Below are 57,671 nucleotides of genomic sequence, written 5' to 3'. Positions count from 1 at the left end.
TGGCGGGGGGCATTTTGGAGGCGCTATACACGGAAGAAATGCGGTATCAGTAAATCTGCAAAAATCCCTCCTCGTTCCATGAAACGGGATTTTTTAGGCCGGGTTTCAACATCACGCAGGTACGGCCGCTTCGTCGGTGTAAGAAATATCTTCGGCGTGCGCGTGTCCAAATATTTCTTTTATCTGATCAATGGCTTCACTGCTGCCGGCATGCACCGAGATCAAAATCCCGCCACCCTTGATTTTGCCTTCGTAGCGCACGGCTTCGTATTCCGGAATGCCCACGCCAATCAGCGCACCTGACAATCCCCCAGCTGCTGCACCCAATGCCGCACCACTCAATGCGGCCATAATCGGACCGGCAGCGATAAACGGCCCCAAACCGGGGATAGCCAGGGTGCCGATACCGGCCAACCAGCCCAATACCGCGCCGGTACCCATGCCCACCGTTCCGCCAAGTGCCGCGCCTTCCGGGGCTTTGGTGTGTTTTTCATGGGCAAAATCCTTCGTGGTATTTTTATCGGGCAGCAACACGGAAATATCGTTGCTGGAAAAACTGGCAGCCTTCAGCTGGTTCACAATGCTTTCAGTTTGCTCGATAGTTTGAGCGATACAAAAAACGGATTTAGTCATTACATACTCCCACGCTGTTAAGGCGCTTTAGTTTCAAGTTGATTGTCCACCTGCACGACACCGGCAGTTTCCCGGCAGATTTTTTGCAGTTTTATGCTTTCGTCCGTCGTTGCAACGGCGCCGCGTAAAGTCACAACGCCATTTCGGGTAATGATTTTGGCGTTATGCGCATCCATGGATAAGGATTTGTCTTTGAGCAAAGCTTTACGAATGTGCGCGGTGATTTTTAAGTCGGCTTTGGACTCGTTTTGATCCTCGGCCGTTAAGGTGGTGTTGTCTTTATCGCGGAGGTTTTTTTGGGTATTTTCCAACTCAGTGTTTTCAGCTAATTGGCTTGCGGAAGACTGATCGGCTTTAGCTTGGTTGGCGACAAACAGCAAACAGCTGCTTAGAGCGAAGGCAACTAACGACAATGGTTTAGGCATATCCCCTCCTTGAAAAGTACTTTATTGTTGGCGCATCGGCATCGAATAGGTGGCCGGTGGCAGTCATCCGATCGGCAGTCTTTGTCTGGCGAGAACCGACGGTGTTTCTGAAATTTACTCGAGCAGCCGCACAATGTCGGTGCGCTGCCAAACATTGCGGTTAAAAGCATGTTCGAATTGAACTCGTCGTTAGCCCAAACGCCTCTACGATGATGAGTGGTGGTGACTAATTTTTTGAGTTTGAAAAACGTCAGATTTCAACACTGACTATTGACGATTTTTCTATAAAAAGCCGAATAAATAAGGCTTTACAGTGTGACAGCGTACAGACCCCAGGCTCCAGGTGTCGGATGATCTTTCGATCATAAGCCGACACGCTAAATCCATTGGGGATGCATCATGAATAAAGCAAAAACACCTGTTCTAACCGTAGCGAACGAACCAGCCCAATTTGGGGAGGAAGTATCGACAATTTCAGTCGGCAACGGCGGCGAGTGGCACCAGTCAGCCATCGACGACCAGCCCACTTTGACGACCAATCAGGGTTTACCGATTGCCGATAATCAAAATTCCCTGAAAGCCCATCCGAACGGTCCGACGCTGCTGGAAGATTTTATTCTGCGCGAAAAAATCACCCATTTCGACCACGAGCGCATCCCGGAACGCATCGTCCACGCCCGTGGAACCGGCGCACATGGCTTTTTCGAGCTCACCGAATCCCTGGAGCAATACACCACGGCCAAAGTGCTGACCGAAGTAGGTGAGCAAACGCCGCTGTTTACGCGCATATCCACTGTCGCCGGCGGCTCCGGGTCCGCCGATACGCCGCGCGATGTCCGCGGCTTTGCCGTCAAGTTTTATACCAAGGAAGGCAATTGGGATCTGGTCGGCAATAACATCCCGGTGTTCTTCATCCAGGATGCTATTAAATTTCCCGATCTGATTCATGCCGTAAAAATGGAACCCGACCGCGGCTTTCCGCAAGCGGCGTCGGCGCATGACACCTTCTGGGACTTCATTTCACTCACACCGGAAGCCATGCATATGGTGATGTGGGTGATGTCCGACCGCACCTTGCCGCGTTCGTTGCGGATGATAGAGGGCTTCGGTATTCATTCCTTTCGCTTAATCAATGCCGCGGGCGAATCGACCTTCGTGAAATTTCACTGGCGGCCGAAACTCGGTTTGCAATCTACCCTCTGGGATGAGGCGGTAAAAATAGCCGGTGCCGATTCCGACTTTCATCGGCGCGACATGTTCGAGGCCATCAGCACCGGCGATTTTCCGGAATGGGATTTGGCGGTGCAATTGTTCTCGCAAGAAGAAGCCGATGCCTTCCCATTCGATCATCTCGACCCAACCAAATTGATCCCGGAAGAATTGGTGCCGCTGCAAGTTATCGGTCGCATGGTATTGAATCGCTGGCCGGACAATTTTTTCGCGGAAACCGAACAAGTAGCGTTCTGTCCCTCCCATGTCGTGCCCGGCATCGATTTCTCGAACGATCCGTTGTTGCAGGGGCGGCTCTTCTCCTATCAGGACACGCAACTGTCCCGGTTGGGCTCAGCGAATTTCCATCAAATACCCATCAATGCGCCGCAGTGCCCGTTTGCCAATCAGCAGCGCGATGGGCATATGCAAATGACGCAACCGCAAGGTCGGGTGGCCTACGAACCCAATACGCTGGCAATGGATTCGCCACGCGAACAAGCGGAAACCGGCTTTCGCAGTGCGGCAATTGAAGAAAGTGGTGCCAAGGGGCGGATTCGACCCGAGAGCTTTGCTGACCATTACAGCCAGGCGAGGCAGTTTTATCGCAGTCAGTCTGCCTACGAACAGGCGCATATTGCTTCGGCGTTAGTGTTTGAACTATCTAAGGTAGAACATCCGCATATCCGTGTCGCGATGGTCGGTCATCTACGTCATATCGAACAAGACCTTGCGCAGCGGGTAGCCTCTGGCCTAGGTCTGATTGAATTGCCGCCAGCGCCAACTGCGGCGATGGCGCCCCAGGAACTGGAGCCATCGCCGGCGTTACAGCTGATCGGGAACATGAAGAATACACTTCAGGGCCGGAGTGTTGGGATATTGATCGCGGAGGGTTCGGATGCGGCAAGTATTGCGGCTGTGCAACAAGCTGTGACCAGTACCGGCGCAACAAGCAAAATTATCGCCACGGTAATAGGTGAAACCACACTCGCTGACGGCTGGCTGATGAAAGTCGATGGCCAATTGGCGGGTACGCCGTCAGTAATGTTCGACGCGGTCGCCATCCTCCTGACCGAACATGCCGCCATGTCATTGGGGAAGGAAGCCGCCGCCATCGATTTCGTGCGCGATGCGTTTGGTCACTTGAAAGCGCTAATTGTTGACGAGGGCGGCGCAGTCTTACTGACCACGGCGAATATTAAACCCGATGGCGGCGTGTTTAACATCGATTGCGTGGATGATTTCATCGCGGCAGCCAAGACCCGGCAGTGGGAGCGCGAAGCCAGTATCAGAACACTGGCTTGATAATTTCGCTATCCAAAGCATGTGCCTCACCTTTGACTTCCGGGCGTAAAGCTTTTAATTCGTTTTGGTTGTTAAAGGAGGCATTGTTGAGTTTTTTATTGGTGCCAATCCCGTCGCCAAACTCTACCGCCAGCGTTCTTAAATAACCAATGAACTGCAAACTGATAAGCCTTACCCGAATATTTTTAGTCATGTTACTAATAGGGTTATGTGCTTTTGGCAGTATGCTATTAATTTTTGCCTATTCCGATAATGCTAGGATCTGGTTTATTGAGAATAGCGTTAATACCCAAAAGCTAAAACTTGACATAAAAGGCGAAACTATTTTTGAATATGGCAGGCAACCTGAACTCACTCTTAATAATATTTCAATCAAAAATACGGTTTGGCCTAGTCCTGAAAACCTTGCACAAATAGATAAATTATCATTGCAATTTTCTATTTCAAGACTGTTCCATGGCGAAATATTCATTAACGATTTAAGCATTAGCAAGCCAGAATTATTTCTTTTAAAAAATAAGAAAGGTGATGAAAATTGGAGTTTTTCTGACCCGAAAGCTGATGCATATGCTCTTGAGTTGCCGGTTATTTTCGAGAATCTGCATATTGTTTCCGGAATATTTCATTATTATGATGAAATCCGTGATATGAATTTTGAAGGAGATATAGATTCCTTGAAAGGCTCTGGCGGCTGGCAACTGCCGATTACCATTGAAAGTAAGGGTAGCTACCAACACAAAACGCTAAATATCCAGGCTGCTGCCGGTTCCTATGCAGAATTACGCTCAGAAAATAATCCCTATCCTGTCAAGTTGAATATGGTGTTCGGCCAAACGGAAATAGCTATTCGCGGCACAGTGACTCATCCTCTACAAGCGCCCGATCCAAAGCTTAAGCTTTCTTTTGCAGGAGATGATATTGCCGAATTATTTCCTTTAATCGGCATTCCTTTACCACCCAGCCCTGCCTATAAAATAACGGGGGATTTAAGCCGTCAGGATCGCACTTGGCGCTTTGACAATTTTAATGGTGAAATTGGGCATAGCGATTTGCAAGGAACAGTTCTCATCAATCCAACACTTGAGCTTTTGTATTTCGATATGGATTTGTTCGCCAAAACGCTTGATCTTGCCGATTTAAGCGGATTTATTGGCGGCGAACCCAACCTGACAGATCAGAGTGTTACCGAAGACAATGCTTTGATCCCCGAGCGTCATTTCAACTTTAAACAAATTCGTGCAGCCAATGGCAAGGCTAGGCTTCGCGCCACAAATATCCTTAACAAGGAAATCCCCCTAAGCAACTTTGACGGTCAAATATCGCTCAACAATGGAGTGTTGACTTTCGAACCCGTCACCTTCGGAATTGACGATGGACGGATAAACCTTTGGATGTCAGCCTATGGATCGCAAAATCCGCCAGACGTTGATATCCAAATTAATGTGATTGATATGCCTTTAAGTAAGCTAATTGGGGAAGTTAAAGATATTCAGAACACGTTCGGGAAAATTAACGGTAAGTTGAAAATAAAAGGGTCGGGCAATTCGCTTAAAGAGATACTTTCAAGCGCCAACGGAGAAGCTTATTTAGTGCAATACGATGGCAAAATTAGCGCTTTGATAGTAGAGTTGATAGGCTTAGACATTTTCCACGCTCTTGGCTACTATATCTCGGGAGATATTCAAATTCCTATTCTCTGTGCCATTGTTGATGTGGATATTAATAATGGGATTGGCAAGTCAAAAACTTTATTGCTCAATACCAAGGATAGTGTTGTTCATGGTAATGGTTATTTGTCATTTAAAAACGAAACCTTTGAAGTAGCGATGACTCCTTATCCTCGTGATTTTAGTCCGCTTACCCTTCGTTCCACCTTAAATGTTTCCGGCACTATACTAAAACCAAAGTTTTCAATTGATCCTTTGTCTACTCTCATGCTGCTACCGCCGATTGATATAGGCGAGGTTGAAAATATTGATTGTCAAAAAATGATACGGAGGGCAAAGGACTAAATTCTGGTGCGTTTAAACAAACAACGCTACCCGTCCATAGGATGATAATTGATCGCTATTGTGAGTCACGCAGACTAACTAATGACACCCTTAAGTAAAGCAGAATGCTTGACTGCTTACTCATTACGCGACCGTCGGATTTGACCTTGGGTGTTCTTTCAATCGGTCAATTTCAACTCTAGTTAACTTATAGTTTCATGCATTGTTAGTACTGCCAGCAATACCTGCTGTAGCGATAAAACGTAGTGCATCCTCAACAGACATATCAATTCCTATTACATGTTCGCGTGAGATAATAACCGTTTGTCCACCCACTTGATAACTAAAAAGATCCGGATTGTTTCAAGAGGCGTTGCTGCCAGAGAAACCTTAAGTCGCAAGCATGGTTTGTTGTCTACGGTAATTCTGTATATTTCCGCTACCAATGTTGGATGCCGAACGGATCAGAACCACCAATCTCTAATACGCTATGCTGTTGAACAGTAATCTTCGTAACGCCAGACTTCACCCCTATTTCAACAGTTTCGGGAACTTATTAATGCAAAGATAAGACGCCGAAACTATTCATTTGCTTCAAGTTGGTTTTCATGCAAAAAAATACTCCTTATATTCTCTTTCTAACCTTCGTTTTGTTAGTGACGGTATCTTTTTTCCTATTGATTAAAGATTTTCTATTAGCCTGTTTTTGGGCTATTATTCTGGCGGTAGTTTTTTATCCTGTTTATCAGTGGATTAACCGTTATTTTAAAAACTCGGAAATACTGCCGTTGTTTTTGACCATGTTAACGATTATTCTGGTGTTCGTTATTCCACTATTGATGATAACCTTGATGATAACGGAAGAAAGCACAGCCTATTATCAAAAAATCCAAAGCGGGGAAATTAATCCTCAAATATATTTTCAAGATACTCTCGCGCTTCTTTTGCCAAAATTTAATAAACTGTCTTATATACAGGAAATAAGCGTTGAGCAGATAAGCGCCTCGGCAGGGAATGCCTTTACTCAAGCAGTACAATATATAGCGCAACAACTCCCAGCATTGACTCAGAATATCTTAAATCTAATCGTGCAAGTTGCCTTGTCTTTCTACATTCTGTTCTTTCTATTGCGGGACGGACAGCAACTGATAAGAAAATTCATATCGTTAATTCCGATAGGTGACCAAATTGAAATAGAACTATTTGAGCGTTTCACCAGCGTAGCGCGAGCGACTGTCAAAGGCGGGTTACTAGTCGCCGTTATTCAGGGTAGCATAGGGGGGTTATTATTTTGGTTTGTAGGCATTCCAGCGGCTTTTCTATGGGGTATGTTAATGATAGTTTTATCGTTATTGCCTATAGGCAGTGCGCTAATTTGGGCTCCTGCTGCGGTCATTTTATTTTTACAGGGACACACATTAAAAGCAGTCATTTTGCTATCCGTCGGTATTTTTGTAATTGCTATGATAGATAATTTTTTGCGGCCGCGGCTGATAGGTAAAGATAGTAAAATGTCAGATTATCTAGTGCTGGTATCAACTCTAGGAGGGATAAGCTGGTTTTCATTAACCGGATTTATATTAGGCCCCATTATTGCCGCATTATTTATAACCTTTTGGGACATACTAGGAAAATATAATCAGGCAAGTAATTCGTAGGGAGACTATGTTAAACCTGGGGAGGCATCAAATCTTAGCGTTAATGCCGCCGCTAGTCCTCATTGCTTGCAGTAGAGATAATTACTTGTCCGGATCAGCCGCGCTGAAAATTCTTGTTAATCAGGTTTATTTATAGGCCGGAACAGAAACAATTAAGCCAGCGCGAATCAATTTGAGCTCGCGCTGACTTCATTTAAAAACTACGTGCTAAGGGACGAAAAACTATTCAGTTTCGGCGGCCAACAGCCTATCCAACGTGCGAATATGCGCTTGTTGTGCCGGTAATAGCTTGGTTTCAATCAACGAGCGAATCTCTGCAGGCAGTTCAGTCTTCTGCAACGCTTCCGCATACGCGTCTGCGCCACTTTTCTCGCCGCTCTGTAACGACTGTAGTGCCGCTTCTTTACCCAGTAGATTAGCGCCGCCTTGGACTATTTGTGCCCAAGTGCCCCACGCTCCTGAATCGGCGCTGGGAGTTCCTCCCAGTTGACTGATGAGCGTCTGTAAACTGGAAACGGCCTCTTTATGATCCTCAAAAATAGGCGTAAGGTCCTTCGATTCGCCCAGTCCGGCATCTTCAGACAGTTTGTCTTGCACCTGTTGATAGGTTTCCGTTGCCGATAATTCGTCTTTTAGAAATTTGTTGAGTGTGTCTATGTTATGCATATTAAAACTCTTGGTTGATTATTTTTTTGATGACATGCAAGCGCAGCCTCAAACTTAAACTGACGATTCGCCCGTCGAGGAAATATCCTCGGCGTGAGCCTCCTCAAAGACTTTTTTTGCCAGATCGACCGCTTCGCTGTTTGTGGTGTGGACAGAAATCAAAGCGTTGCCGCCGGTGATTTTTCCTTCGTAGCGTTTGGCTTCATATTCGGGGATGCCCAGCCCGATTAAAACGCCAGCCAAGCCGCCGGTGGCGGCACCTACAGCCGCTCCGCTCAACGCGCCCATAATAGGTCCGGCGGCGATGAACGGACCGACGCCTGGAATAGCCAGAGCGCCAATCCCGGCTAACAAGCCAACTACAGCGCCAGTACCTAAACCCACTGACCCGCCGATGGCGGCCCCTTCCGGCGCTTTGGTATGCTTTTCATGTGCAAAATCCTGGGAGTTGGATTTGTCGGAAAACAGCACCGATATATCATTATTTGAAAAGCCGGCGGTAACCAGGTCATTAACAATACTCTCTGCCTGATCGGTATTTTGAGCGATACAAAAAACTGCTTTAGTCATGTGATTCTCCTACGCTTTATGGCGCTTTAAATTCAAGGTTATTATTTACCTGAAGAACACCAGGCGTTTGCTTGGCGATATCTTGCAGTTTAATTTTCTCGGCTTCATTTTTAACCGGCCCGCGTAAAGTCACTGCGCCATTACGGGTGATGATTTTTACATTCTGCGCATTGACTGATAAGGACTCATTTTTAACGACAGCTTGGCGGATGGCCGCTGTAATTTTAATATCGCCTTCGGTTTCCTTTTGATCTTCCGGGGTTAACGTCGAGTTATCCTTATCGCGAGCATTGATCTCGGTATTTTCCAAGGTTGAGTCGGCCGCTAGATAAACGGCGCTATTCTGTTCGGCGCGAACAGTACCCGTCATTATTATTAAACTGCTCGTCAAAGTGAATATAACTGACAATAATTTTGTAGACATAATAATCTCCTAAATAGTGGTTGTTTTTTCGAAATAATTGCGCGGCATTGGTTTTTTCTGCTGATTTAACGACCACTCATCAGCCGACTTAATAGAAAGCCTGCCCCGACAGCGATACCCAATGAAGTTGCAGGATTTTTATCAATGTAGCTGCGGAAATCTTCAAAAAACTGCTGCTCTACATTTTTCAATTGTTCGCCTTTTTGACCCAACGCTTCAGCCGCCTGAGTGGTTGCGTTGGCTACTTTGTCAACGGTTGAGTGAACGCCCGATCTAAGCCGGTCAACGGTGGCATCGACAGTATTGGTATTGTCTGTTGCTTGCATAGTTAATTCCTTATACAAATGGAAATAATCAGTTAATTTTTAAACTCTGGTGATCTAAAACTTCTACTGATTCAATTTGGCACACCGACTTTAATAGTGTTGCCGGTGGAGAGAATGGCTAATGATTGAATACTAAATAAATAATGATCAAAACAATCGTCGGCACGCCCAGTACCCAGCCTATAAAATATTTACCCATGACTCATCTCCTAAAATATTTGTGTATATAAGTCTACTTATTGGTTTTGGCTTACATTCAAACAGGCTGTTTAATGACACGAAGAAGCAAGCTAGGTAAATTTTCTATTAAAATCGTCTTAAAGTCGGTGTGCTGTCGCACATTGAAGAGGAATTGTTTTATCTGCCATGACTAGGGTTTTTTGAAAATTAATTTGATTGCCTAAATTTCCTTTTTAGGTCAATTTTATCCGCTAAACCCCCAATATTTGTATAGAGAACGACTGTATTTGTCTTGGAATCCTTTGGTATAACTCGACTTAAAATACTAGCCGTTCTCATCTTCGTCTTGCCAAAATAATACTGAAACAGGGCTATTCAGACGATCTGCGTGATGATCAATGCATAAGCTACCTTTCACCGATCTGCAGGTGTTATGAGCGCGCAGAAAATCCGACGCTGTATGTTTGATAGCGCACTGACTGAGTGGATAAACGATCCTACTATAGCCATGAGCGCACAGATTTATTGTCAGTGGACATGGAATTTTTCCTGCCAATAAGATTGGGTATTTAAAAAAGAAAATATCAAATAACGCATGCTAAGCCGATAAGACAGAATCGAAATAAAATTAAAGGAAATAGTTCTTTGAAGAGTCAGTCCAATCATCAGCTATGTACGACGTTAATTATTTAATCTGAAAGTGCTATTCAATATTATTGATAGTAGTATTTCTGTGCAGGCAACATAATTGAGTTACCTGGGAGTTTTTATGTATAACATTGAAAAAATAGATAGTTTGCTAAAAAATGAAATATCCGCCACGGAAACTTACCGACAGGCTTTGGAATCGTTTTGGAAAGATACCAGACGTTGTGAAGTCGATTCTCTGTTGCAAATTTGTCAAGATCATAATGAAGCCGCTGCACTACTAAAAGCGCAAATTCGTCAGTTGGGAGGAGCGCCTTCAGATAAGTCAAGCAATTGGGGCACTTGGGAGAAAATCTTTCAGATAGGCGTAAATATGTTGGGCAAATACTCAGCAATAGAAGCCTTACGAGACGTTGAATTCTCCTGCTCGAAAGCGTATGGGCAAGCTCTGCTCGATTACCAACTACCTCTAGCTCTTCGTTCATTGATCGAAACAAAGTTGTTGCCTAACCTGCAATCTAATATGCGTACCTTGGATCAGTTATTAGACGCGGTAATGGCATGAACTTGAATATTCTTAAGGCGTGCAGCGCTAAATACTAAATCGCTGCGGTTTTTTCGGACACCTCGAACATGTGAGACGTTTTATACCTATAGCTCAGCTGGACGAAGAGGGTATTAAGACAGATAGATATCCATGGCTCACCGTCGGCAAGATACAAACAGGGTTTCGATTTCACAAAAACATCAAGAAAAGCCATAAATATGCTTGGCATTGATCCACTCAAGCCACCGCTAAAGATTGGCCCGGTTTGTTTCAAGAAAAACGCTAGGCCGCGATCATGCCTGCTGGTTTTCGCCAGTTCTGAATAATTCAGCTACCAATGTGGTATGCCGAACGGATCAGAACCGCTAATTTCTCTATAGTCGATAACTGTCAACGGGATCAGACAAAACCTTGAATTTGTTTATTGGGTGCTCGGCGATATGCAGGTCAAAATATCGAGCCGAAAATTCCAACATGCCCGGCTTTAATTAAACTAAATGGAGAACCACAATGATTCATCCCGACCAGATCAAACCCGATATGCCCGTTGTCTGCTCAGAGGGCGGCCAATTTGCCACCGTCGATCATATGGAAGGTACTAACTCAATCAAACTGAAAAAAGATGAAGCCGGTCAGCATCATTTCTTTCCACTATCCTGGGTAACCTCAACCGAGCATGGCCAGGTTAAGGTGGACCGTCCAGGTGATAAGGCCATGAAGGAATGGTCGACTGTTTCACCAATCCTTTAATAAAACGCTGAACAGGTTGATTCCTCTCATGCCCTCAAAGGCCCAAGTGCTTCGACAAGCCGGTCCTGAGAGCAGCCCAAGGATTTAATCGGAGCCTCCTTAAGCGCATAAATTCAGGCCAAAGCCTAAGCGTTTGTTGCTCAGTGGAAAAATGCCGCAAGCAGCTTTGGCTATAGCGACGTGGTCCGATCAATTGAAGTTCTTCGATATTCACACTGCGCGACCAGACTGCCCAGCGGCGCTGCTTTGCGCTGGGCAGTCTATGGCAATCACTAATCAGTTAACCTCGTCACCAACTTGCCTTAGTTCCGGACCCGCGTTGGCACGTCACTTGTTGCTTAGGATCCGAGCCGGAGAGAAAATCTCTGTGCCGCTCTGGGGCTGACGATGGCGCTCATACCGCACCTCCCGTTGGGGTTTGATCCGCTTCACCCGAATGCGCGATTGGATTTTTGGAAAACAAGTAGACCTGAAGCTTGTTGGAGAAGCGGGAGTCCTGGCGTTGAATCCACTCCAGCAACATCGCTGCGTGCTCCTTTTCTTCGTCCCGATTGTGTTCAAAAATAGCCTTGAGTGCTTTATCTGCACAAACATCGGCACGTTGGTTGTAATTATCAATGGCGTCCAGTTCCTCCATTAGCGATACCAGGGCTCGGTGCATGTCGCGTGTTTCGATGGATAGTTCTTCTATAGGTTCCTGATAAGCGGCACTAGACATTGTTGTCTCCTGTTTGCGGTGAATTTGATAGCCAAAACGGCTTGACTAGGGATTTCGTAAATTGGTCAGCGTAAGGGTTGTTTTACTATTCAGGGGCCAAAGCTGAGACGCGCCAGATGATATTGCCAACGTCATCAGCCACCAACAAGGCTCCCCGTTTATCGATAACGACGCCCACCGGCCTACCGTAGGCTTCATCGTTTTCGCTAACAAAACCGGTCAAGATATCGATGGGTTCCCCACTGGGTTTGCCGGCCTGGAAGGGCACGAATATCACCCGATAACCGCTGCGCGGCTCGCGGTTCCATGAGCCATGTTGACCGATAAAAACGCCATTATTGAATGGCGCCGGCCAACTGGCGCTGTGAGAATACGCCAGACCGAGCGATGCCGTATGCGGCCCAAGGGCATAGTCCGGCGCTTTAGCTGTAGCTACCAGCTCCGGACGTTGCGGCTGTACACGTTGATCCAAATGTTGACCGTAATAACTGTAGGGCCAGCCGAAGAAACTGCCTGCGGGGACTGAAGTTAGATAATCCGGTACCAAATCGCTGCCGATTTCATCGCGCTCGTTAACCACCGTCCAAAGGGCGCCGCCGTCCGGCTCCCAGGCCAGTCCGTTGGGATTGCGCAGACCGGACGCGTAAATGCTGTAACTGTTTTTCCGCGGATCGACTTCCCAAATGGCGGCACGCTCAAATTCCTGTTCCATACCATTCTCGCCGACATTGCTGTTGGAACCCACTGTCACATACAGCCTTGTGCCATCGCGACTGGCCAGCAGATTTTTCGTCCAGTGATGATTGATAGGGCCGGCCGGTAGATCCAGTACTTTGATGCCCGGTTCGGCAATATGAGTTTCGCCGTCCTTATAGTGAAACTTCATCAGCGCATCGGTGTTGGCTACATAAAAATCGTTGCCGATCAGCGCCATGCCGAATGGCGAGTTGAGCCCTTCCAGAAATACTGATCGCGTCTCGGCTACGCCGTCACCATCGACATCGCGCAACAAGTTGATGCGATTGGCGCTGGGCGTTCCGGCACCTGCCTTGCGCAAAACCTGCTTGATCAACCAGCTTTTGATGCCCCAGCCATCGTCTGGCCGTTGCGGGGCATTGGTCTCGGCTACCAGCACATCGCCATTCGGTAGCACATAAAGCCAACGCGGATGATCGAGATTACCGGCAAAGGCGTTAACTGTCAGGCCGGATGCCGGTATGGGTTTAGTATTGGCCGGCCAGCCCACCGCCTGCGCAATGTTGACTGTGGGAATCCAGGTCGGATGTGGTGGTGGCAGTTGCGGATTTAGACCTGTGCCCGCCGAAATCGGCAATTGTGCCGATTCACCGCACGCCGACAGCACAATCACCAAGGTCGTGAATGATAAGGCCTGTCTGGCGCGAGGCAGGTGATACATGTTTAAGGCGTTACGCGGTAAAACTGGCCGAGTGCCTCACGTTGTTCTTCCCATTTTTCAGAGTTTGCCGGCCAATGCTTTTTGTCAAAACCCGGTGCCTTTTTTAAAGTGTCTTTATCCAGATCAAGCACGTAATAGTCTTTGGGGCTGGTCCAATGCAGCGCTCTCCAGGGGATGGCAAACAGCTTGTCGCCCATACCCATGACACCGCCGAAGGAAACGACTGCATAGACCACTTGTCCCGTCGCCGGATCGATAACCAAGTCCTTGATGTCGCCGAGACCGTCACCCGTGGTGTTTTTCACTTTGGCACCGGTGATCTTGCTGGCTCGGCTGACCTGCTGCATCGACTTATTGGCTTCCTGTGCGCGCTCTACCGCGACTTCCTGGTTGGCTTGATTAAGTTCGGCTTGTTTTTCCTTGACCTCTTCTTGTTTCTTGCCGAGCTCCTGTTGCTTTTCATGAAGGTCTTTTTGTTTGTCTTTTACGTCATCGGCATAAAGCGGACCTGCCAATGCCGCACTCAGAACAGACACGGCTACTATAGGAATTAATTTTTTCATCTTGTTCTCCGGCGTTTTATAAGAATAGTGCTTCGCTAGTTTGAATCGGCACCTTCGCAGGTGCTGCAAACTCACCTCAACTTTATCGAACAGGGAAAACATTGTCGGTGCGCTGTCGAACAGACTGGTTTTAGACTGTGTACGCTGGCGTACCGACCCTATTCCAGTAACTTTGCGCGGATATACGTGCGCTAGCGTACTGAGTTTGCATGTTCTAAAGGCTAATCTGAGCTCGGTAATTTATTGCCTAGCTTTAAAGCGAGGTATTCCAAACGCTGGATACAGCGAAGCCTGAATTACTGTGCACTTCCATTCACAACCGGAGAACTGACATGAGCCACCAGCCTAAATTTTCAAATTCACCCATGAAAGCCTCTAATATCGTTGGCACTCAAATCGCCAACCCCAGAGGCTATAGCTGGGGGGAAACCGCGGTGTCTATGGTCACTACGACTGTTCGCTTTACTGGGAATAGCTGTCTGATAGGGTTTTAATTAGGAGTGATCATGACAACATTAGAGCAAACTGTTTTGGATACAACACCGGATACCACAGCTGCCGGGGTGTCCTGGGGATCGATTTTTGCCGGTGCAACCGCTGCGGCTGCGCTGTCCTTAATCCTGCTTATTTTAGGTGTGGGCTTGGGTTTTCCGGCGCTTTCGCCTTGGTCCCATCAGGGAATCAGCGCGTCAGCACTGGGTATATCGTCCATCCTCTGGCTTAGTTTCGCGCAGATCGCTGCATCGGGTGTGGGCGGCTATCTGGCCGGCCGCTTGCGTGTAAGGTGGGCCAGCGTGCACAGCGACGAAGTGTACTTCCGGGATACCGCTCACGGCCTATTGGCTTGGGCGATTGCTTCGTTGGTAACGGCGGTGCTATTGGGTACCGTGGCCGGCAATCTGCTGGCAATCGGCGCTTCGGCCAATGCTACAGCGATATCGACCGGCGCCGAACTAGCCGGGGTTCATGCGCCTGTCGGTCATCCTAATCCGCCGTCAAAAGGAGTAGACGAGCGTAAGCATAATGGCGATAGCGACTTAAGTTATTGGGTCGATAGTTTATTCCGGTCGGTGCAATCACCAACCGACATGCTGGAAAAAGACTATGGTTTGGTATGGCGGGAGGCGTCGCGAATTTTTGTTAACGGTCTGCGCTTGAATGGTTTGCCGGCGGAGGATCAAAAATATCTGGGCCAAGTCGTCGCCAAACAAACCGGATTGTCCGGAGCGGATGCCGAAAAGCGTGTGTTCAATGTCTTTGCCAAGGCACAGGCCGAGCTGGCCAAAACCGAGCAAAGCCTTAAACAGACTGCTGACGACGCACGAAAAGTGGCGGCTTACACTTCATTGTGGATGGTGGTGGCGCTGTTGTCGGGTGCGTTTGTGGCAAGTTTGGCTGCGACGTTCGGCGGCAGGCAACGTGATAGCGAGACCTATGTAGATAGAGGCCTTTAGCTGATGCTTGGCAAGCTAATCATAATATCGTTTAACTCAAAATCAGGAGACTAACCATGCGCTCGCTTTTACTGTTATTGCTGGGTGTACCCATTCCAATCATTATTTTGATTGCTTTATTGACCCATTTTTGACCGAAAAGAAACCGCGTTTGCTCAATACGCGGCCTTCTTGGTATCTATTTGCGCAAAGCGACGATGCAACGATAGTGCTGCGTAGTCAATTAACGACCGCGCAACAAGCTGCCCAGCAGAAAACCCACTGATGCCGCAATGCCCATCGCTGTCATCGGGTTATCCCGGACATAGCGGCGGCTGTTTTTCATCAGTTTCTTTTCTGCATCCATCAACTCGTCCCGCGTCTCCGCAAGTGTCTCCGCAGTATTGGCGGCAACATCGGCGAGCTTATCGTAAGTTTCATGTGCGTAATTTGAGGCTTTGTCTAGGGTGTCCATCAGCGTTTCCTATTGCAGAGAGCCTTATGTCAATCAGGCTTGAGCTTCGAATATACCGCTTCGCACCACTTCGGTCTGTTCGACTGCGTACATATTGCCGGTAGTAACAAAGCTAAGCGCGAGTAACATAAATGCGGACATCAACTATGAGTAATACCTTAAAAAACTTCCCCATCGTTTGTGTCGGCGGCTCGGCTGGCGGGCTGGATGCCTATATTCGGTTATTGCAAAATCTCCCGTCCGACATGGGGGTGGCGATAGTCATCGTCAATCACATCACCTTAATGCCGACCCAACTCCACGAAGTGCTGCCGAGTTACACCTCGATGCCGGTCGAACTGATTACGGAAAGATTGCAAATAAGCGCTAATCGAGTGTTCATCATTCCGGCAAATCGGGATTTACATATCGTTGCCGGCGAGTTCCGTTTATTGCCAATCTCAAAGCCGCGCGGCTGGTCTGATGTGATTACGGTTTTTCTGCGGTCTTTGACACTACATTGGGACGGCAAACTGATTGCGGTGATTGTATCCGGTTTCGACGGCGATGGCGCCGCCGCGCTATGCGGCATCAAAGAAGTAGGCGGTATCACTATTGCGCAGAAGCTTGATACGGCGATTCAGCCGGATATGCCGGAGAGTGCCATCGCCAGCGGCTGTATCGATTTTGTGTTGTCGCCGGAAAATATTGCTAAAGAAATTGTCCGAATCGCCGGCGCTGTCGTAAGTGATTGCGTAGTTTAGGATTCAAAAGATAAGTTGTTTAGCGCTACCTAATTTATACCTTTCGCACTTCAAATTTCAGCACATCTGCCCCCTCGCCGGAGAGGGTGAGGGGGAAAGCGTAATTTGAAGTGCGATGCCTATATCCGTGTCGCCGACGCTAGTCGGTTTGGTTCATATCGAGCGATGACCTACGCGTTGTGGTTTGCGGTGTTTGTTATGCCAGCGGTAAAACCCTCTTTTGGCCAGTTCCACCACGAACAGATACGAAACTGCCATCGCTGCCAGAATGAGATAAAACTGAGCCGGCGGCGGCACGAAGCCGAAATAGTGGCCTAACGGGGTAAAAGGCAGGATGGCGCCAATCAAGGCTATCGACAGCGAGGTGGCGACCAGCACCGGATGCGCGCGGCTTTTGAACGGGTTGCCGCGAGTACGGATAATGAAAATGACCAGCACTTGGGTGCAGAGCGACTCCACAAACCAGCCTGTTTGGAACAGCGCTTCGTCGGCTTTCAAGACCGTCAACAGAATGTAAAACGTCAAAAAATCGAATGCCGAACTAATCGGGCCGATCACCAGCATGAAATTGCGGATGAAGTTCATGTCCAATACCCGTGGAGTACGCAGTTCTTCCGCATCGACCTGATCCAAAGGAATAGGCACTTCAGATATGTCATACAGGATGTTGTTCAGCAGAATCTGCGTCGGCAGCATCGGCAAGAAGGGTAGAAACAGCGCGGCACCAGCCATGCTGAACATATTGCCGAAGTTGGAACTGGTGCCCATCATGATGTATTTCAGAATATTGCCGAAGGTGCGTCGGCCTTCCAGCACGCCGTCGTGCAACACGTGTAAATCCTGATCCAATAGGATCATGTCGGCCGCTTCCTTGGCCACGTCCACCGCCGAATCCACCGATAAGCCGACATCCGCCGAATGCAGCGATGGGGCGTCGTTGATGCCGTCACCCAGATAACCGACCACATGGCCGCGCGCTTTCAAAGCTAAGATCACCCGGTTTTTCTGCGCCGGATTAACCCGGCAGAACAGATTGGCTTTTTCGACGCGGATGCGCAGGGCATGGTCATCCATAGACTCGATGTCTTTACCGGTCAACACGCCGGTGATCGGTATGTTCAATTGGGTACAGACGTGCTGGGTCACCAAATCGCTGTCGCCGGTAACGATCTTGACAGTCACACCGCTATCTTTCAGCGCGGCCAATGCCGCGCCGGCGCTTTGTTTGGGGGGATCGAGAAAGCCGGCAAACCCGGCAAAGATCAGCTCGCTTTCATCGCCGACCACCGCGTGCGGATGATCCAGCGGCACTTCTCGCCAGGCGATGCCCAACACGCGAAAGCCTTCCCGTTCCAACGCATTATGTTGTTCGTGGATTCTGGCGCGACTGGCCGGATCGAGCGGTAGTTGCGCGTCGCTGCCTTGCTGTTCGTAGCGGGTGCAGAGGGTGATGATTTCTTCGGACGCACCTTTCACGACCAGCAAGCGGCCGTTGCCTTTGTCCAGCAGCACCGATACCCGCCGCCTTTCAAAATCAAACGGCACTTCGTCGATCTTTTGCCAGGCACTGACGTCGATGTTTTCGTGCGCCAGAATCGCTTCATCCAGTGGGCTTTTCAGGCCAGTTTCAAAGAAGCTATTCAGAAAAGCCAGCTCCAGCACCCGTTCACTGGCTTGGCCTTGCGGATCGACGTGCTGTTCCAGTTTGATCTTGGCCTCGGTTAAGGTGCCGGTTTTATCGGTACATAACACGTCCATCGAACCTAGATTTTGGATGGCCGCGAGGCGTTTGACGATCACCCGCTTTTCGGCCATATGCATTGCCCCGCGCGACAGCGTGACCGACACCACCATCGGCAATAGCTCGGGTGTTAAACCGACGGCCAGCGCCACGGCAAATAAAAATGACTCTAGCCAGGGTTTGCCCAAATAGGCGTTGACCAGCAACACGAACAACACCAGCAAAACCGTCAGACGCATGATCAGCAAACCAAAGCGATGAGTGCCCACTTCAAAGGCGGTCGCCGGCGGTTTGCTGGTCAGACTATCGGCGATGGCGCCGATCGCGGTGCCGGTGCCGGTTTTAATCACGCGCATTTTGGCGCTACCGCTGATCACGGTAGTGCCCATAAAGACCGCATTACTGGCATCTTGCAAATCAGTGGCATCGGCCGGCAATGCGCCAGGATGCTTTTCGATAGGGTAGGCTTCACCGGTCAACAAAGCCTGTTTGACGAACAGGTCGCAGGCCTCCATCAGCAAACCGTCCGCCGGCACCATATCGCCGGCAGAGAGCAGGGCGACATCGCCCGGCACCACGTCGGTCACCGGTACGTCCACAGGTTTACCGTCGCGCATCACTCGGGCCTTGACCGAAACCGAATGCCGCAAACTTTCCGCAGCCTTGCCGGCCCGGTGTTCCTGGACAAAATCCAAGGTCACGCTGAACAGCACCATGATGCTAATGATTACGAAATTGGTCAGCTCGCCGGTGAACGCGGAAATCGCGCTGGCGACCAATAACAAAATCACCAGCGGATTTTTGAAGCGCGCCAGAAATTGCAGTAGCAAGGCCTGTTGCTGATGATCGCGGAATAGATTGGGGCCAAACTCAGCCAGTTTGGCGTTGGCTTCGGCACTGGATAAACCGCCCACATCGTTTGCGCGTGCGGTGCGCAGTTGAGAGGGCGACTGTAGCCACCAACTTGCGGTATCGGCTTTAGCTTTTTCGCTAGGTTTTTTCATGGGCTGCTCGATAGTTAAGGTGGTGGTTAATGGGATTGCTTATTCGGGCTTAATGGCCACTCAAGTCCCGGCCCGTTGCCGCAACTGCTCGGGCAAATGATTACGGTCGCCCAATACTTCCAGCATCGGCCCATATTCAGTGAATTTGATAACACTAACCGAAGCAGCCAGTGCATTGATACGATCCCGATAACGGCCCAAGTCGATGCCCAGCAAGCTGCACAGCAAAATCCGGATCGTGGCTTTGTGCGATACCAGCAGCACATTGCCGGTTTTGTGTTGGGTTTGGATTTCCGTGATCACCGGCAGGGCGCGGGCGGCGATTTGCATGGCTGTTTCGCCTCCGGTGGGAGGATTCCAGGCCGGATCGGTTTGCCAGCGCAGGTAGTCCTGCGCATGGTGCTGATTGACATAGTCTTGTTCCTGGTCCTCCCAGGCGCCATAGCTGATTTCCTCCAGGCCCGGCCGGAATTGCATGGTCAGACTCAATGCATCGCACAAGGGCTGCGCGGTGGCAATGGCGCGTTGCATTGGGCTGACGAAGACAGCGCTCCAGGTAAGCGAGCGGTAGGCATCGGCAAAGGCTTGCGCCATTGCCTTGCCTTCAGCCGTCAAATCCGGGTCCAGCGATCCGCAAAACGCGCCGCGTTGGCTGTATACGGTTTCGCCGTGGCGCAGCAAATAGATTTTCAAGCTCATAGTCGCCTCAATACGGCCAATGCCATTGATCCTCTTCCGGGCGGTCTATGCCGTTTTGGTAAGCATAATTGCGGCAGTCGATTTGCCGGTCGCGCAGCTTTTCTTTGACGTGCGCACCCGACACTTGCAGAGCCGGAATCCGGTCTATCGCATCAATGGCCAGGCTAAAACGGTCGGTTTCGTTTTGGATCGCCAGTTCCAGCGGGGTGTTGATACTGCCTTTTTCCTTATAGCCGCGCACATGCATATTGGCGTGATTGTGACGCCGATAGGCCAGACGATGAATCAGCCACGGATAACCGTGGAAATTAAATATCACCGGTTTATTAACGGTAAACAGGCTATCGAAATCCCGATCCGACAGACCGTGCGGATGCTCGCTGGCAGGTACCAGTTTGTAGAGATCAACCACATTGATGAAACGAATCTTCAGTTGCGGAAAGTGCTCGCGTAGCAACACCACCGCCGCCAAGGCTTCTTTGGTGGGAATGTCGCCGGCGCTGGCCATCACCAGATCCGGTTCGGCACCGTCATCGTTGCTGGCCCATTCCCAGATGCCGATGCCTTTGGTGCAATGTTTGATCGCCGCATCCATATCCAGGTACTGCAGATGCTTTTGTTTGTCACAGACGATGACGTTGATGTAGTCGGTGCTGTTCAGGCAGTGATCGGCCACGGACAGCAGGCAATTGACGTCGGGTGGCAGATAGATGCGCGTCACCGACGGACTTTTATTGACTACTAAATCCAGGAAACCGGGGTCTTGATGGGTGAAACCGTTGTGATCTTGGCGCCAAACCGTAGAGGTAATCAGTAAATTCAACGAGGATACCGGGGCCCGCCAGGACACGGCTTTGGACATGTCCAGCCATTTGGCATGTTGATTGAACATGGAATCGATGACATGCACAAACGCTTCGTACGACGAAAAGAAACCGTGTCGACCGGTCAATAAATAGCCTTCCAGCCAGCCTTCCAGGGTATGTTCCGAGAGCATTTCCATTACCCGGCCATCCGTCGCCAGTTCGCCGCCGTCGGCATCTTCCGGCAAGTAATCGGCCAGCCAGGTTTTCTTACTGGCTTTGTAAACATCATCCAGTTTGTTGGAGCTGTTTTCGTCGGGGCCGAACACCCGAAAGTTGTGCATATTGGCACTCATGATGTCGCGCAAAAACTTGCCCAGCGGCCGGGTATTTTCCGCCGACACTTTGCCGGGTCCGTCCAAGGCCAAGGCGTAATCGCGAAAATCCGGCATCCGCAGGGCTTTGCGTAGCAAGCCGCCGTTGGCGTGCGGATTGGCACTCATCCTGCGGTTACCGGTTGGTGCTAGGGCTTTAAGTTCCGGAATCAACTTGCCCTTGCTATCGAACAATTCTTCCGGCTTGTAACTGTGCAGCCAGTCGGACAAGAGTTGCATATGCGCCGGATTGTCTTTTACCCCAGCCAGCGGCACCTGATGAGAACGCCAGAAGGCCTCGACTTTATGCCCATCCACTTCTTTCGGTCCGGTCCAGCCTTTCGGGCTGCGCAAGATAATCATCGGCCACAGCGGGCGAGTCGGGATGCCGCTCGCGCGGGCTTCTTGTTGGATTTTCCGAATCGCCAACACACACGTTTCCATCACCCCGGCCATTAGTTGATGCATGGTCTCGGGATCGCTACCTTCCACGAAATAGGGGGTGTAGCCGTAGCCGCGAAACAACTGCTCCAGCTCTTCATGGGAAATTCGCGCCAGCAAAGTCGGGTTGTTAATCTTGTAACCGTTCAGATGCAGGATGGGCAACACTGCGCCATCGCGGATCGGATTCAGGAATTTATTGGAGTGCCAGGACGTCGCCAGCGGCCCAGTCTCGGCTTCGCCGTCGCCAACCGCCACTGCTACCAACAAATCCGGATTGTCGTAAGCGGCGCCGTAAGCATGGGAAATACTGTAGCCTAGCTCGCCACCTTCGTGTATCGAACCCGGTGTCTCCGGGGTGCAATGGCTGCCAATGCCGCCTGGAAAGGAAAATTCTTTAAAAAACTGCAATAAACCTTCTTCGTCTTCACCCTTGTTCGGATAAATCTCGGCATAAGTCCCTTCCAGATACACCGGTGCCAATACGCCGGGTGCGCCGTGGCCGGGGCCGGCCAGGAAAATCGCATTCAGATCATATTTTTTTATCAGCCGGTTCAGATGGATATACATAAAACTCAAGCCGGGACTGGAACCCCAGTGGCCCAGTAGTCGGTTTTTGATGTGATCCGGTTTAAGAGGTTCTTTTAGTAAAGGGTTATCGCGGAGGTAAATCATCCCGGCGGCCAGATAGTTGCAAGCTCGCCAGTAAGCGTTGATGTTGTTTATCTCTTCCTTGTCTAAAGGTGTAATGCTAGGTGTCGTAGTCGTCATGTGCTAACTCCCTTCTATAGTTGAGTCGCTAACGCGACAGATTATTCGTATGTCGGTTCGCGGACCGACAACCGCGATACTTTCTTTTGCGTCGCCAATCCACATGGAGGTGGTGAATGTGGAAAATGCAGGAGCAATTTTCCACAAAAGAAAGTATCCAAAGAAAAGGCGACCCGATATTCCGCCTGAATCCTGCGCTTCTCACTTTTGGCGAGGGTTTTCGGAAGGGCCATCCCTGGCCCTCCGAAAACGAGCGGCATCCCTGCCGCTCCCCTACGGGCAATTCTCGCCAAAAGCTGCGATGCTCGGGGCGGCATAACCGGAAAAAACCACCCTCCATTAGGGCCGACAAATCGGCAGGAGAGCCGATTTGCATGCGAAGCACCCGCAGGGCGAAAAACAGGGAAGTTTCTCGTGAACCCGACATCAAAACCAGCCGTCGCGCTAGCGACACCAAATCCCTCAAACCATCGAACTAATAGTGTTACGAAACCGATTCAAAGCCAGCGCAAAGAACACTCCACCAATCTCAATCAAAGCCAAAAAATCAGCCCAAACAATACTTAACCCGGCCCCTCGATACAAAATAGCCTGCGCCAATGACACGAAATGGGTGGTCGGGGCTGCGAGCATGATATTTTGCACCAGCACCGGCATACTTTCGCGGGGTGTCATGCCACCGGACAGCATTTGCAAAGGTAGCAAGATGATCAGCATCAATAATCCTAATTGAGGCATTGAACGCGCCAAGGTTCCCAAATAGATGCCTAAGGAAGTGGTGGCAAATAGATGCAGCAACATGCCCAAAATAAATAAGCTCAGCGAGCCTTGAATCGGTACCTCCAGTAAGCCATGCACCACAAAAATGATAGACGCAGTCGCTACCACCACCACGACCAAGCCCATCGACCACACTTTGGCTGACATGATTTCAAATGGCGTCAGCGGCATCACCAATAGATGCTCTATCGTGCCGTGCTCGCGCTCGCGGATCAGTGCCGCGCCGGTCAAAATGATGGACAAGGTGGTGATGCTATTCACCACTTCCATCAGCGAGCCGAACCACACTGAGCTTAAATTGGGATTGAAGCGGGTTCTGATCTCCAACTCCACCGGTAGGGTCATGACTGCACGGTGACCTTGAGCAAAGGCATTGACTTCGCCGTTCAAAATCGTCTGGATGTAGGTATTGCCTATGAAGGCTTGGGAGATGCGGGTGGCATCGATATTCAGTTGCAGCGCCGGCTGCCGACCGGCCAACATATCGCGCTGGAAATGCGAGGGTATATCTAGTACAAAACTATATAAACCAACGTCCATGCCGTGATCTGTTTCGTATTGATCGATAATCACTGGTGTCAAAAAATAAGGTTCGTAAAAGGCGTTGATGATGCGGGTCGAGAGTGGCGAACGGTCCTCGTCGACGATGGCGATCGGCGCTTTGTGCAGCGACTGCGGGACGCCGGTGGCGATCAGATAAACTTGCCCGGTGAAGGAGAATAGGATCATTACCAGCATCATGGTGTCGCGGCTGAGGCTGCGGAGTTCTTTGATGCCTAGGTAGTAGATGTTGAGTAGGGTTTCCATTTGTTACTCAATATTCCAAGGCGGCTTGGTATAGGTGTCGCTGTCGCGACGGCTGTTTATATGTCGGTGCTCGGACCGACAGCCGAGTGACTTTTCTTTGTTTGGCCAAAGAAAAGTCACCAAAAGAAAGGCCACCCGGATTCCGCCTTAATCCTGCGCTTCTCGCTTTTGGCGAGGGTTTTCGGAAGGGGCTTCCCAGCCCCTCCGAAAACGAGCGGCATCCTTGCCGCTCCCCTGCGGGCCTTGTTCGCCAAAAGCTGCGATGCTCGGGGCGGAATGACGGGATAAAAACCGCTTCGCTTAATAACATTCAACTTTCCTGCTTCTTCAACAGCACCACACTCAATCCAACAATCACCGGTATTGCCAGCGCCAGTGGCCACAGTGATGGGCCCAGTTCGGCGAAACCGAGTGCTTTGGAAAATGTGCCGCGGCATATGGTCAGGAAGTAGGCGCCGGGGAAAGTTTCGCCCATTAGTCGGGCGCCGCCTTCCAGCGAGGACACCGGATCTATCATTCCGGAGAAGCGGGTGGAGGGAATAAAGGTGGTCAGAAAGGTGGCGAAGATGGCGGCGATTTGGCTGTTGGTGAAGGTGGAAATCAATAAACCTATGCCGGTTGAGGCGGTGACGTATAGCAGGGCGGCGACTGTCAAAGTCAGGAAATTGCCTTTGAACGGCACGCCGAATACGAAGATGGCGAGGATAGACAGCAGTAAAAAATTCAACATGCCCACAGCAATATAGGGCAACTGCTTGCCGACCAGAAACTCGAATTTGGTCACTGGAGTGACGTATAAATTTAATATCGAACCTAGTTCTTTTTCTCGGACCACACTAAGAGCGCTCAGCATCGCCGGGATCAGCATCAACAAAATGGGGATTACCGCCGGCACCATGGCCGGCAGGCTTTTGACGTCGGCGTTGTAACGAAAGCGGGTTTCTATTTTCATCAAGCCAGCGGGTTGCTGGGTGGTGCTGCGACTGCGGGCCATTTCTAGCAGCCAGCCCTGGTGCATGGCTTGCACATAGCCGATGACGTTTTCGGCACGGGTCGGCATGGCGCCGTCTATCCAGGCGCCGATCTTGACCTGATCGCCAGTTTCCAAATCGCGGGCGAAGTGGGGCGGTATTTCCAATGCCAAACTCAGTTCGCCGCTACGCATGCGTTGATCCAGTTCGGCGTAATCGGCCAGTGGCGGCCTGGGCAGAAAATAACGTGAGCCACCCAAATCCAGCGCGTAATTGTTACTCAGCGTGGTTTGGTCGCGGTCCAGTACCGCAAAGCGCAAGTCCTCCACATCCATCGTGATGCCATAACCGAAAGTAAACATCAGAAACAAAGTACCGACCAAGGCAATTGAGGCGCGGATTGGGTCGCGGCGTAGCTCCAAGGCTTCGCGCAGCGTGTAACTGTAAAGACGGGTCAAACTAAAGCCGGCAGCGGCTTGTGCAGCTTGAGTTTGCGGCGACACCACCACCGCTGCTTCGCTAGATGCCTCGGCGTCGTCCTCACTGCCGCTAGCTTTTTGCAAATAGCCGATAAAGGCTTCCTCAAGCGTTGCGTGACCGCTATCTTTCACCAAGGCCGCCGGCGTATCGCTGGCCAGCACCTTGCCAGCATGCATCAGCGAGATGCGGTCGCAACGCTCGGCTTCGTTCATGAAGTGGGTGGATATAAAAATGGTGACCTGGTCGTGGCGGGACAGTTCTATCATCAGCTCCCAGAACCGGTCGCGCTCGATAGGATCGACACCGGAAGTCGGCTCATCGAGAATTAACAGATCTGGTCGGTGGATCATGGCTACCGCCAGCGACAGGCGTTGCCTAATGCCAAGCGGCAGCGCGTCGGGCAAGGTATCCAAAACCGAATCTAGTTGGAAGCGCTGGGCCATTTCGGCAACTCGGCCTAGAGTTTCCGCAGCCGGCAGATGAAACAGCTTGGCGTGCAATTCCAGGTTTTGCCGGACCGTCAGCTCGGAATACAGCGAGAAGGCTTGCGACATGTAACCGACCCGTTTGCGGGTGGCCAGATTGCCGGCGTCGACCACTTGCCCAAACAACAAGGCCGTTCCCGAAGTAGGTTGCAACAGGCCGGTGAGCATTTTCATGGTAGTGGATTTGCCGCAACCGTTGGAACCCAGAAACCCAAAAATCTCGCCGCGGGCGATGCGCAGGCTGACATTGTCCACGGCGATAAATTCACCAAAACGCATGCTTAAATCATGCGCTTCGATAGCGATATCATCGTCATTGCTTTGCCTTGGCGGAATCACGATGGCATGGTGACCGCGGCGTTTGGCTTCCGGCAGCAATAAGATAAAGGCTTCTTCCAGACTATCGGCTTTTGCTTGCGCGCGCAGTTCGGCGGCGGTGCCGGTCGCCAGGATCTTGCCGGCATCCATCGCCACCAGCCAATCAAAGCGTTCGGCTTCGTCCATGTAAGCCGTAGAAACCAGCACGCTCATCCCGGCGCGGCGCTGACGCAGGCGGGCAATCAGTTCCCAAAACTGGGCGCGTGATAGCGGATCGACGCCGGTAGTCGGTTCGTCCAGCACCAGCAGGTCAGGGTCGTGGATCAGCGCGCAGCATAAACCCAGCTTCTGTTTCATGCCGCCGGACAATTGCCCGGCAGGGCGGTCGCGGAAGGTTTCCAGGTTGGTGCTCTTCAGTAATTCGGCGATACGTTGCTCGCGCTCGGCTTGCTGCTGACCGAACAGCCGGCCAAAGAAATCGACGTTTTCGAACACCGACAAGGTCAGATAAAGATTTTTGCCCAGCCCTTGCGGCATATAAGCAATGCGCGGACACACGGCGCGGCGATGGCTGGCGTCGGCCATGTCACCGCCCAACACCTCGATTTTGCCTTGTTGGATTCTCCGCGCCCCGGTCAATAAGGACATCAGGCTGGACTTGCCGACGCCATCCGGGCCGATCAAGCCCAGCATTTGATTGGCCGGCAAATCCAGATTCAGATTATCCAAAGCCAACTGTTCGCCGTAGCGCAAGCTCAGATTTTGTATGCTCACCACCGGCGTGGCAGCGGTTGGGGTATTCATTGCGGCAGTTTGATAGCCAGATTGGCCGGCCACTCGGCTTTTGGGTCTATCTTCACATAGGCCATGCCGGGCACACCGGTTTTGACCTGATTGAGATGTTGTTTCAGCAATTCCGGATCGAGTCTGGCGCGCACCCGAAACATTAACTTCAGGCGTTCGGTTTCGGTTTCCACCGTTTTTGGGGTGAATTGGGCGACACTAGCGACAAAACTCGCTGTGGCCGGAATCACCAAGTCCGGCACTGCATCCAGCACCAGCCGGATCTCACTCCCTAAGGCGACCTTGCCGGCCGCTTCCGTAGGCAGGAAAAAAGTCATATATACGTCGGCGAGATCGACCATGTTCAACACCCGGCCACCGGCCGCCAACACTTCGCCGGGCTCGGCGACCCGGTATTGGATGCGACCGTCGCGCGGCGCTTTTAACACGCTGTCTTCTATGTCGGCTTGCAATCGACTGACGGTCGCCTGGGCGGCTTCGATGAGGGTTTGCGAGGCCACTGCTTGGGATTTTGCCGCTTCGATACCCGCACCTGCCGCCGCGACCTGAGCTTGCGCGGCATTGATCGCCGCCTGCATACCCAGCACTCTAGCCTGATCGTCATCAACTTCCTGTTGCGGCGTCGCACCTTCGCCGACCAGGCGTTGCGAACGTTTTAAGCGTTTGTTGGCGGCATCGAATTCGGCCTGCCGTTGCGCCACCACCGCCAGCGCGGCATTGCGTTCGCTTTGGCGTTGCACGATGACTGCCTTGGCGGTGATCCTGGCGCTTTCGGCGTGACGGACTTGGGCTTGGGCTTCCGTTTGCTGGGCTTGTAATACTTGGGTGTCCATCCGTGCCAGCACCATGCCAAACTGCACAAAGTCACCTTCGTACGGCAGAATCTCGACAATCCGACCAGGTGTTTTGGTGGCAATATCGATCTCGGTGGCTTCAATCCGGCCATTGCCGGTGACAATGGCTTCCGGGAGTGGGGCAGGGCGCATCCACCACCAAACCAGCATCGCTACGGCTAGCAATGCCAGGCCCGGCAAGATGAACTTGCGTATTGAGCGAGCCGGTTTCGTCGGCGGTGCAGTTGCGGTTTCCGGTTTGGCCGGTTCCTTTACGCTAGCCATTATTGATCCTCGGAAAGCTGCGATTGCACGGTGCTAATATCCGGGCCGCCGCCCAGGGCTTTATACACCGCAATCAGATGGGTGGAAGTGTCTGCTTCGGAGCGGGCCAGTTCGATTTCGGCAGCATAAAGGCTGCGTTGCGAGTCCAGCACATCCAAGAACGAGATGACGCCTTCCTGATAGCGTAGTTGCGACAGCCTCAGCGATTCGCGCAAGTCCAGCGTGGAGCTGGCTAGTAACTGTCGGCGCTGCTCTTCATTTAAATATCTACTCAACACGGTTTCGGTTTCGCGCAGCGCTTCCAACACGGTTTTTTCGTAGGTCAGAAAAGCTTCCTGTTGCCGCGCGTCGGCCAGATCGATGCCGGCGCGGACCCTGCCAAAATTGAGTAAAGGTTGCAGTAGATTGGCGGCGGTGCCATAGGAGAAAGCCGCCGATTTGAATAAGGATTCTAAGTCCGTGCTGCGCAGGCCAAGAAAGGCTGACAAAGAAATCTTCGGAAACAATTCGGCAACAGCCGCGCCTTTCAGTGCAGTGGCGGCGGCCAGCTTGCGCTCGGCGATTTGCAAATCCGGCCGGTTGCGTAGCGTCGCTGCCGGTGAGGTCAACAGGTCTATGCCCGCTGCCTGCGGCACAGAACCCAACTGGCTTAACTCAAGCGCCAGCGTGCCGGGATGCGCGCCAATCAGCAGTTCCAATTGCCGCAGCAGTCCGGTCAGTTTGGCTTGCAAGGCCGGGATTTGCGCCATGGTAGTTTCGGTCAGCGCGCGAGCGCGCACCACTTCATGGCGGGCAACCACACCTTCGTTAAACAATTTTTCGGTCAATGACAGCGTGGCTTGCTGGGTTTGCAGATTCGAGGTGGTAATGCGCAGTTGATTCTGGGTGCTGCGGTATTCGACATAACCGCGGGCCAGTTCCGCGCTGAGCGTGACTAGCGCTTGCCGATAAGCGGCGTTAGCACCATCAAGCTCGGCCAAAGCCGCTTCCAGACGCCGTTGTTGGCGGCCGAATAAGTCGATTTCCCATAGCGCGTCGAAACCCAGTTCGAACATGTTGTAACGAAGTCCTGGAGCCAAGGCCGGTAATGGGTTGTCCTGGCGTTGCGCACCGGCCTTAATATTTACGGTGGGGAATAACTCTGCTTGCGTGCCGCGTCGTTCGGCTCGGGCCTGATCGATACGGGTCAGGGCGATTTTTAGATCCAGATTGCCGGCCAAGGCTTTGGCCATCAACGCATTCAAGGGCACATCGTTAAAGCGCAGCCACCAGTTTTGCAAGGGCTTGGGGTCTGATGTTGTTATGGCTAGATTGCTGCTTTCAGCCTGCCAACTAACCGGAACATCCGCTGTTGGTTCACGGTAATCCGGGCCAACGGTACAACCGCCAGCAGCGATCAAGATGATTATCCATGCCGGCTTATGCGGCATTGGGCTCTTGAAACCGATGAGCTAGCCGCTGCCTGAATAACTCAGATTTAGTACGTTCCATGGCACGGTCCTGTATGAATCTTACCCAAGCAGCGTAATGGTTGAGGTAAGTCAAGTCTGTGCGTTAGCGTACTTAACTTGACCCGTTTTTTGTTGAACCAATGGGTGGCAGATATGTTCGATAGCGTACAGACGATGGATTTTTTTAAGCCTAGAGTCTGGCATAGAGTTTGCCGCCGCCTTACAACGCTCTGCGGGGGTAATCGATTCCCTAGAGCGCGGATATATTTTTCACTAAGAGGTAAGTAGTCATGAACACGACAATTACAAACGAAAAACCCACCGAAGATTTCGCAGCGTTGAAAAAACTGACTGCAACAGTCTATCTATGCCAAGTATTAACCTTTGCCTTTGCCGGCTTACCGCTATTAGTCGGCGTAGCGATTAATTTTTTCTACCGCAACAATGTCAAAGGCACTTGGCTGGAATCGCATTTTAATTGGCAGATCAAAACCGTCTGGGTGACGTTGGCAGGCTTTGCCTTGTCCGGTCTGGTGTTGATGCTGGACATACAACTTAGCTTGATTGTGTTGCTTCCGACCTTACTGTTACTAGTCTACAGAATCGTCATCGGCTGGACCAATTTGACTGCCGAGAAGTCTTTGCAAGATCTGAGTTAAACCATCACAGACTCGCTTAGCCAACGTCGTCTAAATCGGCGTTGGCTAAGCCCCGCTTCATCAAGTCCCTAAAATACGCTCGTAAGTGTCCCGCTCGGTTCGATAACATTCGCAAGCAGCGCCTTCCAGGCCGCCACGATCCAGAACCGTAATATCCCCGCGCCGATAACTAATCAGCTTTTGTTCCTGCAAGGACAGCGCGGCTTTGGTGATGCCGACTCGCCGTACACCCAAGATATAGGCCAGGAAAATATGCGTGACATGGAAGGTGTCGGCGTGCGCGCGGTCATGCGTCATCAGCAACCAACGCGCCAGGCGCGCTTCCACCAGATGAAAGCGGTTGCAGGCCGCGGTTTGCGCCAGTTGACTCATGGATACATATAAATAGCGTTTTAACTCCAGCTGTAAGGGCCTGCTACGTTCCAGTTCCTGTAAAAACAAAGGTACGCTTATACGCAATGCCGAACCTGCGCCTTGCACCAGCGCTTGAAATGGCGCGATATCGACACCCAATGTCAGGGTGATGCCCAAAATACCTTCGTCCCCGATTAAACCGACTTCCAGACCGGTATCGCCATCGACCGGCGTTACCAGGGAAATAAAACTATCGATTGGAAAATACACATGCGGAATCTTGGTGCCAGCTAGATAGAGCACTTCCGCAAAGCTTAGATCGACCGGTTCGCAGTGAGCAAGCAAGTGCTGGCGGTCACTATCCGGTAGGGCATTCAAGAGGCGATTGGCCGCGGGAACAGCGGGTATGGACGACACTAGCGTTCTCCGGCGGTGTGTTGAGGTAGCCCGACAGAAGATAACAGATGCGAACAGATGTAAATCGCTATGCCGGTGCTGGTCAGCGGCTTTACGCCAGCTGTTTGGGGGCAGGTTAGCGGTTAGGGAATTGCTTGTCTGTATGTTAGCGCACTTACTTACAACTAACTAAGCAGGTTCCGGTTCATAAGATTAGTTTTGATTTGTTCGAGCGTATGTGCCCCAGCGTACAGACTTCAGCAAGGCGCTGCCGTAATCTAGTGCCAGCTTAGGTGGAATCACCCAGCAGCCGGGATGTAGACATTCAGTAATAGTTCGGTCGTCGCGGTTTTAGAGCAGGATGCCAGCTCTTGAGCAGCTTTTATTTAAGCGAGCGATAGTGGTTATTTTGCACCTTTATAGAATATATACACCGGGTAAATTTATGAAAATTAGACACTTTTTAATGGCACTGCTGTTATCTTTCGGATCATTGGCCGCGCATGCCGCCGGTAGTCCGTTGAACGAAAGCTTTACCAATCTGCTCGCTCTATCCAACAACGCCTTGGAAGTAGGCAAAACCGGCGATACCAAAGCCTTTATAGAGAGCGCTACGGTCGCTTGGGAAGCGATGAAAGTTCAAAATGAAAAGGGTAGCTCCATTCGTCTGCAACGGGCTAACGCCAAATTAAAAGCGGCGATAAAAGCTGCTAAAGCCGGCAACTTGCAAGAAGGTATTGCCGAGGTTGAACAAGGCATAGAAGAAATGAAATTGGCAAAGGTTAACGGACAGTAACAACTACGCTATCCGTTAAAAGCAGTTTTATGTTTTAGTACATCTACAAAGCCGGTCATCACCGGCTTTTTTTGTGGCTGGTGCTCAACGATATTGGTTCACCGTTTTGGCTTGGGGAGGCTTTGTCATGCCGATGAAAGGGAAGAAACTAAGCGGGGGAAGATTCGGATTGGTGCTACTATTCAACTGTTGGTCACAAACACGAAGACCCGCAACTTAAAGCAATATATGTAATGCCCATCTCGTTATGAATCCCGCCGACTTACGCCGCTATGCCGAGCAAAAGCTCGCCGCTCGTCCGCTGAAAAGCAAAAAATCGCCAATCGACGAACAGCGCTTGCTGCATGAGTTGCTGGTGCATCAGATTGAACTGGAAACAGTCATCGAAAATTTACGCCACACGCAAGACGAGTTGGCGGTATCACAGGCGCGTTATTTCGATTTATACGATTTGGCGCCGGTAGGCTATTTGACCGTCAGTGCGCAAGACATCATCCTGGAAGCCAATCTTACCGCCACTCAATTACTGGGCGTGCCGCGCCATGCTTTGCATTCCCAAGTCCTAAGCCGCTACATCGCCTTTGCCGACCAGGACATTTATTATCTGCACCGCAAAGCGCTAATCGAAAGCAAGCAAGCGCAGACCTGTGAGCTTAATTTTGTGAAGCCGGACGGCGACGATTTCTGCGTCAGACTGGAAATGAATCTGGCGATTGCCGCCGATGGCGAGCAGATTCTGCGGATTGTAATCAGCGACGTTAGTCGGGAAAAAACCAAAGACCAATTTTTACGCCAGGCGGCGGCCATGTTCGAAACCGCCCGTGAAGGCGTGATGGTTACCGATGCCGATATGCGGATTTTGGTGGTTAATCGGGCTTTTAGCGAATTAACCGGCTATTCGGCGGACGAAGTGTTAGGAAAAACGCCGAAAACCCTGAAGTCCGGCCGGCAGGACCAAGCCTTTTACGTGGATATGTGGGGGCAGATTAACGACAGCGGTTATTGGCAAGGCGAAATTTGGAATCGGCGCAAGGATGGCGAGATTTATCCGCAAATGCTCAGCGTCAGCGCGGTACGCGACGAAAATAATCGGGTGACGCATTACGTTGGGGTGTTTTCCGATATTTCCCAGCTCAAGGATGCAGTCGCCCGCCTGGAGTTTTTGGCTCACCACGATCCTCTAACCAGTTTGCCTAATCGTTTGTTATTGTTTGCGCGCCTGGAACATTGCATAGGCTTGTCGCGCCGCGAACGGAAAGCGGCAGCCTTGTTGATGCTCGATCTGGATCGATTTAAAGACGTTAACGACAGCTTCGGCCATTTGGCCGGCGACGAGCTGCTGCAACAAGTGGCGGCAAAATTAAGCAGCCGGCTGCGCGGCATCGACACCGTGACCCGTCTGGGCGGCGACGAATTTGCCATATTGCTGGAAGATTTGGCGCATCCGCAGGATGCGGCGCTGGTAGCGGCGGAGATTATCGAATCGCTTAACGAACCGTGGCGTTTGTCCAACGGTTCCGAAGTGCGGGTTGGTGTCAGCATAGGCATCAGTTTACTGCCGGAACATGGCAACAGCTCCGAAGAGCTTTTGCAACACGCGGACGCGGCTTTATATCGCGCCAAAGCGGAAGGGCGCGGTAATTTTAAATATTTCTCGGAAGACCTGACCCAAGCGGCCTTACGCCGTATTAACTTGGAGTCGTTATTGCGGCGGGCGCTGCGTCGTCAAGAATTACTGGTTTATTATCAACCGCAAGTAGACATCAGCACGGGCCGCATTATCGGCGCGGAAGCCTTGTTGCGCTGGCATCATGCGGAGGAGGGCGTGATACCGCCCAGCCAGTTCATCCCGGTGGCCGAGGAAATTGGCCTGATAGCCGAGATCGGCGAATGGGTGTTAAAGGAAGTGTGTAGGCAAGGTAGGCGTTGGCTGGATGCCGGGTTAGCGCCGATCAAGCTGGCGGTCAATCTGTCGCCGCATCAGCTACGGCATGGCGACATAGCCGCCAGTATTGCTGCGATACTCAGCCAAACCGGCTTTCCGCCCGAGCTGTTAGAGTTGGAATTAACCGAAAGCGCGTTGATGGAGAGGGAAACGGAGGTGGTGTTGGTCCTCTGTAAGCTACAGGCCTTGGGTGTGCGGCTGGCCATCGACGATTTCGGCACCGGTTATTCTTCGTTGGCTTATCTCAAGCATTTTCCGTTAGACATTCTGAAAATCGATAAAACTTTTATCGACGACATTCCGCAGTTGGAAGACGATAAAGAAATCGCCTCGGCAATTATCGGCATGGGCCATACCTTGCGTTTGCAAGTGTTGGCGGAAGGCGTGGAAACCCAAGAACAACTGGATTTTCTGCAAGAACATGGCTGCGATTTTTATCAGGGCTATTTGAAAAGCCCGGCGCTGGCGGCTGCGGAGTTTTCTGCGTTGTTGCAGAGCCAACTTTGAGGTGTCCGTGGTAGGGCCGAATTCATTCGATCTATAAAGGCGGTTAGTGCGAATTCTTCGCACCTGCAAGCTCGCCTTGTCACAAGGCCATTAATTCATCATCGGTGGGGGGGGGGGGGGGGGGAGGAGCCTATCCGACTCGGCTCTCACCACCTGGTAGCATTCGCAAACCCGCGCTTCCAAACCCGGCCTATCCAGCACCGTTATTTTCCCTCTGCTGTAATGGATCAATCCCGCATGTTGCAGTTTCCCGGCGGCCTCGGTAACGCCTTCGCGCCGTACGCCCAGCATGTTGGCGATCAATTCCTGGGTCATGGTCAATTCGTTCGACGGCAGCCTGTCCATACTTAACAACAACCAACGACAGAGTTGTTGATCCACCGAATGGTGCCGATTGCACACCGCGGTTTGCGCCATTTGCGTGATCAGCGCCTGGGTATAACGCAGCAGCAAATGCAGCATGCCTTCGTAGCGGTTGAATTCCTGCATCAACAGTTGCCCGCGCAAGCGAAACGCATGGCCGGCACTTTGCACCACGGCGCGGTTCGGCATGCTGCCGCCGCCCATGAACAATGCCACGCCGATGATGCCGTCGTTGCCGACCACGGCGATTTCCGCCGATGCGCCGTTCTCCATCACATACAGCAAGGAGACGATACAGGTAGTGGGGAAGTAGACGTAACGCAGCTCGCCGCCGGATTCGTAAATTACTTCTCCCAACGGCATCTCCACGTGTTCCAGGTGCGGTAACAGTCGTTCGTATTCCGCTTCCGGTAACACTTTTAGCAAATGGTTGTATTGCGGGCTATCGAGATCGGTCATCTGCTGCCTAGGTAGTTATCGGACAAAATAGATTGGCTCCTGCAATCGGGACTAGTGTAAACCTTAATTGTATTTAGAAATGAAATTCCTCTCTGTGCGCTAAGGAACAGAGCAATTGGGCTTTTTGTGCGCAGAGCGCAAACAGGCTTATGTGCGGTAACGTACAGACCGGAATTAACCAGGCTATTACCCTGTCTATCTACGAATCAGGCTAACGCGATATTTAACCTAAGCCTGCATCGCTCTTCACTTTACAGGGCCTCCATGACCATGTGTGCGACTCGCCGCAGCAACGTTCTTCAGTTGCGGCGGTTTTTTTTGAGCGGCTTTTTGCCAGATTGGATGCCGCGTGAAATGCCTACCTGCTCAGTGAAATCAGAGAACTAAATCATGCTAATAGAAAACTCGTCACTATCCGGTGCGGATGTCAGCCACGCGAATATGCCTGGCGGTGCTGAACCGGTAAATCCGGATGCCGGTATTGCATTAGCCAAGGCCGGCTTGCTGAGCTTACAAAACCCGGCCGGTTATTGGGTGTTCGAACTGGAAGCCGATTGCACCATCCCCGCAGAATACATTCTGATGATGCATTACATGGCCGAGATCGACACGGCCTTGCAAGCTAAAATCGCCAACTTCCTGCGCAGCCAGGCCGGCGCGGACGGCAGTTATCCGCTGTACAAAGACGGCCCTGGCGACCTTAGTTGTACTATCAAAGCCTATTACGCATTAAAAATGGCGGGCGACGGCATGGACGCGGTGCATATGGTCAAAGCGCGCGAGTGGATATTGATGCACGGCGGCGCGGCGAAGGCCAATGTGTTTACCCGCATCATGCTGGCAATGTTTCAACAAATCCCCTGGCGCGGTGTACCGTTTATTCCGGTGGAAATCATGCTGTTACCGAAGTGGTTTCCGTTTCATATCGACAAAGTGTCGTATTGGTCGCGGACCGTGATGGTGCCGTTGTCCATTCTCTGTACCTATCAGGTCAAAGCCCGCAACCCGCACAAGATTGATATTGCCGAGTTGTTTCTAACGCCGGCAAACTTGGAAAACCATTATTTTTCCCATGTCAAAACGCCGCTAGGCAAAGCTATTTTAGTGTTGGATCGAATTGGCCGACTGCTGGAGCCGTTGCTACCCGGCTTTATCCGCCGTAAGGCCACGGCCAAGGCCACGGACTGGTTCATGGCGCGGCTAAACGGCTACGATGGCCTGGGGGCGATATTTACCGCGATGGTCAATGCTTACGAGGCGATGGATTATCTGGGGATTCCGCCGGACAACGCCCAACGGCAAATCGCCAGAGCAGCTATCGATAAATTGTTGGTGGTGAAAGACGATACGGCTTATTGCCAGCCTTGCGTGTCGCCGATCTGGGATACCGGTTTGGCCGTGTTGGCTTTGCAGGAAGTCGATAGTCAGCAGCACGACCCGGACAGCCGGCAAGCCACGCAATCGGCCTTACACTGGTTGGCGAGCAAACAATTGAGCGACGAGCCGGGCGACTGGCGTGTACAACGCCCGAACTTGGCCGGCGGCGGTTGGGCTTTTCAATTCGGCAATAGCTATTACCCGGATGTAGACGATACCGCCGTGGTGGCGTATGCGATGCAGCAAGCCGAGATGCCGGAATTTACCGAGAATATCCGGCGCGCCGCACACTGGATTAGCGGCATGCAATCGCGCAATGGCGGCTATGGGGCTTTCGATGCCGACAACGATCACTATTATTTAAATCAAATTCCATTTGCCGACCACGGCGCGCTGTTGGACCCGCCAACTGCCGATGTTAGTGCCCGTTGCATCATGCTGTTAGGTAAACTGGACATGCCGCAGTATCGCCCTGTTATCGACCGCTGCGTCGCTTACTTACGTGCCGAGCAGGAGGTCGATGGTTCTTGGTTTGGGCGCTGGGGCACCAATTATATTTACGGCACCTGGTCGGTGTTGCTGGGATTTGCCGTAGCCGGCATTCCTGCGAGCGACGCCAGCGTGCGTCGGGCCGTGACTTGGTTGAAATCCAAGCAACGCGCCGATGGCGGCTGGGGCGAGGGCAATATCGGCTATCACGACCCCAGGATTCGCGGTGAATTCGAATGCAGTACCGCATTTCATACCGCCTTGGCCGTCATGGCTTTGCTGGCCGCTGAGGAAACAGACTGCCTGGAAGTCAGCGACGGCGTGAACTATCTGCTGAGAAATCAACAGGCCGACGGCTTCTGGCACGACGACTGTTTTAACGCGCCGGGTTTTCCGAAGTTTTTTTATCTGAAATATCACGGTTACGACAAATTCTTTCCGTTGTGGGCTCTGGCTCGTTATCGCAACGCGCGGGCAAGCGGATAAAACCATTATGGCCTTTCCTCATGCAACCCGAACCAGCGCATTCGTCGCCGGCTTGTCGCTATCGGCACCGCTGACCTTGCTTGCCATCCTTAACACCAGCGGTTTACTGGGTGTTGGCATTGCCGACCCGCAAGTTGTGGCATTTTTTGTGATCTACGCGCTGCTGACTGGGTCGGTATTCGTGCTCGATGTGCGAAGCTTTGCGCCAAAACAACTGAAAACCCGGATTCCCTTGGTCTATTTTCCAACCGATCAGGCAGGTATGGACTTTCTAATATCGGTATTCGGAAGAATACTGATTTGGGTAGCGGGTGTGGTGGCGGGCGTGGGTATGCTGGTGCCGCTCTGGTACTTCCTGCAGAAGCAATAAAATAAAGTTTCAAAGGTTTCGATTACTCTCGGCGACTCGAAATCCTCGTAAGTTGCCAAAAGTCTGTTCCCTCTCCTGATGGATAGGAGATTTAAATCAGTAAAAGTAATCTTTTATTATTCCCCTCGCCCCAGCCGGAGCTTGGTGTTGATACTGCACGCTGAATAGCTTATTAAGGCTTTGCCGCGAGTTTGGCTTTGTCGATTTTCGTGCGGGATTTCTTGGTGGATTTAGTCTCGATCTTGACCTGTGCAGTGCCGTCTTTTTTCATATCCAGCTTGTTCGCCGCACTGCTGGAAAGGTCTATAGCTCTATCTTCCTTGGCCGCCGGGCCTCTATCGTTGATGGTCACTTCGACTTTTTTACCGTTATCCAGATTGGTCACGGTGGCTTTGGTTCCCATGGGCAAACTCGGGTGCGCGGCGGTGAGTTTTTTCTGATCGAAAGTCTCGCCGCTGGCCGTCTCCTGGCCGTGGAAGCCGGGTCCATACCACGATGCTTCGCCGACTTCCTTATGCTTAGTTTCCTTGGGTACGCCTGCTTGATCCGGCGACTGCTGTGGAGCTTGCTCGTTGGAGCGATCCGAGCGACAACCGGAGCTAGCCCATAATCCAATCAGTAATGCGCCTATAAATCCCGAAATTCTACGATGCGTTGCCATGCCCATTCTCCTGTTGTTTTATAGGCAAAACATGCGCCGAATCGACCGGCAAGTCTGTGCGCTAACGTACCTAGTTTTGCGCCCAACGTGCAGGATCGATAGTGCACAAATCGATTTGCTGACACGGCCAAGCAAATTCCGCCTATGTGTCTTTCCGTACATATTCGTGTATCAGGCAAGCGCATAATTTGAAGCTAATGAAACAGCCTGTTTTTAGACACCGGAGGAGGAAGCGTGATATGAGCGCCCATGAATTGCGAGCACAAGCGCGCCGGTCGGTGCAAACACGCCGTTTACGCGACAGACGGCAGACTGACTATCCGTTTGGTTCACCGGAGTGGCTGGAAAATATCAAAAACGCTTATGTAGCTTGGCCGAAAGCCGACCGTCGCGACCATATGCGGCGCGCGGAGGACAGGCGTATGGCGGATAGACGACACACACAGGCGTCCGAACAGCAGCGCGCTGCCCAAAAATATTCCCGAGTCGTGTTAACCAGCGAAGAAAGAAGGCTAATTCAAAGCTTGTATTTGCCTGATACCCATCAGTAGGATGGTGTGCGGTTTGGCGGACCGAAGTCGATTCAGGATTTGCCTATCTCCGTTATAGAGACCAGCAACACCGATGCATCGCCAAGTTCTCGGTGTTGGCAATCAAGATGGGCGGTAAACCGCGTTCCATCGTGGCGCATCATCTCTAAATCCAGAGCCAGTCTCTCGGTCGTAACCAAATCCATCATGTTTCGGAACTGCAGAGACCAACGCTGATGATCTTCTACAGCCACAAATTTCGAGAACCGCAGCTTGAGTGATGATCCATGCGGGATACCCAGTAATGCGGCGCCCGTCAGGTTAATTTCATCGATTTGTTCTGCGGAATCGATAACGATATAGCCAATCGGGGCGAAGTCGTACAGATCTCGGTAGCGGTCTCGCGCTGAGGTCAAAGCAACATCTATTCTTTGCAACTCGTCGAATTGCATTTCCAGTTCGATCTTGTGCACCAACAATTCGTGCAGCAGCATTTCGGCCGGTTTAGCCCGAAGCTGCTCGGGCGATAAGTTTGCCACCATGGCTTCGGCTGCCTTTCTCAGCGACTTACGCCGCTCGATTCCATCCCATTTTTGGTCCATGCCTTGGTTCTCCAGGTCGAGGGGCCGACCAATTGTGTAGGTAGTCACCAAAAAAGGATGGCTGCGGTTTGCGCCGAGCTTAGTCGATTGGTATGAATGACGGCAGTGCATGACCGCTATCTGTTGCTTGGCAAAACTGTCGGGTCGAACCTGTCGATGAACCGGTCGGTTTGGCTTATGTACGCTAACGAACTGTGTTTCATCGCACAAAGGCGTCTAATTCCTTACAACGCTTTCCCAGCCCGCGACTCCGCTAATCCTACCACCCGATCCGGCCCGGGGCGCAAAAATTTCACAGGGCGAATCGCTAGCCAGCCGCAACGGCCTAGCCTGGAAAGCCGGTTAGCGATGCTATTCGATGTTTAACTCACAGGAAAAAATCATGAAAACAATTACATACCCCGGATCGTTAACGACGATCTATGGCGTAAGCCTGATCGCGGCGCTGTTTGCCGTCGGTTGCGCGAGCATTCCGGCACCGACCGAACAAATGGCGGTGTCCAAGGCGGCAGTGAACAGCGCCAATAGCGCCGGCGGCAACGAATTTGCACCGGTAGCTTTGCGAGCGGCCATGGAAAAAATGGACGCCGCCGAACGGGCGATGGCGCGCGAAGATTATCTAATGGCCAGACAGCAAGCCGAACAAGCCCAGGTTGATGCGCAACTTGCGGCCTCTACCGCTCGTGCTGCCAAGGCGCAAAAGGCTGCTAGCGAGCTGCAGGAAGGCAATCGCGTGTTACGCGAAGAACTCAATCGCGTAACCCAATAATTCACAATGGAGACCATTATGCATACCTATCGATATTTATCCCTAACCCTGCTTGCCGCTGCGGTTGCTGCCGGCTGTAGCTCGGTGCCCAATGCATCCTTAATCGATGCTCACAACAGTTATAACAACGCCCGTATCAATTCCGACGTCAGCACGCTGGCAGAGCTGGAAATGAAGCAGGCGTCGGATACCCTGAAAAAGGCCGACGACGCTTACGCAAAGGACGACGATGATGAAAGCGTCACCCATCTGGCCTATATCGCTAACCAACAAGTGGCCATCGCGCAGGTAACCGCCAAGCGTAAAACCGCGGAAAAGGCGGTCAACAGTGCCGAAGCGAAGCGCAACGAGGTGCGTCTCGATGCCCGAACCGCGGAAGCGGATGCCGCCAAACGCCAAGCGGCGGCCAGTCAACTGACCGTAGACCGGCAAGCAACGGAATTGGTCATCGCCGGTATCAATAGCGAGCGCGACGAGGCATTGATTGCGCAACAGGAAATCTTGATTAACGAACTGAATGCGAAGAAAACCGCACGCGGTTTGGTGATTACCTTGGGCGACGTGTTGTTTCGAACCAATAAAGCCCAGCTGCAATCCGGCGGAATGCGCAATGTCGACAAAATAGGCGACTTCCTAAAGGAATATCCCGACTATAAGGTATTGGTCGAAGGCTATACCGACAGTCGGGGTAGCGACGAACATAATCTGGAACTCTCCGACCGTCGCGCTTATGCAGTGCGCACCGCTTTGGTGGACGCCGGTGTGAACAGTGACCGAGTCAGAACGCGTGGTTACGGCGAGGAATACCCGGTTGCCGGTAACGATACCGCATCCAGCCGGCAGTTGAATCGCCGAGTGGAAATTATCATGTCGGACGAAAAGGGTAATATTGCCGCGCGTTAGTGCTATTTAGACAATTCGTCATTACCGGGTAAAGTTTGATGTCACTGGGCTCCCGCTTTCGCGGGAGCGACGATATGCGAACTCACGCGATATGCCCTTTACGTCCTCCAACCACGGAGCAAGGACCATGAAACTATTCCAATGCACACTGATTTTGTCTTGGCTTGTCTACAGCTTTTCCGTTAGTGCGGACTCATCGCCACTGCGCACCCAAACCCAAGGCGACGTGGATTTTGTTAGCGGCGGAATAGGCGGCGATGAACGGGATGCGCTGCAAGCGGTGCGCTCGGATTACAATCTGAGCCTGCAATTTTCCATGCAAGGCTCCGGCGAGTATCTCAGCGATGTGGCCGTCAGGATTAGCGGCGCAAATAATCGGACCGTACTGGAAACGGTCGCCGATGGCCCGATATTGTTTGCTAAACTCAAACCCGGACGGTATCGAATTAGCGCCGAACATGAAGGGCAAGAGATTCGCAAAACCGTAACGGTAGACGGCAAACACAGAGCACCGCTGTCGTTTACTTGGCCCAATAACTAGAATCGTCAGCTAAGCGTGATTCCTACTAGAGCCCGCAATACATTCAATCGCAGAGTGTGCGGCCAAGTATTAACCCGGCCTTTAATATCGTCGCTCCCGCGCGGGCGGGAGTCCATTTGCACGCTGGATTCGCTTCGCGGTCGCTTTCGCGGGAATGACGGCCACAGGGAGCACAAGCGCACAGCTACTAAGCCAGCTCTAGCGTAATATTTGAACCACACGATCATCGTGGACTTTACCCGTTCCTGCTAAGATTAATTCAGTTTCGCAGCACTGCGAAGCAATCGAATCTACCAGCTGCGACATTGAAATGTCCCAAATACACGGAGGAAATCCATGAAATGGCTAAATAACACCGAACGTTACGGCACGCTCTCAATGGCGCTGCACTGGATAATCGTATTGTTGTTTGTCGCGATTTACGCCAGCATCGAACTACGCGAACTGTTTCCCAAGGGCAGCGATCCGCGCGAGGCCATGAAAGCCTGGCATTTTATGCTGGGTCTAAGCCTATTGGTGTTGATTGGACCGCGCTTGCTGTTTATGTTTCAAGGGCGGTATCCGGCTATCCAACCCGAACCGCCGCGCTGGCAAAATCTGCTGGGTCGCAGCATGCATCTGACTCTGTACGCGCTGATGATAGTCATGCCCTTGTCGGGATGGTTGCTACTCAGCGCCGAAGCCAAACCGGTTCCGTTCTTCGGTTTTCAACTGCCGGCACTGATCGGCGAGAGCAAAAGCATCGCGGAATCGATAGAAGAGTTTCACGAAACCGTTGGCACCTTGGGTTATTTTCTGATCGGTTTGCACAGTGCCGCCGCGCTGTATCATCACTATATGCTGCGCGACAATACCCTGCGGCGGATGTTGCCGAAGTGCGGGGATAACACCACGGATCTACCGGAATAACCGAGCCCGTCAAATCGAATAACGTTGTTGCCTAAACTCCGGCGTTCGATTTATTTGCGGCATCGCTTTGCTCTAAGCTCGGCGGTCCAAGTTATTTGTTTCATCGCTCAAGCTTTGAGCTTGGCTGTCTGAGTTATCTGCTCGATGGTTCGCGCGCCGAAGCTGGCCGTCGCCGCTATTTTCGGCATCGTTAGTGCTCAGAACCCGGATGGTCGAGAAAAATGCCCGACGGTCCGGGCGCCGAACTAAACGCTTGGGGTTTAGAGCCTGACGATCCGACCTCCTGGCCCGGCAACACTTATAGAAAACGAGACCACTATGCGCCTTGATAAATTTATCCTTGAAAATCTTGAAGGTATCCTGCATGAGTGGGAAGAATTCGCCGCAAACTACCTGCCGGACGCGGACGGCATGAATAAGCGCGAATTGGGCGATCACCTCAGACAGATGCTGCTCACGATTGCCGCTGATCTGGCTCGTCCCCAGTCCGCGAAGGATCAAAGCCAAAAGGCAAAGGGTCAACAAATCTCCGATGGTTCCGTAACCGCGGCAACCACGCATGGATCGGAACGTTTAGCGGCAGGTTTCAGCCTCAATTCCACGGTCTCCGAATTTCGTGCCCTGCGTGCCAGTGTGACCAGACTCTGGATAAAGCAGGATTTCAAGCAGATTAATGCAGAAACCGACTTGGGCGATCTGATCCGCTTCAACGAAGCCATCGATCAAGCGATCACCGAGTCAGTGGTCGGTTACTCGACCGAAAAAGAGTACGACTCCCGCATGTTCGAGACCATACTGGCGTGTGGTTCCGATCTAATCTTTAGCTTCGATCTTGACGGCAGGTTTGTGTATGCGAATAAACAACTGAAGGATTTATTCGGTCTGACGATGGAGGAAATGATAGGAAAAAATTGCTACGACCTGCACGTGCCGATTGCGGCAGAGCTACAGGGACAAGTTGAACAGGTGATCCGTTCCAAAGGGTCCGTTAGCCGGGAAGCGCCCTATACAGCCAGCTCCGGAAAACCGGTCTGGCATGACTATGTATTTACACCGGTGTTCAACAAATACGGTGAGGTTGAGTCAGTCGTCTGTATAGGACACGACGTCACCGAACGTAGAGCCTCGGAACATAATAACTGGACTAAGGCCAACTATGATGATTTGACCGGATTGCCCAATCGCAGCTTTTTCACCCATCGGCTGGAAGAATCCGTCAAACACTCCCACCGTTTTGGTTCGCCGATTGCACTGCTGTTTATTGATTTGGATTATTTCAAGGAAATCAACGATCAATTCGGCCATGAGGCTGGCGACAGTTTGTTAAAGCAAACAGCAGAACGCATTCACGCCTGTGTTCGGGAAAGCGATACCGCTGCGCGTATCGGGGGCGATGAATTTATTGTTATCTTGAAGAACTTACAAAATCCGGAGCACGTTGAAATCGTCGCCGAAAAAATTCGGCAACGGCTGGCCGAACCCTTCGATCTTGGCAACCATACCATTCAAATCTCGGCCAGTATCGGCGTGTCGCTCTCTCCGCAGGATACGACTTATGCCACCGAGTTGGTGAATCATGCGGATTCTGCAATGTATGCCTCGAAAAACAAGGGACGGAATCAGGTCAACTTTTTCTCGCCGGATCAGACCCACCAAATGGGCTAATTGCGGACGCTGGGTTGCTGTCGTGAGCAATTGTTAGCTGACTGCTTTGTTGCAATACCTGTCCATCTTTGTTCAGGCGCTCTTTTTATTGAAGGCTCATGGCCTAAAGCGTAGGAAGCGTCGCAGTGGGGATAGTATCGGGATTCGTGATCACGTGGCGCTGCGGCAGGTAATCGAGCAGCAGATCCGTTTCCTTCTTGACCACGCTATAGCACTCGCAACTCAGCGTTTCAAGTTTCGGCCGGTCGAGCACCTTGATTAACCCGCGCGAATAGGAAATCACCCCCCGCTGCTGCAAATTTAGCGCGGCCTGGGTGACGCTTTCGCGGCGCACACCGAGCATGTTGCTGATGAAATCCTGTGTCATGGTTAAGTGGTTGTGAGACAGGCGATCCATGGAAAGCAGGAGCCAGCGGCAGAGCTGCTGGTCAATAGAATGTTGCCGGTTGCACACCGCGGTTTGCGAGATTTGCGTGATCAAGGCTTGCGTGTAGCGCAGCATCAGCATCAACAATTGGCCGTGGCGGTTGAATTCCTGTTTCACCTGTAGCCTGGGGAGCCGATAAGCAAAACCGGCACTCTGTACCATCGACCGGCTCGGTGTGCTCTCGCCGCCCAAAAACAAGGTGATGCCCAGCAAGCCCTCGTTGCCCACCACGGAGATCGCGGTCGATGCCCCGTTTTCCATCATATATTGCAGCGACACTATAGAGTCTGTGGGAAAGTAAACGTGGCGCATGGGCCGCCTGGATTCATACAGCAGCGCGCGCAATGGCAACGGTACCAGTTCCAGGTAAGGAAACAAACGGCTTTGTACGTCCGGCGACAAGGCCGCGAGAAGATGATTGTGTTGCGGCTCAGGTTTGGCGGGCATTTAGACTCTTTTGGAACTGAAAGGTTAACAGGCTGTTGAAATTCTATACAGAACCTTAATCAGTATACCGAATGCTACCTCCGTCAACTACAACTCATTGAAATGCAAATACTAGCATTCGGCATAGTCAGCTTCTTGCACCGCTTTGCGTATCGCCATCGAGAATTTCAACAACCTGCCAGAGATCGCCCGATCACAGCCGCATCTGTGCCCAGTACCTTGCCCGCCTCGCGCTTGGACTTGGATTTGGTGAAGGCGACCACATGCCTGCCCCTCGCGTCCGCCAAATTGATACCCATATGGCCTAGGCCGCCAATCCCGAACACCCCTTTGTGGTGCGAATAAATTTTCACCTATGAGTGCTTAATTTAACGGCATTGGCTTAAAGGCGAGGTGTGTGCGATAGCGTACAGACCCTGCCAGATCATCGGGTTAAGCTCTGATCTCCACTATTCGCGGAGGTTTATCATGAATCTGGCAATCGAACCCTTACTGGCGCTGGTGATCGGCATTTTGATTTTAGTCGTGCCCCGGTTCCTGAATTATTTCGTGGCGGTCTATTTGATTGTCGTGGGGGTGTTGGGGTTGATACACCGCTAGGTGCATGCTTAGTTCGGGCTGTTCTGCACAGTTTCACGTTAACGTCCTCACTCCTTAAGGAGCACTACCATGTCACTTAGCACACTGATACTCATTATACTGATCCTGATGTTGCTGGGCGTAATCCCGGTTTGGCCGCACAGCCGTTCTTGGGGCTATGGACCCAGCGGCGGCTTAGGCTTGGTGTTGATCATCATATTGATTCTACTGGTACTCGGCAGAATCTAGTTACACCTCTCCAAAGAAACGTTGGGCTCGATTCCCTTCGGCCCAACCAGTCTTTTTGCCAACCGCCTCCCAGCGAGGCCCAATCAACCTCGCCGACAGGCGATTGTCACCACATTCATCAGATCGGAGCACTAATCCATGGCCAAGCGGCGAGAACAACGGCGGCATGTTAGAAGCGAGCATCCGGGCGGCGAGGAAGCACCGATTCGTTTTGAATTATTCAATACCGAGCGCTTGGAGCAGCATGCGGTCAGTCTGGCAAAAGCCCAAAAAATCACCACGCTGAAGAAGGGCCATAAGTTAATTCCTCGGGTACGCGAGAATGCCTTGGTCTTGCTGGAAGCGTATAAATCCGTGGCCAAGGCAGTACGCGAGCAGCATGCCATCACGCCCGCTGCGGAATGGCTGTTGGATAATTTTCATGTCATCGAAGAGCAGGTCAGCGATATTCATGTCGATCTGCCGGAAAGCTATTCGCGAGAATTACCCAAACTGGCCGAAGGCGTGTTGGCCGGCTATCCGCGCGTTTACGGCATCGCCTGGGCCTTGGTGGCGCATACCGACAGCCGCTTCGCGCCGGACTTGCTGAATCTGTTCGTCAAGGCCTATCAAAGCGTCGAGCCGCTAACCTTGGGCGAACTATGGGCCATCCCGATTACGTTGCGGGTGTTGCTGGTCGAAAATCTCCGGCGCTTGGCGGTCAGCATCATGCGTTCGCAAAACGGCCGGCGCTTGGCGGACCAGTTTGTCGATCACGTCGAACAAGTTGTCGCCCGCAGCGATAGTCCGGATCCGGTGATTCCGGCTGGCGTGTTGCCGGCCGAACAGTTGCGCCAAGCCTATGCCGTGCAGATTTTGCAGCGCTCGCACGATCCGCATCCGGCGATTGCCTTGTCCTTGAAATTCCTCAGCGATTGGCTCGGCGAGCAAGGCCTGAGCCTAGACGACATCGTGCACCGGGAACACGCCGCGCAAATCGCCGACAACATGACGGTACGCAATATCATTACCAGCATGCGCGCCATCTCCGCGTTCGATTGGCCGCAGTTTGTCGAGGACGTCAGCCTGGTGGATGCCTGTTTACGCGCGCATGACGGCTATGCGGCCATGGACTTTCTGACGCGCGACCGTTACCGGCATGCCATAGAAGAACTTGCCAAGCGCTCGCCAGTATCGGAAGTTGAAATTGCACAATTGGCCATCGCTGAAGTGCAAATCGCCATAGATCAAGACAGTGGCGACGAACGGCAAATGGAGCCGGGATACTATCTGATCGGTGCCGGCCGTTATGCGTTCGAAGCAAAAGTGCATTACCGTTCGCCCTTTAAACAAAGGCTGTTGCGTACCTATGTCAGTCATGCCGGGCTGGCCTATGTCGGCAGCCTGGGATTAATGACGCTGTGTTTATTGGCCTTGCCGTTGAGCCTATCCAGCGCCGCCGGATTGAACGGCTTTCAATTAGCCTTACTGGTTTTGGTCTTGGTATTTCCGGCATCGGATATCGCCGTTGGCCTGCTGAATCATTTCATTGTGGCCGGCCTGCCGCCCAATCATTTACCGCGTCTGGAACTAAAAGAGGGTGTGCCGGAAGCCTTGAGCACCTTCGTGGTCGTGCCGACTATGTTTGTCAGCGAAGCAGGGGTTAGACAACAAGTCGAACAAATGGAAATCCGCTATCTGGCCAACCCGGACGGTGCGGTGCGCTTTGCGCTGTTGTCCGATTGGACCGATGCCGAGCAGGAAACTCAAGCCAACGACGATAAGCTGTTGAGCGTGGCGATTGGGGCGGTCAATGCCTTGAACGCCAAGTACGCTCAGCAGCGCTTTTTTGTGTTTCACCGTAAACGTTTGTGGAACGCCAGTGAAGGCAAATGGATGGGCTGGGAGCGTAAACGCGGCAAGTTACAGGAATTTAATCGTCTGCTACGCGGCGCCACCGATACCTCGTTTCTGCCGATCGCTGGTCAACCTGCCGCCGCGCCGCCCGGCGTGTGCTACGTCATCACTCTGGATGCCGATACCAAGCTGCCGATGGGTGTGGTCGCGCAATTGGTTGGGGTGGCGGCACATCCGCTGAATAAGCCGGTGTTCGATGCCGACAGCCAGGCCATCGTGGACGGTTACGGTATCTTGCAGCCCAGAGTCACGCCTACCTTGCCGCAACGCCAGGAACGCTCGATGTTTCATCAAATTTTCGCCGGGGCCTCCGGCACCGATGCCTATTCCAGTTCGGTATCGGAGTTGTATCAGGATCTGTTTGGGCTGGGCACCTATAGTGGCAAGGGCTTGTATCATGTCGACAGTTTCGAGGCTGCGCTGGCCGGGCGGGTGCCGGATAACACTCAGCTCAGTCACGACTTATTCGAGAGCGTTTATGTACGTTGCGGCCTGGTCAGCGACATAGAGTTTTTCGAAGAATTTCCATCGCACACCGAAGTCGCAGACTCGCGCGGCCATCGTTGGGCGCGTGGCGATTGGCAATTGATACCGTGGATTTTCGGCGCGCGCGGTAAAGGCATGCCACTGATAGGCCGCTGGAAAATGCTGGATAATCTGCGCCGCTCCTTGTCGGCGCCGGCGGCGTTTTCTGCGCTGGTTGTCAGTTGGGCCATACCGCAGGCGCCGTTAGCGATCCTGGTCGGTTTTGTGCTGACCGCGCTGGCTTTTCCAGCGGTTTTGGCATTTACTGCCGGTTTCACAGCGCCACGGCGCGGGGTTTCCTTCGCGACCCATCTGCGCGGCGCCTTAGAAGACGTAGCTTGGGCCTTGTGCAATAGTCTGGTGGCGTTGACCATGCTGGCACAACAAGCCTGGTTGATGACCGACGCTATCGTTACCACACTGGTGCGCTTGTTCATCACCCGCCGCAAACTGCTGAAGTGGGTGACTGCGTTGCAGGCCAAGTCAGGGGCAGGGTATGCGTTGAAGAATTTGATCCGCCCGCTCAGCCATTCGTCCTCGGTGGTGTTTGGTGCCGGCGCGTTGGTGGTGCTGTGCAACCCGGACGCGATAGTCGCGGCCGCGCCGTTTTTACTGCTGTGGTGGCTGGCGCCGGTGGTGGCGCGGGCCTTGAGCCTGCCGCCCAAAATCGATATTGCCGAAGCATTGTTGCCGGCCGATAGCGCACAATTGCGTTTGTATGGCAGACGCATCTGGCGGTTTTTTACCACCTTTGTCACCGCCGAAGAACACTATCTGCCCCCGGATAATTTTCAGGAAGATCCGCAAGCGGTGATTGCCCACCGCAGTTCACCGACCAATTTCGGCCTGTATTTGTTGTCGGTGGTATCCGCGCGGGATTTCGGTTGGTTGGGCTTGACCGATACCGTCGAGCGTCTGGAAGCGACGCTGGCCACCCTGACCGACTTACCTAAACTGCACGGGCATTTTTACAATTGGTACGACACCCGCAACTTGCAGATGCTGGAACCGCGCTACGTGTCCACCGTCGATAGCGGCAATTTGGCCGGCCATTTACTGACGTTGGCGCAAGCCTGCCGGGAAATAGCCAGCAAGCCGCTGGATTTAACCAACGCCTTGCTTGGACTGGCCGATACGCATCGCTTATTACTCGACGCGTTGGCCGACATCAACGATGACCGCCGCATCGTGACGGTTACGTTGCGAGAACTACGACAAAAAATCACCATCCTTGGCGAACTGCTGGCAAGTCGGCCCGTCGACACGGCCGGCTGGAGTGTGCTGTGGCAGCAATTGACCGTTTGCGCTAATGCTTTACTTGATCTGGCCAATGCGCATGCCGTCGAACGCGGCGATAGCCTGGACAACGAAGTGTTGGCCTGGGCAGCCTTTTTATGCGACGACATTCGTTCGCATGCCCGCGATGTGGCTACGTTGATCCCGTGGATTCATTTTCCCGAGCAATACCCGTCACTATGTTCGCAAAGTGCCGAACTCAGTCAACAATTTGGTTTGGAAACGCCGCTATGCAATCTGCCCGGCAGTTACACGATTTGGGCAAATCACGAAGAATATTCACAACCGGAAGCAGCGACAGCCGATAAAAAAGCCTTGATTGTGTTGTTACGTCGGGCCGGCGATCAAGCCAAGGCATTGCACAAACGTGTTGAGTTTATGGTTGAGCAGCTGGAAGGCTTGTTTCGGGACATGGATTTTCGGTTTTTGTACGATACCAATCGACACATGTTTGCCATCGGTTATCGAGTGGCAGAAGGCGCTATCGATCCGAGTTATTACGATTTGCTGGCTTCCGAAGCCAGGCTGTCCAGCATTATCGCCATCGCCAAACGCGACGTGCCGAGTACGCACTGGTTCCACCTGGGGCGGCGGGTGACGCGGGTGGCCCATGGCACGGTATTGCTGTCGTGGTCGGGATCGATGTTCGAATATCTGATGCCGTCGCTGGTGACCTTTACCCCGCGCTACAGTCTGCTCGATCAGACTTGCCGCTTGGTGGTAAAGCGGCAGATCGCTTATGGCAAGGAGCGCGGTGTGCCCTGGGGCGTGTCCGAATCGGCGTTCAATGGCCGCGATCTCTATTTTACCTATCAATATTCCGCATTTGGCGTGCCCGGTCTGGGCATGAAGCGCGGCTTGGGCGAAGAATTGGTGATAGCGCCTTATGCCACGGCGTTGGCGGCGATGTATTTGCCGCATGCCGCCGTGGAAAATTTCGCCCGTCTGGAACGGGATGGTGCGCTTGGGCGTTACGGTTTTTACGAAGCGCTGGATTTCACGCCGGTCCGCCTGGCGGAAGGTCAGCGTGTAGCCATGGTGCGTTGCTATATGGCGCATCACCAGGGTATGTCGTTGGTGGCATTTGCGAATGTGGTACACGACGGGGCGATGCGGCATCGCTTCCATCGCACCGCGCTGATTCAGGCGGCGGATTTATTATTACAAGAACGTATCCCGCATGGCGCCGACACTAGCGTGCTGCCGTTGCTACAAGAACTGTCCGATGTAAAAGAAACCGTGCAACCGCCGGTCCGCCGGGTGCCGTCGCCAATGTCGTCTGTGCCGTCCACGCTGCTGTTGTCCAACGGCCGTTACTCGCTGATGATCACCGCTGCCGGCTCGGGTTACAGCCAATGGCGGAACTTGGCAGTGACCCGTTGGCGCGAAGACAGCACCCGAGATGCCTGGGGCAGTTATTTGTATCTGCGCGATGTCGATAGCGGCCAAGTCTGGTCTGCCGGTTATCAGCCGACCACTGCTACCCCAGAGCATTATGAAGTGGTGTTTGTCGAAGATCGGGCCCGCATCACGCGCACGGACGGCGCGATAGTCACTACTCTCGAAATCGTGGTATCGCCGGAAGACGATGCGGAAATCAGGCGGCTGAGTTTAACCAATAACAGCATGCACGAGCGGGAAATCGAAGTGACGTCTTATGCCGAAATCGTGCTAACGACCATGCAGGCCGATATAGCCCATCCGGCGTTTTCCAACCTATTCGTACAGACTGAATACCTGCCGCAGACCCGCGCCTTGCTCGCGCACCGCCGGCAACGTTCTGCGGAAGACCCGCAACTGTGGGCCGCGCATGTGCTGGCCGACCGGCAAACCGGTGACGGTTTGCAATACGAAACCGACCGCGCCCGTTTTATCGGCCGCGGCCAAACCCTGCGCGCGCCGTTGGCGGTGATGGACGGTCGGCCTTTGAGTAATACGGTCGGCTCGGTGCTGGATCCGATATTCAGTTTGCGCACCCGCATTAAAATCGCAGCGGGGGCGACTGAGCACTTGACCTTCACCACGCTGGTGGCTGCGTCAAGACAGGCGGCGGCAGATTTGTCTGACAAATATCACAATCTAATGGCCTGGGAACGGGCGTCGGCCTTGGCCTGGACCCATGCTCACGTACAACTGCATCATTTACATACCAAACCCGACGAGGCGCAGTTGTTTCAAATGCTGGCCAATCGTTTGCTCTATGCCGATCCGTCGTTACGGCCAGCCGGTAAGTTCCTCCAATTGAATGCGCTGAATGTCACCAGTTTGTGGCGCTACGGTATTTCCGGCGACAGACCCATCTTATTGCTGCGGGTCGGTGAGCCGGAAGATCGCGGTATTGTCGAGCAATTGCTGCGCGCGCACGAATATTGGCGGATTAAAGGCCTTGCCGTGGATCTGCTGATTCTGAATGAAAAGGAAGTGTCTTACGTCGAGGATTTACAGAATTTGCTGGAAACGCTGGTGCGGGAAAACCAGGCGCGTTCGGCCTCCGCGGAGCACGAGCAGCAGGGTGCTATTTTTGTGTTGCAGGCCAGGTTGTTATCTCTGGAAGATCGGCGCTTATTGCAAACATCGGCAAGAGCTATGTTGGTCGGAAATCGCGGCACCTTGGCCGAACAATTGTTACGGCATCCACGACCAGCCATGCCCTTCATTAGCAAGCAGCCATTATTGCTGCCGGCTGTCGAAGCACCGGCCTTGGCCGTGCCGCCGCTGGAGTTTTTCAACGGTCTGGGCGGTTTTGCTAAAGATGGCCGCGAATATGTCATCGTGCTGGATAAAGGCCAGAGCACACCCGCGCCTTGGATTAACGTCATCGCCAATCCCGAGTTCGGTTTCACGGTCTCCGAGTTGGGTAGCGGCTGTACCTGGTGCGGCAATAGCCGGGAAAACCAGTTAACGCCTTGGTCGAACGATCCGGTCGGCGATGCGCCGGGCGAAGTATTTTATATACGCGACGAGGACAGCAACGAATTGTGGACACCGACCGCGCTGCCGATCCGCGTCGACAATGCCGGCTATTTGATTCGGCACGGCCAGGGCTATAGTCGCTTCGAGCATCATTCGCATGGCATTCATAGCGAATTGTTGCAGTTCGTCAGCCCGGACGATCCGGTCAAAATTTCTGCATTGACCTTGACCAATGTCTCGGGGCGCCGCCGCCGCTTGAGCGTGACCGCCTATCTGGAATGGGTGCTCGGCGCCTCGCGTAGCGTCACCGCGCCGCATATCGTCACGGAACTGGATGCGGAAACCGGCGCCATGCTGGCTTATAACCCTTGGGATCAAGAGTTTGGGGAGCGGATTGCCTTTGCCGACTTGGCCGGACGGCAGACTGCCTGGACGGCCAATCGCAGCGAGTTTCTCGGCCGCAACGGCAGTCTGGACGCGCCGGCCGGCTTGTTGAACCGCAAACCGCTGAAAAACCGGGTCGGTGCCGGCATGGACCCCTGCGCGGCTTTGCAAACCAGCATAGAGCTGGCGGCGGATGAAAAGATTGAGATCGTATTTTTTCTGGGGCAGGGCAAGGACAAAGCACATGCTGTGGAATTGATTCGTCGGCATCGTGCGGTTGACCTTGCCAGGGCATTTGCCGAAGTCACGCAGTCGTGGCAGACCATACTGGGTAAGGTACAAGTCAAAACCCCGGATCACGAGTTGGACGTGCTGTTGAACAGTTGGCTGTTGTATCAAACCCTGAGCTGCCGGATGTGGGCCAGGGCTGCCTTCTATCAGGTGGGCGGTGCGTTTGGTTTTCGCGATCAATTGCAGGACAGCATGGCTTTGGCGGTGACCAGGCCCGATTTAACGCGGGAACATATTTTGCGCGCCGCAGCCCGTCAGTTCGAGCAGGGCGACGTGCAACATTGGTGGCATCCGCCTACCGGTCGCGGCGTGCGCACCCGTTTTTCCGACGATCGGGTTTGGCTGCCGTTTGTGGTGGCGCATTATCTCAAGGTCAGCGGCGATACCCTGATACTGGAGGAATCATTACCGTTTCTGGAAGGGCCGGAGTTGGTGGCGGAACAGGATGATGCCTATTTTCATCCTACCGAAACCTTGCGAGCAGCCAGTCTGTTTGAACATTGCGCGCGCACGTTGGATTTAAGTCTGGCCACCGGCGCGCACGGTTTGCCCTTGATCGGTAGCGGCGACTGGAACGACGGCATGAATCGGGTCGGCAATCGCGGGCAGGGCGAGAGCATTTGGCTGGCCTGGTTTCTGATCAAAACTCTGTCAGAGTTTGCCGTGATAGCCGAAACACGTGGCGACAACGAACGCGCTGTACGTTGGCTTGAGCATGCCGGACAACTGCGGAGCGCCGTCGAAACGGAAGGCTGGGACGGCGCCTGGTACCGGCGCGCCTATTTCGACGACGGCTCGCCGTTGGGTTCGGCGACTAACTCCGAATGTCGCATCGACTCTATTGCACAGAGTTGGGGCATCATCTCCGGCGCCGCCGACCCGGAACGGGCGCGGCGGGCGATGGAATCGGTACGCGAATATCTAGTGCGCTACGGCGACGATTTGCTGTTGTTGTTCACGCCGCCGTTCGACAAGACCGAGCGCGATCCCGGCTATATCAAAAGCTATCCGCCCGGCATCCGCGAGAACGGCGGGCAATACACGCATGCGGCCATCTGGTCGGTGATTGCCTATGCCATGCTCGGTGAAGGCGATCAAGCTGGCGAATTGCTGCGCATGCTCAATCCAATCAAGCGCACTACCAGCCGTACCGGGGTCTATGCCTATAAGGTAGAACCCTATGTGCTGGCGGCGGACATTTATTCCGAAGCCCCGCACGCCCGCCGAGGCGGCTGGACTTGGTACACCGGCGCGTCCGGTTGGTTTTATCGGGCCGGCTTGGAATCCATTTTGGGCTTACAAGTATGCGGCGACCGTTTGCTGTTCGAACCGTGCATACCCCGTGCCTGGCAGAGTTACAGCGTGACCTATCGGCATGGCACCAGTGTGTACCAGATCAGTATTGATAACCCGAATGGTGTGAGCCGAGGCATTGCCAGCATGACACTAGATGGTGGGGCACAAATGCCTCGCGAGGGTATCAGGTTGTTGGATGACGGAAAATCACATCAGGTGTCGGTGGTGCTTGGCAGCTAGCGCTTTTGCCGGCAACTCTGTTCGTTGCCGTACCGACTGCGCTTGGCTTTGCAGCTATGGTAAGGATTGAGCGTTGTAAAACATAGTCCGCGCTTAGGTCATGGCTAATTCAGTTGTGGTCCACCATTTTGGAGATCAACATGAATAAAGTCCCTAAGAAAGACTCGGTCGAAACCGGGAAAAGCCAAGCTGGAGAAATTACCGGAAATACTCGCGATGACAAGACGATGGAAGTCGAAGACGACCTGAAGATGAGTGCCGGCAAAGATCGGGTCGGTTTTGTCGCTCTCCGGCGCAAAGCGAAGAAAGGCGATAAAAACGACCGTTATTGAACGCGCAATCTAAATACTACGCCAAGGACACAACCATGAAGTTTATCACCGTAATATGCGCCGGCATGCTGTTGAGCGTTAGTGCTATCCATGTTTATGCAGCGGAAAGTCATATCGCGCTGGCGCTGGAGCATGCACAAACAGCCGCTAAGTCCGGTGACGCAAAAACCATCGTGAACCATGCGGATGCAGCGAAGAGTCATATCAAAGTGCTCGACGAGCATTTAAAAGCCGGTGTCACGAGTCTGGATGCGGCTATCGCGCATGCTAAACAAGGTCACAGCGAATTAGCGAAAAAATCGGCAGAAGAAGCTGTTCTACATTTGAACGCCGCTCAATAGGGCCAATCAGTTCTGCGATTTCAAGAAAAACGGCAGGTGAATTTCCCTGCCGTTTTTTTGTGCTTGTATAGACGCTAAGAATAGGCAAAAAAATAGCCGGTCGCATGCATGTCGCACGGCGCCGGCTACTTATCTAGGGTTTAGGCGTAAACCGTGGATTTACGACGTCCAGCATATAAGACGCCCAGCAAGGCGCTGGTCATCATCCATATTGAAGCCGGTAACGGCACTGCTGCCGGTCCGTCGCCGGTCGCTTGTGACGGGCTAATATCGAACGCGTACAAAAAGTGCAGATTGTTAAACTCCGAGGCATCCGCAAATGCCAGTAAGTTAGCGTCCGAGCCTAAATCAACGTTGCCGAATGCAGCACTCCAAACTCCGTCGGACAGCATCCCAATTTGGAAATTACTGGAACCCAGCAAAGTCCCGGATGAAGTGCCGGTGCCAATAGTGTAGTTAGCGCCGTTAGCCGTAAATGACACTGCGCCGACGCCGGTAAACGCGACGACAGGTGCTGCCGCACCGATAACGGCCGTATCTTCGAAAATCCCGAAGGTATCGGAGAGCGAAGGAAACGGGAACGAGGACTGGCTAAACGACAGAAAATTAACGTCGCCGTCGTTTGGCGCCCAAACGCTAGCAGAACTAGCGCTGGAAGCCGCCAATAGGCAAATGGCGAGCGAGGTCTTTAAATAAGGGATCGTTTTCATAGGTATTTCTCAATAGGTTTAAGTTAACAAAGCGCCATCCAATGGCTCTTACCCTCAGCCGGCTTTACCAGGAAACGCCGGCTTTCACAGAGTTCATTCGACCGTTTGTCTGGGAGAGGTCGACATCCGCACAGTCTGTATTCCTCACTTATCCAGCGGATAGGCAAGGGGAGAGCTACCTGCCGGATAGTCTCGCGGCAGCTAAAAATCGTGGTGCTAGTGTCTGATAAGGATCGTGTAACCCGAGCGGTCAACACGATTGCGGCGGCTGGAACGTTAAGAGGGTTGTTTCCGTTCTTAGGGTTGCGATTTGTCGGAAGAACGGGCGCGATGCGCCGCACATTGAAAGTGTTAAGTCCAATGGCCGTGGTTAACGGTAAGTATTTGAATAATCTGCTTAGGATTTGATTTGCTAAACGTATGGTAGGAGTTTAAGCAATAACGCCGCCGGCGTCGGTACGTTAGCCAACATTAGAAAAATGAATTGCATCCAGTGTCGGGCTGTCATTGACCGCAGGCGGCATGGGCTGTTAATTCGAGGGTTTCTTGAGTTAAGCGGCTATGCGTTCGGTTTGGGCCTGGAGGGTGTCGGACAAATTTTCTGCTTTGTCTTGAGGCCGTAAAAAGCGGTATATCTAGCTCCTAATCTATGTTCGTTGCCGCACCGACTTTGCTTGGGTTTGTTGATATTGTTCTTACTAAGCAGCGGGAGAATCTTCCGCGCTTGGTCATGGCGTTTTGCTCATGGCTAATCCAGTTGGAGATCATCATGAATAAAGATCAAGTAAAAGGCCGCGTTGAAGAAGTTAAAGGCAAAGTCAAAGAAGCTGCCGGCGTGATATTGGACGACAAAGAGTTGGAGTTAAAAGGCAATGTCCAGAAAAATTTGGGTAAGGCCCAGTCCGGCTTCGGCGATCTGAAGCAAGATATTAAAGACGAGCTATAAGCCGCTGCATTTGCGCGCCATCCTGAGTTTATTTTGGCAGTTAGGGGAGAACGATCATGCTTGAAACTGTAGCCGTACTATTTATCATTCTTTGGGCGTTGGGTTTGGTCTCTGCGTACACGCTTGGCGGATTCATTCATCTATTGCTAGTAATCGCGCTTATAGCGATTGTGCTTCGCATAATTCAAGGTCGAAGGGCTTTATAAGTATTGCGAAGCAAGTGTTTGCTTTTATCGATTGTTTGGTCTGGCTCTGTGCCAGAGCTAATTTTGGAATGGCTAGCCGTAGAG

At 52.3% G+C, this 57,671-nt stretch carries 49 protein-coding genes; 25 read left to right on the top strand and 24 right to left on the bottom strand.

Annotated features, from left to right (window positions below):
• Positions 1 to 111: 111 nt before the first annotated feature.
• Together ACR64Q_RS14940 and ACR64Q_RS14935 are read right to left on the bottom strand one after the other, a co-directional pair.
• The gene (locus ACR64Q_RS14940; protein WP_313732314.1) at positions 112 to 633 is read right to left on the bottom strand and encodes a hypothetical protein; all 522 of its coding nucleotides are present in this window, start codon (positions 631 to 633) and stop codon (positions 112 to 114) included.
• 17 nt (positions 634 to 650) lie between these two features.
• Positions 651 to 1,058: a BON domain-containing protein gene (locus ACR64Q_RS14935; RefSeq protein WP_313732313.1), complete on the bottom strand. Its 408-nt coding sequence runs from the start codon at positions 1,056 to 1,058 to the stop codon at positions 651 to 653.
• Positions 1,059 to 1,457: 399 nt separating this feature from the next.
• On the opposite strand from ACR64Q_RS14935, the gene ACR64Q_RS14930 reads away from it, so the two are divergent.
• Positions 1,458 to 3,572, top strand: a complete 2,115-nt coding sequence (locus ACR64Q_RS14930; RefSeq protein WP_313732312.1) for a catalase — start codon at positions 1,458 to 1,460, stop codon at positions 3,570 to 3,572.
• Here ACR64Q_RS14930 and ACR64Q_RS14925 read toward each other — a convergent pair.
• Positions 3,556 to 3,765 carry a hypothetical protein gene (locus ACR64Q_RS14925; RefSeq protein WP_026601631.1) on the bottom strand — a complete coding sequence of 70 codons (210 nt, stop codon included), beginning with the start codon at positions 3,763 to 3,765 and terminating at the stop codon, positions 3,556 to 3,558. The two genes, ACR64Q_RS14930 and ACR64Q_RS14925, sit on opposite strands and share 17 nt — an antisense overlap.
• Between ACR64Q_RS14925 and ACR64Q_RS14920 the strand changes: the two genes are divergently transcribed.
• Positions 3,764 to 5,584 (top strand): AsmA family protein, encoded by a 1,821-nt coding sequence (locus ACR64Q_RS14920; protein WP_313732311.1) that lies wholly within the window; start codon positions 3,764 to 3,766, stop codon positions 5,582 to 5,584. The two genes, ACR64Q_RS14925 and ACR64Q_RS14920, sit on opposite strands and share 2 nt — an antisense overlap.
• A 587-nt stretch (positions 5,585 to 6,171) precedes the next feature.
• Complete coding sequence (locus ACR64Q_RS14915; RefSeq protein WP_313732310.1) at positions 6,172 to 7,221, top strand: AI-2E family transporter; 1,050 nt, start codon at positions 6,172 to 6,174, stop codon at positions 7,219 to 7,221.
• A 222-nt stretch (positions 7,222 to 7,443) separates the two neighbouring features.
• Here ACR64Q_RS14915 and ACR64Q_RS14910 read toward each other — a convergent pair whose 3' ends face one another.
• The 4 genes from ACR64Q_RS14910 to ACR64Q_RS14895 all read right to left on the bottom strand — a co-directional run bounded on the left by ACR64Q_RS14910 (position 7,444) and on the right by ACR64Q_RS14895 (position 9,207).
• Positions 7,444 to 7,887 carry a DUF2383 domain-containing protein gene (locus ACR64Q_RS14910; RefSeq protein ID WP_026601625.1) on the bottom strand — a complete coding sequence of 148 codons (444 nt, stop codon included), beginning with the start codon at positions 7,885 to 7,887 and terminating at the stop codon, positions 7,444 to 7,446.
• 54 nt (positions 7,888 to 7,941) lie between these two features.
• A complete protein-coding gene (locus ACR64Q_RS14905) occupies positions 7,942 to 8,457 on the bottom strand; it encodes a hypothetical protein (RefSeq protein ID WP_064038734.1) in 516 nt (171 codons plus the stop codon).
• 16 nt (positions 8,458 to 8,473) lie between these two features.
• Entirely contained in the window at positions 8,474 to 8,881 is a 408-nt protein-coding gene (locus ACR64Q_RS14900) for a BON domain-containing protein (protein WP_036275720.1), read from the bottom strand.
• Positions 8,882 to 8,946: 65 nt separating this feature from the next.
• On the bottom strand, positions 8,947 to 9,207 hold the full coding sequence (locus ACR64Q_RS14895) for a hypothetical protein (RefSeq protein ID WP_026601622.1): 261 nt from the start codon (positions 9,205 to 9,207) through the stop codon (positions 8,947 to 8,949).
• A 949-nt stretch (positions 9,208 to 10,156) separates the two neighbouring features.
• On the opposite strand from ACR64Q_RS14895, the gene ACR64Q_RS14890 reads away from it, so the two are divergent.
• A complete protein-coding gene (locus ACR64Q_RS14890) occupies positions 10,157 to 10,600 on the top strand; it encodes a ferritin family protein (RefSeq protein WP_313732309.1) in 444 nt (147 codons plus the stop codon).
• Between the two features lie 492 nt (positions 10,601 to 11,092).
• Positions 11,093 to 11,332 (top strand): DUF2171 domain-containing protein, encoded by a 240-nt coding sequence (locus ACR64Q_RS14885; protein WP_313732308.1) that lies wholly within the window; start codon positions 11,093 to 11,095, stop codon positions 11,330 to 11,332.
• Positions 11,333 to 11,726: 394 nt separating this feature from the next.
• On the opposite strand, the gene ACR64Q_RS14880 is transcribed toward ACR64Q_RS14885, so the two are convergent.
• The 3 genes from ACR64Q_RS14880 to ACR64Q_RS14870 form a co-directional block, all read right to left on the bottom strand.
• On the bottom strand, positions 11,727 to 12,050 hold the full coding sequence (locus ACR64Q_RS14880) for a ferritin family protein (protein WP_313732307.1): 324 nt from the start codon (positions 12,048 to 12,050) through the stop codon (positions 11,727 to 11,729).
• Positions 12,051 to 12,135: 85 nt separating this feature from the next.
• Positions 12,136 to 13,467, bottom strand: a complete 1,332-nt coding sequence (locus tag ACR64Q_RS14875) for a PQQ-dependent sugar dehydrogenase (RefSeq protein ID WP_313732306.1) — start codon at positions 13,465 to 13,467, stop codon at positions 12,136 to 12,138.
• Positions 13,468 to 13,469: 2 nt separating this feature from the next.
• The gene (locus tag ACR64Q_RS14870) at positions 13,470 to 14,030 is read right to left on the bottom strand and encodes a PRC-barrel domain-containing protein (protein ID WP_313732305.1); all 561 of its coding nucleotides are present in this window, start codon (positions 14,028 to 14,030) and stop codon (positions 13,470 to 13,472) included.
• A 506-nt stretch (positions 14,031 to 14,536) separates the two neighbouring features.
• Here ACR64Q_RS14870 and ACR64Q_RS14865 point away from each other — a divergent pair.
• Positions 14,537 to 15,484 carry a hypothetical protein gene (locus ACR64Q_RS14865; protein WP_313732304.1) on the top strand — a complete coding sequence of 316 codons (948 nt, stop codon included), beginning with the start codon at positions 14,537 to 14,539 and terminating at the stop codon, positions 15,482 to 15,484.
• A gap of 223 nt (positions 15,485 to 15,707) precedes the next feature.
• On the opposite strand, the gene ACR64Q_RS14860 is transcribed toward ACR64Q_RS14865, so the two are convergent.
• On the bottom strand, positions 15,708 to 15,938 hold the full coding sequence (locus tag ACR64Q_RS14860; RefSeq protein ID WP_026601615.1) for an ElaB/YgaM/YqjD family protein: 231 nt from the start codon (positions 15,936 to 15,938) through the stop codon (positions 15,708 to 15,710).
• Between the two features lie 146 nt (positions 15,939 to 16,084).
• On the opposite strand from ACR64Q_RS14860, the gene ACR64Q_RS14855 reads away from it, so the two are divergent.
• The gene (locus ACR64Q_RS14855) at positions 16,085 to 16,681 is read left to right on the top strand and encodes a chemotaxis protein CheB (protein ID WP_313732303.1); all 597 of its coding nucleotides are present in this window, start codon (positions 16,085 to 16,087) and stop codon (positions 16,679 to 16,681) included.
• Positions 16,682 to 16,834: 153 nt separating this feature from the next.
• On the opposite strand, the gene mgtA is transcribed toward ACR64Q_RS14855, so the two are convergent.
• The 7 genes from mgtA to ACR64Q_RS14820 all read right to left on the bottom strand — a co-directional run bounded on the left by mgtA (position 16,835) and on the right by ACR64Q_RS14820 (position 29,707).
• Positions 16,835 to 19,426 (bottom strand): magnesium-translocating P-type ATPase, encoded by a 2,592-nt coding sequence (gene mgtA, locus ACR64Q_RS14850; protein WP_313732302.1) that lies wholly within the window; start codon positions 19,424 to 19,426, stop codon positions 16,835 to 16,837.
• Positions 19,427 to 19,486: 60 nt separating this feature from the next.
• The gene (locus tag ACR64Q_RS14845; RefSeq protein ID WP_313732301.1) at positions 19,487 to 20,125 is read right to left on the bottom strand and encodes a histidine phosphatase family protein; all 639 of its coding nucleotides are present in this window, start codon (positions 20,123 to 20,125) and stop codon (positions 19,487 to 19,489) included.
• Positions 20,126 to 20,132: 7 nt separating this feature from the next.
• Positions 20,133 to 22,514, bottom strand: coding sequence for a phosphoketolase family protein (locus ACR64Q_RS14840; protein ID WP_313732300.1), 2,382 nt, complete (start codon positions 22,512 to 22,514; stop codon positions 20,133 to 20,135).
• A 462-nt stretch (positions 22,515 to 22,976) separates the two neighbouring features.
• On the bottom strand, positions 22,977 to 24,101 hold the full coding sequence (locus tag ACR64Q_RS14835) for an ABC transporter permease (protein ID WP_313732299.1): 1,125 nt from the start codon (positions 24,099 to 24,101) through the stop codon (positions 22,977 to 22,979).
• A 310-nt stretch (positions 24,102 to 24,411) separates the two neighbouring features.
• Positions 24,412 to 27,159 carry a ribosome-associated ATPase/putative transporter RbbA gene (rbbA, locus tag ACR64Q_RS14830; protein WP_313732298.1) on the bottom strand — a complete coding sequence of 916 codons (2,748 nt, stop codon included), beginning with the start codon at positions 27,157 to 27,159 and terminating at the stop codon, positions 24,412 to 24,414.
• The gene (locus ACR64Q_RS14825; RefSeq protein WP_483823340.1) at positions 27,156 to 28,277 is read right to left on the bottom strand and encodes an HlyD family secretion protein; all 1,122 of its coding nucleotides are present in this window, start codon (positions 28,275 to 28,277) and stop codon (positions 27,156 to 27,158) included. Before ACR64Q_RS14825 ends, rbbA begins: the two co-directional genes overlap by 4 nt.
• On the bottom strand, positions 28,277 to 29,707 hold the full coding sequence (locus ACR64Q_RS14820; RefSeq protein WP_313732297.1) for an efflux transporter outer membrane subunit: 1,431 nt from the start codon (positions 29,705 to 29,707) through the stop codon (positions 28,277 to 28,279). The genes ACR64Q_RS14825 and ACR64Q_RS14820 overlap by 1 nt, the downstream gene beginning before the upstream one ends.
• 311 nt (positions 29,708 to 30,018) lie before the next feature.
• Between ACR64Q_RS14820 and ACR64Q_RS14815 the strand changes: the two genes are divergently transcribed.
• Positions 30,019 to 30,387: a DUF4870 family protein gene (locus tag ACR64Q_RS14815; RefSeq protein ID WP_313732296.1), complete on the top strand. Its 369-nt coding sequence runs from the start codon at positions 30,019 to 30,021 to the stop codon at positions 30,385 to 30,387.
• Between the two features lie 60 nt (positions 30,388 to 30,447).
• Here the strand turns inward: ACR64Q_RS14815 and ACR64Q_RS14810 are convergent, their stop codons facing one another.
• Positions 30,448 to 31,158, bottom strand: coding sequence for a Crp/Fnr family transcriptional regulator (locus tag ACR64Q_RS14810; protein ID WP_026601605.1), 711 nt, complete (start codon positions 31,156 to 31,158; stop codon positions 30,448 to 30,450).
• 424 nt (positions 31,159 to 31,582) lie between these two features.
• Here ACR64Q_RS14810 and ACR64Q_RS14805 point away from each other — a divergent pair, with 424 nt between their 5' ends.
• Together ACR64Q_RS14805 and ACR64Q_RS14800 are read left to right on the top strand one after the other, a co-directional pair.
• On the top strand, positions 31,583 to 31,933 hold the full coding sequence (locus ACR64Q_RS14805) for a hypothetical protein (protein ID WP_020485195.1): 351 nt from the start codon (positions 31,583 to 31,585) through the stop codon (positions 31,931 to 31,933).
• A gap of 247 nt (positions 31,934 to 32,180) precedes the next feature.
• A complete protein-coding gene (locus ACR64Q_RS14800) occupies positions 32,181 to 34,385 on the top strand; it encodes a putative bifunctional diguanylate cyclase/phosphodiesterase (RefSeq protein ID WP_313732295.1) in 2,205 nt (734 codons plus the stop codon).
• Between the two features lie 90 nt (positions 34,386 to 34,475).
• Here ACR64Q_RS14800 and ACR64Q_RS14795 read toward each other — a convergent pair whose 3' ends face one another.
• Positions 34,476 to 35,207, bottom strand: coding sequence for a Crp/Fnr family transcriptional regulator (locus ACR64Q_RS14795; RefSeq protein ID WP_483823339.1), 732 nt, complete (start codon positions 35,205 to 35,207; stop codon positions 34,476 to 34,478).
• Between the two features lie 390 nt (positions 35,208 to 35,597).
• Between ACR64Q_RS14795 and shc the strand changes: the two genes are divergently transcribed.
• Both shc and ACR64Q_RS14785 read left to right on the top strand, forming a co-directional pair.
• A complete protein-coding gene (gene shc / locus ACR64Q_RS14790) occupies positions 35,598 to 37,559 on the top strand; it encodes a squalene--hopene cyclase (protein ID WP_409521144.1) in 1,962 nt (653 codons plus the stop codon).
• A gap of 7 nt (positions 37,560 to 37,566) precedes the next feature.
• Entirely contained in the window at positions 37,567 to 37,929 is a 363-nt protein-coding gene (locus tag ACR64Q_RS14785; RefSeq protein WP_026601601.1) for a hypothetical protein, read from the top strand.
• A gap of 172 nt (positions 37,930 to 38,101) precedes the next feature.
• Here ACR64Q_RS14785 and ACR64Q_RS14780 read toward each other — a convergent pair whose 3' ends face one another.
• The gene (locus tag ACR64Q_RS14780; protein WP_026601600.1) at positions 38,102 to 38,590 is read right to left on the bottom strand and encodes a septal ring lytic transglycosylase RlpA family protein; all 489 of its coding nucleotides are present in this window, start codon (positions 38,588 to 38,590) and stop codon (positions 38,102 to 38,104) included.
• 239 nt (positions 38,591 to 38,829) lie between these two features.
• Here ACR64Q_RS14780 and ACR64Q_RS14775 point away from each other — a divergent pair, with 239 nt between their 5' ends.
• Positions 38,830 to 39,141, top strand: coding sequence for a hypothetical protein (locus ACR64Q_RS14775; RefSeq protein WP_026601599.1), 312 nt, complete (start codon positions 38,830 to 38,832; stop codon positions 39,139 to 39,141).
• 32 nt (positions 39,142 to 39,173) lie between these two features.
• Here ACR64Q_RS14775 and ACR64Q_RS14770 read toward each other — a convergent pair whose 3' ends face one another.
• A complete protein-coding gene (locus tag ACR64Q_RS14770; protein ID WP_026601598.1) occupies positions 39,174 to 39,722 on the bottom strand; it encodes a PAS domain-containing protein in 549 nt (182 codons plus the stop codon).
• 382 nt (positions 39,723 to 40,104) lie between these two features.
• Between ACR64Q_RS14770 and ACR64Q_RS14765 the strand changes: the two genes are divergently transcribed.
• From ACR64Q_RS14765 to ACR64Q_RS14745, 5 genes are all read left to right on the top strand, one after another.
• On the top strand, positions 40,105 to 40,491 hold the full coding sequence (locus tag ACR64Q_RS14765) for a DUF4398 domain-containing protein (RefSeq protein WP_020485203.1): 387 nt from the start codon (positions 40,105 to 40,107) through the stop codon (positions 40,489 to 40,491).
• 18 nt (positions 40,492 to 40,509) lie between these two features.
• A complete protein-coding gene (locus ACR64Q_RS14760) occupies positions 40,510 to 41,394 on the top strand; it encodes an OmpA family protein (RefSeq protein ID WP_026601597.1) in 885 nt (294 codons plus the stop codon).
• A gap of 127 nt (positions 41,395 to 41,521) precedes the next feature.
• A complete protein-coding gene (locus ACR64Q_RS14755) occupies positions 41,522 to 41,935 on the top strand; it encodes a carboxypeptidase-like regulatory domain-containing protein (protein WP_313732060.1) in 414 nt (137 codons plus the stop codon).
• Between the two features lie 336 nt (positions 41,936 to 42,271).
• Entirely contained in the window at positions 42,272 to 42,844 is a 573-nt protein-coding gene (locus ACR64Q_RS14750; RefSeq protein ID WP_313732061.1) for a cytochrome b, read from the top strand.
• 318 nt (positions 42,845 to 43,162) lie between these two features.
• Positions 43,163 to 44,509 carry a diguanylate cyclase domain-containing protein gene (locus ACR64Q_RS14745; RefSeq protein WP_313732062.1) on the top strand — a complete coding sequence of 449 codons (1,347 nt, stop codon included), beginning with the start codon at positions 43,163 to 43,165 and terminating at the stop codon, positions 44,507 to 44,509.
• Between the two features lie 103 nt (positions 44,510 to 44,612).
• On the opposite strand, the gene ACR64Q_RS14740 is transcribed toward ACR64Q_RS14745, so the two are convergent.
• Positions 44,613 to 45,383 carry a Crp/Fnr family transcriptional regulator gene (locus tag ACR64Q_RS14740; protein ID WP_313732063.1) on the bottom strand — a complete coding sequence of 257 codons (771 nt, stop codon included), beginning with the start codon at positions 45,381 to 45,383 and terminating at the stop codon, positions 44,613 to 44,615.
• A 468-nt stretch (positions 45,384 to 45,851) separates the two neighbouring features.
• On the opposite strand from ACR64Q_RS14740, the gene ACR64Q_RS14735 reads away from it, so the two are divergent.
• From ACR64Q_RS14735 to smbP, 5 genes are all read left to right on the top strand, one after another.
• Complete coding sequence (locus ACR64Q_RS14735) at positions 45,852 to 45,983, top strand: DUF3096 domain-containing protein (protein ID WP_020482748.1); 132 nt, start codon at positions 45,852 to 45,854, stop codon at positions 45,981 to 45,983.
• Positions 45,984 to 46,052: 69 nt separating this feature from the next.
• Positions 46,053 to 46,211 carry a DUF3309 family protein gene (locus tag ACR64Q_RS14730; protein ID WP_020482747.1) on the top strand — a complete coding sequence of 53 codons (159 nt, stop codon included), beginning with the start codon at positions 46,053 to 46,055 and terminating at the stop codon, positions 46,209 to 46,211.
• Positions 46,212 to 46,349: 138 nt separating this feature from the next.
• The gene (locus tag ACR64Q_RS14725; protein WP_313732064.1) at positions 46,350 to 55,052 is read left to right on the top strand and encodes a glycoside hydrolase family 94 protein; all 8,703 of its coding nucleotides are present in this window, start codon (positions 46,350 to 46,352) and stop codon (positions 55,050 to 55,052) included.
• Positions 55,053 to 55,192: 140 nt separating this feature from the next.
• A complete protein-coding gene (locus tag ACR64Q_RS14720; protein ID WP_313732065.1) occupies positions 55,193 to 55,384 on the top strand; it encodes a hypothetical protein in 192 nt (63 codons plus the stop codon).
• 35 nt (positions 55,385 to 55,419) lie between these two features.
• Positions 55,420 to 55,725, top strand: coding sequence for a small metal-binding protein SmbP (gene smbP, locus ACR64Q_RS14715; RefSeq protein WP_313732066.1), 306 nt, complete (start codon positions 55,420 to 55,422; stop codon positions 55,723 to 55,725).
• 140 nt (positions 55,726 to 55,865) lie between these two features.
• Here the strand turns inward: smbP and ACR64Q_RS14710 are convergent, their stop codons facing one another.
• Positions 55,866 to 56,435, bottom strand: a complete 570-nt coding sequence (locus ACR64Q_RS14710; RefSeq protein ID WP_313732067.1) for a hypothetical protein — start codon at positions 56,433 to 56,435, stop codon at positions 55,866 to 55,868.
• 769 nt (positions 56,436 to 57,204) lie between these two features.
• Here ACR64Q_RS14710 and ACR64Q_RS14705 point away from each other — a divergent pair.
• Complete coding sequence (locus tag ACR64Q_RS14705) at positions 57,205 to 57,381, top strand: CsbD family protein (RefSeq protein ID WP_026146928.1); 177 nt, start codon at positions 57,205 to 57,207, stop codon at positions 57,379 to 57,381.
• 56 nt (positions 57,382 to 57,437) lie between these two features.
• Entirely contained in the window at positions 57,438 to 57,587 is a 150-nt protein-coding gene (locus ACR64Q_RS14700) for a lmo0937 family membrane protein (protein ID WP_020482741.1), read from the top strand.
• The last annotated feature ends 84 nt before the right edge of the window (positions 57,588 to 57,671 follow it).

The organism is Methylomonas sp. 2F7 (assembly GCF_057126975.1).
The sequence above is the reverse complement of the archived record's forward strand: the minus strand, read 5'-3'. Positions and strand labels throughout refer to the sequence as shown.

Bases quoted from the DNA above. Each gene is read 5' to 3' on its own strand.
- ACR64Q_RS14760 (WP_026601597.1), top strand. From the start codon at position 40,510: ATGCATACCTATCGATATTTATCCCTAACCCTGCTTGCCGCTGCGGTT.
- ACR64Q_RS14705 (WP_026146928.1), top strand. From the start codon at position 57,205: ATGAATAAAGATCAAGTAAAAGGCCGCGTTGAAGAAGTTAAAGGCAAA.
- ACR64Q_RS14785 (WP_026601601.1), top strand. From the start codon at position 37,567: ATGGCCTTTCCTCATGCAACCCGAACCAGCGCATTCGTCGCCGGCTTG.
- ACR64Q_RS14930 (WP_313732312.1), top strand. From the start codon at position 1,458: ATGAATAAAGCAAAAACACCTGTTCTAACCGTAGCGAACGAACCAGCC.
- ACR64Q_RS14840 (WP_313732300.1), bottom strand. From the start codon at position 22,514: ATGACGACTACGACACCTAGCATTACACCTTTAGACAAGGAAGAGATA.
- ACR64Q_RS14780 (WP_026601600.1), bottom strand. From the start codon at position 38,590: ATGGCAACGCATCGTAGAATTTCGGGATTTATAGGCGCATTACTGATT.
- ACR64Q_RS14735 (WP_020482748.1), top strand. From the start codon at position 45,852: ATGAATCTGGCAATCGAACCCTTACTGGCGCTGGTGATCGGCATTTTG.
- ACR64Q_RS14725 (WP_313732064.1), top strand. From the start codon at position 46,350: ATGGCCAAGCGGCGAGAACAACGGCGGCATGTTAGAAGCGAGCATCCG.
- ACR64Q_RS14730 (WP_020482747.1), top strand. From the start codon at position 46,053: ATGTCACTTAGCACACTGATACTCATTATACTGATCCTGATGTTGCTG.
- ACR64Q_RS14795 (WP_483823339.1), bottom strand. From the start codon at position 35,207: ATGACCGATCTCGATAGCCCGCAATACAACCATTTGCTAAAAGTGTTA.
- ACR64Q_RS14710 (WP_313732067.1), bottom strand. From the start codon at position 56,435: ATGAAAACGATCCCTTATTTAAAGACCTCGCTCGCCATTTGCCTATTG.
- ACR64Q_RS14890 (WP_313732309.1), top strand. From the start codon at position 10,157: ATGTATAACATTGAAAAAATAGATAGTTTGCTAAAAAATGAAATATCC.
- ACR64Q_RS14800 (WP_313732295.1), top strand. From the start codon at position 32,181: ATGAATCCCGCCGACTTACGCCGCTATGCCGAGCAAAAGCTCGCCGCT.
- smbP (WP_313732066.1), top strand. From the start codon at position 55,420: ATGAAGTTTATCACCGTAATATGCGCCGGCATGCTGTTGAGCGTTAGT.
- ACR64Q_RS14745 (WP_313732062.1), top strand. From the start codon at position 43,163: ATGCGCCTTGATAAATTTATCCTTGAAAATCTTGAAGGTATCCTGCAT.
- ACR64Q_RS14835 (WP_313732299.1), bottom strand. From the start codon at position 24,101: ATGGAAACCCTACTCAACATCTACTACCTAGGCATCAAAGAACTCCGC.
- ACR64Q_RS14910 (WP_026601625.1), bottom strand. From the start codon at position 7,887: ATGCATAACATAGACACACTCAACAAATTTCTAAAAGACGAATTATCG.
- ACR64Q_RS14855 (WP_313732303.1), top strand. From the start codon at position 16,085: ATGAGTAATACCTTAAAAAACTTCCCCATCGTTTGTGTCGGCGGCTCG.
- ACR64Q_RS14875 (WP_313732306.1), bottom strand. From the start codon at position 13,467: ATGTATCACCTGCCTCGCGCCAGACAGGCCTTATCATTCACGACCTTG.
- rbbA (WP_313732298.1), bottom strand. From the start codon at position 27,159: ATGAATACCCCAACCGCTGCCACGCCGGTGGTGAGCATACAAAATCTG.
- ACR64Q_RS14870 (WP_313732305.1), bottom strand. From the start codon at position 14,030: ATGAAAAAATTAATTCCTATAGTAGCCGTGTCTGTTCTGAGTGCGGCA.
- ACR64Q_RS14750 (WP_313732061.1), top strand. From the start codon at position 42,272: ATGAAATGGCTAAATAACACCGAACGTTACGGCACGCTCTCAATGGCG.
- shc (WP_409521144.1), top strand. From the start codon at position 35,598: ATGCTAATAGAAAACTCGTCACTATCCGGTGCGGATGTCAGCCACGCG.
- ACR64Q_RS14865 (WP_313732304.1), top strand. From the start codon at position 14,537: ATGACAACATTAGAGCAAACTGTTTTGGATACAACACCGGATACCACA.
- ACR64Q_RS14770 (WP_026601598.1), bottom strand. From the start codon at position 39,722: ATGGACCAAAAATGGGATGGAATCGAGCGGCGTAAGTCGCTGAGAAAG.
- ACR64Q_RS14905 (WP_064038734.1), bottom strand. From the start codon at position 8,457: ATGACTAAAGCAGTTTTTTGTATCGCTCAAAATACCGATCAGGCAGAG.
- ACR64Q_RS14880 (WP_313732307.1), bottom strand. From the start codon at position 12,050: ATGTCTAGTGCCGCTTATCAGGAACCTATAGAAGAACTATCCATCGAA.
- ACR64Q_RS14895 (WP_026601622.1), bottom strand. From the start codon at position 9,207: ATGCAAGCAACAGACAATACCAATACTGTCGATGCCACCGTTGACCGG.
- ACR64Q_RS14860 (WP_026601615.1), bottom strand. From the start codon at position 15,938: ATGGACACCCTAGACAAAGCCTCAAATTACGCACATGAAACTTACGAT.
- ACR64Q_RS14925 (WP_026601631.1), bottom strand. From the start codon at position 3,765: ATGACTAAAAATATTCGGGTAAGGCTTATCAGTTTGCAGTTCATTGGT.
- ACR64Q_RS14820 (WP_313732297.1), bottom strand. From the start codon at position 29,707: ATGCCGCATAAGCCGGCATGGATAATCATCTTGATCGCTGCTGGCGGT.
- mgtA (WP_313732302.1), bottom strand. From the start codon at position 19,426: ATGAAAAAACCTAGCGAAAAAGCTAAAGCCGATACCGCAAGTTGGTGG.
- ACR64Q_RS14720 (WP_313732065.1), top strand. From the start codon at position 55,193: ATGAATAAAGTCCCTAAGAAAGACTCGGTCGAAACCGGGAAAAGCCAA.
- ACR64Q_RS14885 (WP_313732308.1), top strand. From the start codon at position 11,093: ATGATTCATCCCGACCAGATCAAACCCGATATGCCCGTTGTCTGCTCA.
- ACR64Q_RS14805 (WP_020485195.1), top strand. From the start codon at position 31,583: ATGAAAATTAGACACTTTTTAATGGCACTGCTGTTATCTTTCGGATCA.
- ACR64Q_RS14915 (WP_313732310.1), top strand. From the start codon at position 6,172: ATGCAAAAAAATACTCCTTATATTCTCTTTCTAACCTTCGTTTTGTTA.
- ACR64Q_RS14700 (WP_020482741.1), top strand. From the start codon at position 57,438: ATGCTTGAAACTGTAGCCGTACTATTTATCATTCTTTGGGCGTTGGGT.
- ACR64Q_RS14935 (WP_313732313.1), bottom strand. From the start codon at position 1,058: ATGCCTAAACCATTGTCGTTAGTTGCCTTCGCTCTAAGCAGCTGTTTG.
- ACR64Q_RS14940 (WP_313732314.1), bottom strand. From the start codon at position 633: ATGACTAAATCCGTTTTTTGTATCGCTCAAACTATCGAGCAAACTGAA.
- ACR64Q_RS14765 (WP_020485203.1), top strand. From the start codon at position 40,105: ATGAAAACAATTACATACCCCGGATCGTTAACGACGATCTATGGCGTA.
- ACR64Q_RS14920 (WP_313732311.1), top strand. From the start codon at position 3,764: ATGTTACTAATAGGGTTATGTGCTTTTGGCAGTATGCTATTAATTTTT.
- ACR64Q_RS14845 (WP_313732301.1), bottom strand. From the start codon at position 20,125: ATGAGCTTGAAAATCTATTTGCTGCGCCACGGCGAAACCGTATACAGC.
- ACR64Q_RS14755 (WP_313732060.1), top strand. From the start codon at position 41,522: ATGAAACTATTCCAATGCACACTGATTTTGTCTTGGCTTGTCTACAGC.
- ACR64Q_RS14815 (WP_313732296.1), top strand. From the start codon at position 30,019: ATGAACACGACAATTACAAACGAAAAACCCACCGAAGATTTCGCAGCG.
- ACR64Q_RS14740 (WP_313732063.1), bottom strand. From the start codon at position 45,383: ATGCCCGCCAAACCTGAGCCGCAACACAATCATCTTCTCGCGGCCTTG.
- ACR64Q_RS14775 (WP_026601599.1), top strand. From the start codon at position 38,830: ATGAGCGCCCATGAATTGCGAGCACAAGCGCGCCGGTCGGTGCAAACA.
- ACR64Q_RS14825 (WP_483823340.1), bottom strand. From the start codon at position 28,277: ATGGCTAGCGTAAAGGAACCGGCCAAACCGGAAACCGCAACTGCACCG.
- ACR64Q_RS14900 (WP_036275720.1), bottom strand. From the start codon at position 8,881: ATGTCTACAAAATTATTGTCAGTTATATTCACTTTGACGAGCAGTTTA.